Genomic DNA, 57671 nt, shown 5'->3' on the forward strand with positions numbered 1-57671 from the left:
CGGGTCATCGAGAGCATGGTTTTCCATCGCTCTCCCTTTTTTTATACTTTTTATGGGTTTAGATGTTATAATATTATCCATGAAAAGCACAGATAAATATCAATCACGAATCCGCATACTGATTGGTCTTTTTTCAATTTTGTTTGGTGTATTATTTATCTTATTATTTAAGTTAATATTCTTTACACCACGTACTTTATCTGAAAAAGATTGCAAAGATTGTCTATCGGTTATTCAGTCGAGTCAGAATAGTTCTGTTGAGACTACGCCTAGTCCTAGTCCTACACCATCACCTGCTCCTACTCCAACCCCTGAACCTACTGTTGAACCAACAGTTGATACGACTACTGTATCTTCTATTCAGAAGATTACTAATAAAAGTCATCCAATTGATTCAAGTTATGTTCCTGCTGACTTAACTACAGTCAATGTGAGTTCCAATGGAACACAATATTTACGTAGTGAAGCTGCGACTGCATTAGCGAATATGTTTGAGGCTGCACGTAAGGATAATATCAATTTATACTTAGTGAGTGGTTATCGTTCATATGCACAACAACTAGCTTTATATAACACATATGTAAGTACGGATGGTAAAACTTTGGCAGATCAATATGATGCTATTCCTGGTGCATGTGAACATCAACTAGGTTTGGCAGTTGATTTATCTGATGATAATCGTGATCATGATATTGATGATTCATTTGAATCAACAGCTGCATATCAGTGGTTATTAAAACATAGCTATGAATACGGGTATATTTTACGTTTCCCTCGTGGAAAAGAAGCGATTACGGGTATTGCATATAATCCGTGGAGTTTTAGATATATCGGTGTCGAAGAAGCCAAGAAAGTATATGATTCTGGACTTACATTAGAAGAGTATTATAAAGTGAATGATTAGGGAAAGATGAAGAATCTTTCCTTTATGTTTCTTTAAAATATAGGGTAAAATAATCAAGTGATTTTTAGGAGGTAGAAATGGTTAAGCAATTAATGAAAAGTATTCGTGAGTTTAAACTAGCAACAATACTGACACCAACCTTTGTGATAGGTGAAGTTATCATTGAGGCATTGATTCCATTTTTAATATCTTTATTAATCAATGATATTAAAGCAGGTTGTGATTTATCAGTGATTTTAGGATATGCATGGAAGTTAGTTGTCTTATCACTGCTTTCACTATTATGTGGATACTTAGCAGGTATCTATTGTGCAAAGGCTAGTACAGGATTTGCGCGTAACTTACGTTATGATATCTTCACTAATATCCAGAAATTTTCATTTTCAAATATTGATAAGTTCTCATCTGCATCACTCGTTACGCGATTAACGACTGACATTCAAAATGTGCAGATGGCATTTATGATGATTATTCGTACTGCTGTACGTGCTCCACTCAATTTAATATTCTCCTTTACAATGGCATATATTATGGGTGGGACAATGGCAGTTATCTTTTTAATTATCATTCCTTTCTTAGGAATTGGGTTATATTTGATTGTAAGAACAGTTATGCCAGTCTTCAAAAAGGGATTTCCTCTCTTCGATAAGATTACACGCATCGTTGAAGAAAATGTAAAGGGTATTCGTGTCGTGAAATCCTTTGTACGTGAGGACTATGAAATCGAGAAATTTGATGAGACATCAAATGACATTCGTAAAATGTTTACACGTGCAGAGCAGATTATCGCTTTGAATAACCCATTAATGCAGATAAGTATTTATGCAGTTATGTTGTTTGTATTGATGTTTGGCTCTGAAATGATTATCAAAACAAATGGTACAAGCTTAGACGTAGGACAGTTATCTACTTTGATGACTTATGGATTCCAAATCATGGTTTCCTTAATGATGTTATCGATGGTATTTGTGATGATTACTTTCTCTGAAGAATCAAGCAAGCGTATTGTTGAGGTATTAAATGAGAAGAGTTCTATCACTTCAAAGGAAAATGCAATTACTGAAGTGAAGGATGGTTCTATTGACTTCGATCATGTTCGTTTCAAATATTCACCTACAGCAGAAAGACCAGTTCTTGAGAATATCGATGTCCATATTAAATCTGGTGAAACGATTGGTATCATTGGTGGAACAGGTTCCGCAAAATCTTCTTTTGTACAGTTGATTCCACGTCTATACGACGTTACTGAAGGTACAGTTCGGGTTGGTAAAGAAGATGTTAGAGACTATGACCTTGTGACATTACGTGATTCTGTTGCGATGGTGTTACAGAAGAACGTATTATTCTCAGGTACGATTGCGGATAATATCCGTTGGGGTAATAAGGACGCAACATTAGAAGAAGTGAAGCATGTATGTCATTTGGCTTGTGCAGATGAGTTTATCGAACAGATGCCAGATGGGTATGATACTTGGATTGAACAGGGTGGCACAAACGTCTCTGGTGGTCAGAAACAAAGACTCTGTATCGCAAGAGCACTCTTAAAACAACCTAAGATTTTAATTATGGATGATTCAACCTCTGCTGTAGACACAAAGACAGATGCAATTATCCGTAAGGCAATGAGAGAATATATTCCAGAAACAACAAAGATTATTATTGCCCAAAGAACTTCATCTGTAGAAGATGCAGACCGTATTATCGTCTTAGATGGCGGTAAGATTGATGCGATTGGTACAAGTGAAGAATTACTAAAGACAAATCAAATCTACCGTGAAGTGTATTTATCTCAGAATAAACAAGGTACTGAGGAAATCGTGGAAGAAGGAGGTGTTCGTTAATATGAATCAGAAACAAACGAATCGTAAAAAGTCCTTCAAGAGAATTATGAAGATGGTAGTATCATACTACCCAGTTCTATTCCCACTGATTGTGTTATTGATTATTATCAACGCTATCTTGGGTGCACTACCTTCCATTTTCCAACAGAACGTTATCGCTGTATTACAACAAGCGTGGGAACAAGGTTGGACTTGGGAAGTTACTAAACCATATATTGTCAAGTTAGTTGGAACACTTGCGCTAGTGTATCTTATTGCATTAATTATCGGTATTGTATATACACAGTTAATGGCGTTCTTTACACAGGGCGTTCTACACAAGATACGTAAAGAAGTATTTGCACATATGCAGAAACTACCTATTCGTTATTTTGATACACATCCACACGGTGACATCATGTCTCACTATACAAACGATATCGATGCAATGCGTCAGATGATTTCTCAAAGTTTCCCACAATTATTGATTTCAATCGTTACAATCATCACAATTATCGCTATCATGTTCTATTATAGTATTCCAATGGCATTAGTTATCTTAATTGGTGCTGCAATTTCCATTGAAATTACACGTAAGCTTGGTGGTCTTTCTGCGAAGTACTTTATCTTACAACAGAAGGCAACTGGTAAAACAGAAGGTGTTATCGAAGAAATGGTGAATGGACAAAAGGTAATCAAAGTATTTAATCACCAGGATGAAGCTGAGGAAATCTTCAATCGAGCAAATGATGAACTCTTTGAGGCTTCTAATACCGCAAACCGATATTCCAATATTTTAATGCCGGTATTAAATAACGTAAACTACCTAATCTATGTATTTGTAGCAGTGGCAGGTGGTATCTTTATTCAAGAGAAATTTGCGAACTTCTCAATTTCAGGATTGCCATTTTCAATTGCGGTTGTAGTGCCATTCTTAGGAATGTCACGTCAGTTTGCTGGTATGATTCAGCAGATTTCTCCACAGATTAACTCAATCGTAATGGGCTTAGCAGGTGCGGAGCGTGTATTTGAACTCCTTGATCAAGAGCCTGAAGTAGATGATGGTATTGTGACACTTGTCAACGCAACAGAAAAAGATGGCGAGCTTAAAGAAACAAATGAACAGACTGAAATTTGGGCTTGGAAGTATCCACATGAAGATGGCACAGTAACATATACAAAGGTTGCGGGTGATGTTCGTTTCGCAAGTGTAGACTTTGCATATAATCCAGATAAGATGATCTTGCATGATGTAACTCTATTTGGTAAACCTGGTCAAAAGATTGCCTTTGTAGGTGCTACAGGTGCTGGTAAGACAACGATCACAAATCTGATTAACCGCTTCTATGATATCGCAGATGGAAAGATTCGTTATGATGGTATTAATATCAATAAGATTAAAAAGTCGTCCTTACGTAAATCTTTAGGTATTGTATTGCAGGATACGGTGTTATTTACAGGCACTGTTATGGATAACATTCGTTATGGACGCTTAACAGCGACAGATGAGGAATGTATCGCAGCCGCAAAACTTGCGGGTGCAGATGGCTTTATTCGACATCTACCAGAAGGGTATCAAACAATGTTGAATGGTGATGGCTCTAATCTTTCACAAGGTCAGTGTCAGTTATTGGCAATTGCTAGAGCAGCTGTCGCAGATCCACCTGTTATGATTATGGATGAGGCAACTTCCTCTATCGATACACGTACAGAGCAGATTGTACAAACTGGTATGGACCGTTTGATGAATGGTCGTACTGTATTTGTAATCGCCCACCGTTTATCTACAGTTAAGAATTCAAATGTAATTATTGTATTAGACCATGGACGTATTATTGAACGTGGTACGCATGAAGAATTACTTGCTCAAAAGGGTCAGTATTATCAGTTATATACAGGTGCGTTTGAATTAGAATAGACATAAAAAGTTTATGCTTGTGCATAAACTTTTTTAGTAGAACTTTAGTTTTCTCTTTTTCGCTTCTCCAACCAGATCAATGTCTTGTACAAAATTTAAATCAAGACCTGCGACTACAGATAGTGCACGGTTGAGATTTTCTTCTGTTAAGAAATGTTGTGGATTATGTATATCAAGACCAATAATAATAGGGCATTTTTTCTTTGCGAAAATTTCAAAGAAAGCTCTAGTAGGATAGGCATAGCGTTCGCCATCAAGATATTCCTTCTTGCCAATACGTACACCAGTACCGCAGTTTAATTCGAGTGGAACGTCATAGAAGCGTGAAATATCTGCAATCTTTTCTGCAGCGTTTAGAACACTCTCGTCAATTCGTGGATATTTCCAGAGAAATACATCAGGATGAGCAATATAATCACACATATAATGTTGGCACGCTTCCTCTAAGCATTTAACGTAGCGTTCAACTTGGTCACTGTTATCAAATTCATAGACACTATCTTCATCAATAGTGAGATTGTGTTGCCCTAAAATAATATAATCTAATGTCTTTCGATATTCACGGATGGTATCCCATTGACTAGGATAGTATTCCACTTCCATACCTAGATGAATATCGATTTGAGATGCGTATTTTTCCTGTAAAGAACGAATCGATTGATAATAATCAGGAATTTGTTCGATGTTCATACGCAATCCAGGACAAGGTGTATGATATGCGGCATGATCACTAAATCCGAGGGTTGTTAGACCTGCTTGAATCGCTGCTTGAACATACTCTTCATCTGTACCAATTGCATGTCCACAACGTGCAGTATGTGTATGATAATTTGCTTTGATCATGGGGATTACCTCCAAAACGAAGAAATTATATCACTCCTCACATAGATTGACAAAAAATCTCAAAGTAATATAATAACACTTGAACAGATGTTCAAGTGTTATGTGTATGAGAGGTGTTGAGATGGAATATAGATATCGTGTTATAGGCATTGATTGTGCAGATTGTGCCGCAGAATTGGCAGAAGAAATTAGAAAAATAGAGGGTGTATTGAGTGCAGATATCCATTTTATGCAGCAGAAGATGTATTTTGATTGTGATGAAGAGAAACATTCTGTGATTGAGCAGAAGGTTTTTGAAATTATTCATGATGATGAACCTGATGCAGTGATTACAGCTTTACACGAAGAACCAAAACATCTCTTTAAATTTCATATTAAGAATATTGATTGTGCAGATTGTGCCAATGAGATCGCGGAAAAGGCGATGGAAATAGAAGGCGTTGAACATGCGGAAGCTGACTTTATGCATGCGATTTTACGTGTTCAGTTTGCGACAAGTGAATATACACGTATCGAAAATGAACTACGCGAAATGATTGCTAGAGAAGAGCCAGAAGTTGAATTCTCACGCTATTATGCAGAGCAAAAGATTGAAAAGGAAGAAGATCATAGTACACAGTTGATGATTGCTCGATTAGTACTAGGGGCATTCTTATTTGGTCTTTCGTTTGCCCTTACAGGGATTATAAGTAATATTTCAACATTACTTGCGTATATTATTCTCGGCTATGATGTTATCTATAAAGCATTCAATAATCTAAAAAGAGGAAATCTATTAGATGAGCACTTTTTGATGACCATCGCCACTTTTGCGGCGTTATATTTAAGTGATTGGAAGGAAGCGACTGGTGTTATGTTGTTCTACCAGATTGGTGAATTCTTCCAAGATTTAGCAGTTGACCACTCTCGTAAGTCAATCGCATCTTTGATGGATATTCGACCTGACTATGCATATGTACAAAGTGGAACAGAGTTTATCAAAGTTGATCCAACAGAAGTGCAGATTGGTGAAATTATCCAAGTAAAACCAGGAGAACGTATTCCATTAGACGGCGTTGTCGTTTTAGGAAGTTCATCTCTTGATACTGCATCCTTAACAGGAGAGTCAAATCTACGAGATGTGGATGTGGATGATGAAGTTATCTCAGGTGTTGTAAATACAAGTGGTGTACTGTTAATTCGTACAACGAAAGAATTTGCACAATCAACAGTATCAAGAATTCTCAATATTATCGAAGAGAACAATGAAACAAAGTCTAAACAAGAAAAATTCATTACAAAATTCTCACATTACTATACACCTACTGTTGTTGTACTAGCGATTCTGGTAGCTATTGTAGTAGCAATTGTGAGCGGCGATATCAATGAAGGTATTTATCGTGCATGTACATTCTTAGTTATCTCTTGCCCATGTGCACTAGTTATATCTATTCCACTTTCTTTCTTTGCTGGAATTGGTGGATTATCCATGCATGGCATCATGTTAAAGGGAGCGAATTATGTTGAAAAGATTGCGAATATTCGCACGGTTGTTTTCGATAAAACAGGTACCCTTACAACAGGACAGTTTGCGGTGAATCGTTTGTTAGATAGTACAGATGATGAAAAATTATTGAAATTAGCAGCGTATGCGGAAAGTTATTCGAATCACCCAATCGCAAAAGCGATTCAGAATACATATCAAAATGAAGTAGATCAAACAAAGATTTCTGATATGCAAGAAATTGCAGGTAGAGGTATTTCTATTACTTTAGAAAATCATCATGTTATCGTTGGTAATTATAAGATGATGGAAGAAAACAATGTGAATTGTAAACAATATACAGAACCAGGAACCTATGTATATGTGGCAGAGGATAATATCTTCTTAGGCTGTATTTTATTGAAAGATACAGTTAAGAGAGATGCAGCTAGTGCAATACAGCACTTAAATAAGAATCATGCTTGCATGATGGTATCTGGTGATGCAAAAGAAATCTGTCAAGAGGTAGGCAAACAACTGAGTATCGATTCTATATATGGTGGATGTTTACCGGAAGATAAGATTACATGCGTGAATACCGTGAAACAGAATGGGGTAGTGGCATTTGTTGGTGATGGTGTCAATGACGTTCCAGTTATGCGTACGGCTGATATTGGCTTTGCGATGGGCTCACTTGGCAGTGATGCGGCAATTGAAGCAGCAGATGTTATCATCACAGACGATAATCTAAATAAGATTGATGTAACCATTCAACAAGCCAAGAGAATTATTCGTATCGCAAATCAAAATATCATACTTGCGATAGCGATTAAAGTACTCGCGCTAGTATTAGGAGCAGTTGGTATTGCGAATATGTGGATGGCAATCTTCGCAGATACAGGTGTTGCAATGTTGTGTGTCATTAACGCTGTTCGTCTTCTACGTATCAAGGAATAATAAGTATTCCTATATTTGCAAATATGGTAAAATAGTCTTGTAGTAAAGGAGGTTATCTTTTGCGTATATTAGATATCGTATCGGTGATTATCCTGATACTTGTAATCGCATTAGGCGTGCTATATTGGCAAACGAAAAGGAGCAAGAAATGAAAAGATTTATAACATTAGTTTTAGTAAATGTAGCTTCACTTTGGTTAATTGATCGTATTATGAGAACCATGTATATTGGAAGTGCAAATACATTGTTCTTCTTAGCATTTATTCTTGTAATCTTAAATGCGACACTAAAGCCATTGATGAAGTTGGTATTCTTACCAGTGACATTCTTCAGCTTTGGATTCTTCTCGCTTATTATCAACGCAGCAGTATTATCCATTGCATTCAGTTTCGCACACGGTTCATATATGATGGGTTTCCATACAGCGATTATTGCAAGTATTCTATTATCCATCGTGAATGCAGCTATTAATTCATATCTTGAATAACATCGTACGAAGAAGTACGATGTTTTTTTGATATTAGATTGTATTATCTTACATTAAATATAATAATATTAATAAACGATTTAAATCATAAGAGGTAGATATGTCACAACTAGAAAGGATTATAAAAAAATCCACATTGAAATATGCAGTAATTGCATTTGGCTTTTGTATTTTATCAGAAATCATTAGCCTAATATCTCCAAGATTAATGCAATATATCATTGATACAGTTATCCCGCAGAAAAACATGCATACGATTATTTTGAGCATCCTTATTTTTGTGTCAATACCACTATTGCATATATGTGTAAAATCTATTTTTAATTACTTCACAATTGTATTTGCAAGAAATAAGGGAAATGAGTATACAATTCAGCTGATAGAAAAGATCATTCATCAACCACTCCATTTTTTTGATACACATAATTCTATTGAGTTACTGACGGAATCAGGTAGAGAACTTTCTAACTTATTATTGTTCTATATCAAAGATATCCCTAGTTACTATAGTGCAATTCTAGCTTCAATCATTATCTTTATAATTTTGTGTTCTTATCATCCTGTGATAGGGATATTCCAAATATTATTCTTACCGCTTAGTATTATTCCAGTAAGATATATTCATATTAAGTTAGAGGGATTAGTAAATAATGTTCTTGAAAAGAATGCAAAGAACAATCAGTTAAAGGCAGATATGTTTAAGAATATCGATTATATCAAGAGTAGCAATCTTGAGACATTCTATATCGATAAAATTAAAGAAAATAATGATGGGATTGTTTCTGTTTGGGGAAGTGTAGCTTCGATGGAATCTCTAGCAGGTGTATGGATTAATGGTTTTATGACCTCTCTATTTACCGGACTATCATTTGGTATTGTTGCATTATTGATGATGTATACAACAAAACTTACAGTCGGAACAATTATTTCTGTAGTTAGTTATTGTGAGTTGTTATATTCCTATTTACATACAATATTTTCAACAGAAATTGAAAAAGGAAAGTTTGAAGGTGAATTTACAAAGACAAAGGAGTTATTTGAATTAGATTCTGATATTTCTACAGATCAGCATCCATTTTTATTGGAACAAGCAATCAGATTTGAACAAGTAAAATTCCAATATACGAATACACCCATCTTAAAAAATCTAACACTAGAATTACAGGCACATAAATGGACAGTCATATTGGGAGAAAGTGGTGTCGGAAAGAGTACAATTCTAAAACTGATAGAGAAATTCTATACGAAGTATGAAGGGGAAATCATAGTTGATGATATATCATTGAGGGATATAGATAGCCATAATCTAAGAGATAAGGTGGCTTATATATCACAATCACCTTCTTTATTCCCAGGCAGTATTCGCAGTAATTTAACGGTTAGTAGCGATGCAATTACAGATGAAATGATTTGGGAAGTATTAAAAACTGTGAATATGAAAGACTATGTTTCATCGCTGGATGATGCTTTAGATACTGATATTTATGAAGCAGGAAAAATTATGTCCACTGGGCAAAAACAACGCTTATGTATTGCAAGGGCGTTATTGAGAAATGTGGAGATATATTTATTAGATGAAATTACATCTAATGTTGATTATGAAAATACGCAATTAATTTTGTCGTATTTCAAAGAACTTTCGAAAGATGGAAAGACAATCATTAGTGTTACGCATGATAGAGAATACATTCCTTTTGCGGATGTGGTATATGAATTATGTAATGAAAAAGATACAACATTAGTTTCTAAAATTCACTAAAAGCTATATCAGAGGATATATTTTGATTATTTCTAAGAGCATATATGAGAAATTGTATGCTCTTTTGTGATTATACGGCAACATTATTACAATATCTGATATAATTTTTATCGATATGAGAACAGTAATTCAAAGAGTAAAACATGCCAGTGTTACCATTGATGGAGTCGTAAACGGGAAAATCAATCAAGGTTTTCTATTGTTAGTCGGAATCAAAGATGATGACACTGAAGCAGTTGTAGAAAAAATGGCAGATAAGATTGCCAAAATGCGTATTTTCGATGATGAAAATGGAAAGATGAATCTAGCATTACAACAAGTTGGAGGTGCGATTCTATCAATTTCACAGTTTACGTTATTCGCAAACTGCAAAAAGGGTAATCGTCCAAGTTTTGATGGGGCTGGAAAGCCTGAACATGCCAAAGCGATGTATTTATATTTCAATGAAGTATTACGACGCTATGGTTTACAAGTGGAAGAGGGTATCTTTGCGGCAGAGATGAAAGTTGAACTGCTCAACGATGGCCCTATCACAATATGTCTAGATTCGGAGGATTTAAAATGACACAAATTATCTACGGTAGTGAATTATCTGCCGAATTAAAAGAGAATATGCGCTCAAAAGTGGAGTCTTGGGTATCTGCAGGTATGAGAACTCCATGTCTTGCGGTTATTCTTGTAGGAGATAATCCAGCATCTGAGTCTTATGTACGTGGAAAAGAGAAGGCTTGTGCAGCAGTTGGCATTAAAACCAATACGATTCGTTTATCTTCTTCTATCTCCCAAGAGGAATTAGAGAAATCAATCTGTGATTGTACGAATGATGATGCGGTTGATGGCATCTTGATTCAGTTACCATTACCAGAAGGTTTTGATGAAGATAGAGCAATTGCGTGTATCGATCCACAAAAAGATGTGGATGGACTTCATCCATTAAACTTTGGAAGATTCTTTATGAATCAACCATCCTTTGTGCCTTGTACACCACTTGGTATCATGGAACTCTTAAAGCGTATGGGATGTAATCCAAAGGGCAAGCATGCGGTGGTCATTGGCCGCTCTAAGTTGGTAGGAACACCAGTTGCCCGTCTATTACAGAATGCTAATGCGACAGTTACAATTTGTCATTCCCATACAGCGAACTTAAAAGAACTGACAAACTTAGCAGATATCTTAATCGTTGCAGTGGGTAAGCCAAACATTATTGATGCCCAATATGTTAAAGAAGGCGCTTATGTAATTGACGTTGGTGTAAATAGTGTTGATGGCCACTTATGTGGTGACGTAGATTTTGAATCGGTAGCGCCTAAGGCTGGTGCGATTACACCTGTACCAAAGGGTGTTGGTCCTATGACCATTTGTATGTTATTGCAAAATACAATCACTGCATATGAAAAGAGGCAAGGACTATGATTAGTGATTTTAATCTAAACGATACAGTTGAAATGAAAAAGGAACATCCATGCAAGAAGTCCAAGTATTGGAAAGTCATTCGTATGGGTGCGGATATTAAAATCAAATGTCTAGGTTGTGGTGCAGTTATTATGTTTCCAAGACATGAATTTGAGCGTAAGCTAAAGAAGATTATTGAAAAGGCGCCACAGGAATAAGAGGAAAGAAAAGAGGAATCATATATGTCATTAACAGCAGGTATCGTTGGCTTACCAAATGTGGGTAAATCAACTTTGTTTAATGCAATTACAAACAGCCAGGTCTTAGCAGAGAACTACCCATTCGCAACCATCAATCCAAACGTTGGTGTAGTAGAAGTTCCTGATAAAAGAATGGATGACTTTGTAGAAATCTTCCATCCAAAGAAGACAATCTACACAACATTTGAATTTACGGACATCGCCGGTCTTGTAAAAGGTGCATCAAAGGGTGAAGGACTAGGAAACCAATTCTTAGCGAATATTCGTGAGACAGATGCAATTGTTCACGTTGTAAGATGCTTTGATGATAGTAATATCGAACACGTAGAAGGTTCAGTTGACCCAATCCGCGATATTGAAGAAATTAACTTAGAACTATGCTTAAGTGATTTAGATACAGTACAGAATCGTATTAGTAAGGTAGCTAAGAAGGCACAGACATCCAAGGATAAGGATGCAGTAGCGGAATATACATCCTTACAGAAGTTTGAAAAGTTATTAGAGGCAGGAACACCGGTACGTTTAGGTGACTTAGAAGATTCTGACCGTGAGATATTAAAGAACTATGGTCTATTAACATCAAAGCCAGTTATCTATGTTGCGAATATGAGCGATGAAGAAATCGGTGATCCTGAAAGCAATGCATACTACCAGAAGGTAAAGGCGTTTGCAGAGAATGAAGGTAGTGAATGTATCGCTATCTGTGCCAAGATGGAAGAAGAACTTTCAAGTCTTGATAAAGAAGAGAAGATTGCATTCATGCAAGACTTAGGAATTGCTCAATCTGGATTGGATAAGATTATCCGTGCAGCATATCACCTACTAGGTCTAAGAACATTCTTCACGGTTGGTGAACCAGAGTGTCGTGCATGGACTTTCCATGAGGGTATGAAAGCTCCTCAGTGTGCAGGTGTTATCCATACAGACTTTGAAAAGGGATTTATCCGCGCGGAAATCTATAGCTATGAAGACTTAATGGAATATCGTACAGAACAATCTGTTAAGGAACACGGTAAGATGCGCTTAGAGGGTAAGGAGTACTTGATGAAGGATGGAGATGTAGTCTTCTTCCGCTTCAATGTATAATTCATCTCATTTTCACAGTGAATCATGATAAAATAGGAGTAATAATAGGAGGCTCTTATGAAACTGATCTTAGCAATTGTATCCAATGATGATGCATCTGCAGTTTCTGCTGCACTTACAAAGAATAATTTCTATATGACACGTTTAGCAACGACTGGTGGATTCCTACGTGCTGGAAATACAACTATTATCGTAGGTACGGAAGATGAACTTGTAGATAAATGTATCGCAGTTATCGGTGAAGAAGCAAAGCGTCGTACAGAAATCGTTCCATCAACTGCATCATATGATGTTGGAAGATATGCGTCCTTCCCGGTTGAAGTACAAATTGGTGGAGCGACAATCTTTGTATTGGACATCGAACAATTCAAGAAACTATAAAGCAGGCTAACCTGCTTTCTTTTGTCATAAGGGAAAGGAAGACAGTATGACTGTATTATTTGTGAATGCCGCATTCCGTAAGAATTCAAGAACCAACGCATTAGCGCAAAAATATCTAACAACACTGACAGATAAAATTGAAACAGTGAACTTAGGCGAAGAGGATATCCGTCCTTTACAGAAAACTTCATTAGAAAAATACTGTAAGGATTCACGTAATCATGATTTTGATGATGAGATGTATCGCTATGCCAAGCAATTTGCTAAAGCTGATGAAATTGTCATTGCGGCTCCGTTCTGGAATTTTGGTTTACCTGCCGTATTACATGCATATCTTGAACTTGTATGTACACAGGGATTAACCTTCGATTTAAACAAAGCAGGAGAGTATTATAGTCTTTGTCAGGCAAAGAAGCTGTCATTAATTTTAACAGCGGGCGGAAATGTGCCTGAAAATGATTGTGCAATCTCCTTTATACGAACATTATGTAAAGAGTTCTGGAAAATTGAAGATGTACAATATTACTACGCAGACGGTATTGACTTGATTGGTGCGGATGTGAATGCGAAATTAGAAGCAGTGATGAAGCAATATGGAAATTCGTAAGAGTCGATTTGAAGATATCGGACAAATCATGGATGTAATCCAAGATGCACAAGAAAGTATGCGTGCTAACGGGATTCCACAATGGCAAGATGGTTACCCAAATGAAGAAGTTATTTCCCAGGACATAGAAACAGGAAACAGCTATGTACTTGTGGAAGATGGAGGCGTCATTGGTACTGCATATATTGTTGCTGGCCACGAGCCAAACTATGACTATATCGAAGATGGCGCGTGGTTAAATAATCATCCATATGTTGTTGTACATCGTATCGCAATTAAAAATGACTATAAAGGTAAAGACCATGCAAGTAAACTGATGGAGTTTGCAGAGGGTTTGGCTATTAACTCAAATCTCCATGATATTCGTATCGATACACATCACCAAAATATTCCGATGCGTAAGTTCTTGTCGAAGTTAGGATACCATGCATGCGGAACCATCTATTTAGATAATGGCGACAAACGGATTGCATATCAAAAAATAATCTAAAAAAGAAAAACGCACTACAAAGTGCGTTTTATCATATTTGTTAAATATTCAACTGTATTATTTTCTGGGTTTTCAATCACTGTATTCAAGGATTTTTGCAAGATGGACGCAATCTCTTTTCCTTGATAACCTAACTCTTTTACTACATTTCCATCAATCGCAAGGTCTTTTAATTGATATGGTTCATGCATGTTGTGGATTTCTTGATGATATGCATGAATGGTTTCTTTTTGATAACCTGTATCAATCGCGGAGCGATATTGGTGATAAGTATCAAATGGAATTTTAAGTGTGGATAAAAACTGTTTCAACTCAATCTTTGAAGAGAGTTTATATTCTGAATTTTGAATACAACTAAGAATAATAGCCTGCTCAGAACCTGAGTATTTAAGACGTTCAAGAATTCCTTTTGCGTTAGAAATATCCTTAAGTAGAATTGCCATGCGGATATTTGCGTCAAGTGGAGATTGATGAATTGCAGTTAAACTATGCTGGATAATATCCTTGGTTAATTCTGGGATAAATACCTGAATGATATCACTATATTCTACAAGAATAGAAGTAAGGGAATTTGTTTCGAGGATGCCAATCCATTCGGTATGAATACGTTCTTCTGAGATATAGTGTAGTAAATCTTTTTGTTTGTGTATTGTGGTTGCGGTTTTCTCTTCGATTGTAAATGATAGTCTTCCAGCAAAGCGTAGTGCACGTAGGATACGTAAAGCATCTTCATCAATGCGCTCACTTGCGTTACCGATACAACGGATAATCTTATGTTGTAAATCATCAATACCACCGAAGAAGTCTATTAAGCCTTCGTGATTGTTATAGCAGAGTGCGTTAATAGTAAAGTCACGACGTTTACAATCTTCCTCGATGCACTTGGAGAAAGAGACTCCGGATGGATGTCGGTGATCTTCGTAGACATTTTCACTGCGGAATGTTGTGATTTCAACAGGCTGTCCCTTAGAAAGTACAGTAATCGTACCGTGCTGAATGCCTGTCTTAAACACTCTATGTGTAGAGAAGACTTGTAACATTTCATCTGGGGTTGCATCTGTCGTTAAATCATAGTCGTGGATTGGCAGTCCTAACAATGCATTACGAATTGCACCACCTACAATATAGGCACTATAGTGATTTTGATTTAACAAGTCGATAAGGACTTGGATGTAATCTGGAATCTGAATTTGCATAATTCTATTATAGTTGGATTATCTAAGAATGGATAGAAATCCTCAAAATCGTAGAGATAATCGCATGAAATAGAGTTGTTTATCGGATTTATCCTTTTATTTCATTCCACAACATCTTATGATTATCATAGAACATTAATATTTTAAGAATAAAACAATTGAGTGTAAGGGGGATTTTACATGAGAATAGGACAATCAACAGATATTCATCGTCTTGCGAAAGGACGTAAACTAATCTTAGGTGGTGTGGAAATTCCATCTGATTTAGGTCTTGTAGGACATAGTGATGCGGATGCGTTATGTCATGCGGTAGCGGAAGCTATCCTTGGCGCACTTGCGCTAGGTGATCTTGGAAAATGGTTTCCAGATACAGACCCAAAATGGGAAGGTGCAGATTCTATCAAGATTCTTGCGCAGGTTGGTGTGATGATGCGTGATCGTGGCTATAATATTGGAAATGTTGATAGTCTCATCATGATTGAAAAGCCTAAGATGGCGCCACATATCATGACCATGCGAGAAAATATTGCTAGAGCACTTGCGTCTGATTTAGATAATGTTAGTGTGAAGGCAACACGCGGGGAAGGTTTAGGCTTTGTTGGTAAGTCAGAAGGTGTACAAGCACAAGCAGTTGTACTCCTTGTAAAGGAGGACTAGTTCATGTTTGCGAAAACATCAGAAGTGAAAGTATTACGTGATCCTGTACATGGGTATGTGCATATTGATTTGCAGGTAATCTGGGATATTGTCAATAGTAGCTGGTTCCAACGTTTACGTCGTATTCGTCAATTGGGTGGAGCGTATGTAGTATATCATTGTGCAGAACATACTCGTTTTTCTCACTCGCTTGGTGTGTATGAAATCGTACGCCGTATGGTGACGGAAGTCCCAGATATTGTAAATGCATTGAATGAATATGATAAGGTAACAATCATGCTGGCAGGTTTACTGCATGACATTGGTCATGGCCCATATAGCCATGCATTTGAAGCTGTTACAGGAACATCTCATGAAGAATTTACTTGTCGTATCATTGAAGAAAATACGGAGATTACGAAGATACTAGAAGCTAGCGCTAAGGGTCTAGCGAAGGATGTTGCGGATGTTATCCGTCATAAGAGTAAAAATCCATTACTAGTGCAGATGATTAGTTCACAACTGGATGCAGATCGCATGGATTACTTATTACGTGATGCATACTTTACAGGAACGAAGTATGGTGAGTTTGATTTGGAGAGAATCTTACGTACACTTCGTGTGGTAGATGGAAATCGTTTGGTAGTCAAAGAAAGTGGTGTATACGCAGTTGAAAACTATATCATGGCAAGATACCACATGTATTGGCAGATTTACTATCATCCTGTAGCACGTAGTTTTGAAACCATTCTACATCTACTTTTTAAGCGTTTAAGGGATTTAAAGAGTGTGAGTGATCCTTCTATCATTCCATTATTTAAACCTGTTTTAACAGGTAAGAAGATTTCTTTAAAACAGTACTTTATGCTGGATGAATATGCATTTAGCTATGGCTTCTCGATGTTATGTGAACATAAAGATCCTATCGTGCGTGATTTTGCGTTACGGATTCGTGATCGTAAATTATTTGCGTATTCTGAAAGTGATCCATCTAACAACCGTAAGTTGCGTCATCAGCTAAAGAAGGCTGGATATAATCTGGACTACTATTGGTCAAAGGATGAAGTGTACCAGAAACCATATGAGCCTTATACAGATAGTAGGGGTGATGCGGTTTGGGTAAAGAAAAAGGATGGAACGATAGTAGAAATGTCGAACGCATCTAATATTGTTTATAGTCTGGTACATGGACCGATCCATGATGTATTTAGCGTATATTATCCAAAAGGAGTAGAAATTAAGAAATGAATCCAGAAGAACGTGCAAGGAAGTGGACACAGGATATTCCTGAATTGAGTGGTCTAACATTACAACAGCGCGTTGCGATATGTAATCAAGTATCAAAGAGAATTGTTTTCCTAGCTGTACTATGGCTAACGCTTTTCTTTGCAATCGTTTTCGTTATACTTTCCAGTGCAGATATAAACTCTGCTCTATATAATCTACTTAATCATACAGCGGAGGCTATCAATACGATTTTTAGTGGTGGTGCAAGTAAGCGGTATATGGTAGCGTTACTTGAAAGTTTGCCATATATTTTGCCAATGCTTGTGGTTTTAGTAGGACCAATTTGGCTCATGACGACGGTCTTCCGCAAACAAATGTTACTTTCAGCTGCTAGGAAATGATAGTTTGATTGGTTGAAATCATAATATATACAAAAAAATACACTGTTGTGTACAGGACATCACGAAAATCACCTGTATAATAGTGTTTAAGAAAAATGCTCAATCGGAGCAGATGTGAGGTAGAATATGAATCCAATATTTATGGTAGCTGGGATACTTGTTGTATGGGCTATTGCATTTGCGGTATTTATCACACTACAAATGAAGCGGAAGAATACAGAAGCAGAACTTGTTGCGGCAAGTACAACGAAAGCGATTGTACATTTCTATGGAGATGTTTCAACTATTGATGGTCAAGATGCGGCTATATATCATCCAATTAAGGGGCAAATGCTAGATACAATTATCGCGTTAGAACCAGGCCATCATAGCTTTGTAGGTAGTTTTCAAATGACAGAGAATGGTATTGTAGTAAAAAACAAGAATTACTACGCAACAGATATTGAGTTTGCATTTGATGTAGAAATGGGTAAGACGTATAGAGTAGGTCTTTATAAAAATGTGAACAATAATGAAACAGTGGTAATGACACTTCCGCTTACTTTAAGTGGATTTGGCGCAAAAACACTATATCTTATCGCTTACTACGAATAATTGAATAAAATTACTTCCATGAAATACGATGGAAGTTTTTTTATGGGCGCAATGGTTGACAGGAGAACAGGTTCGCATATAATCATTCACGGAAGGTGAATATGCGTATAACAGTCAAACTGATACAACATGATTTGTTAGAAGATAAGAAACAAATCTTATTGGAAACAAATGCTTTATATGATGGAAATACCTTACGCTACCGCGAGGAAAATGAAAGGGGATCTCATCAGGTTTACTTCGGTGATGATTGTATTTCATTCGAGCGAAAAGCTGATGTTCATACAAAAATTACCCTCTTTGATGATAAGGATGGAGAAAGTGTTGTGGATTCTCAGTATGGGAAGATGTACATGCAGACAAGGCTTTGTCATGCGGAAAAGTGCGATACGTATTGGAGTGTTGAGTATCAGTTGATTATGAATAAAGAGGTCGTACTTCACCAGAATTTACGTTGGGAATTTACCCCAGTAAAAAATATTTGACTTTATTTGTAACTTGGGGTATAGTGCCATGGCGAAGCAAGCATATCATGCATTTGTATAAAGGAGATTTACAATGGTTAACAACGAGACTATGACGGACGTAGCCTACAATTGGCTCAAAAAAAGAAAAAGAGAAGTAGATTTCTCAAAGATTTGGGATGAAATTGTAAAGACAATGGATATTCCTGAAGATAAAATCAGACGTAAAAAGGCACAATTCTATAGTGACTTGATGTTAGATAACAGGTTTGCTTCTTTAGAAAATAACAAGTGGGATTTACGTAACCGTCGTAAGTTTGAAGAGGTTCATATCGATACATCTGAAATCGAACTCGAGGATGATGAATTAGAAGAAGCAATTGAAGTTGCTGGTCTAGATTTACCAAAGGGTGACGACGCATTCGATAATTAATTAAGAAAAGGCTAAAAATAGCCTTTTTTTAATCATGCTACTTTAAAAATGTTCAGAAATAGTTTAATATGAAAACGCTAAATAAGGAGGAATAATCTCATGGTATTAGTTTCAGCAAAAGAAATGATTGAAAAGGCTCATGAAGGTCATTATGCAATTGGTGCTTTCAACATCAATAACATGGAATGGACAAAGGCTATCTTAGCTGCTTGCCAGCAGGCAAACTCTCCTGTCATTCTTCAGGTTTCTGAAGGTGCAGCGAAGTATATGTGTGGCTTCAAGCAGTGTGCAGATATGGTTAAGAACATTCATGACCATATGGGCATTACAGTTCCAGTTGCTTTACACTTGGATCACGGAACATTTGAAGGTGCTAAGGCTTGCATCGAAGCAGGTTTCACATCTGTAATGTTCGACGGTTCTCACTATGATTTCGCAGAGAACTTAGAGAAGTCAAAGGAAATCATCAAGTTAGCTCATTCACAGGGTGTATCTGTAGAATGTGAAGTTGGTGGTATCGGTGGTACAGAGGATGGCGTTACATCTAACGGTGAATTAGCTGATCCAAAGGAATGCGCAGAAATCGCTTCATTAGGTGTTGATTTCTTAGCTGCAGGTATCGGTAATATCCACGGTGTTTATCCAGCAGACTGGGCAGGATTAAATTTTGAAAGATTATCAGAAATCGATGCTGCTGTAAATGGTAAGCCATTAGTATTACACGGTGGTTCTGGTATCCCATTTGACCAAGTACACAAGGCTATCACAATGGGTGTATCTAAGATCAACGTAAATACAGACTTACAGATTGTATTTGCTAAGGCAACTCGTGAATACATCGAAGCTGGTAAGGACCAACAGGGTAAGGGCTTTGACCCACGTAAGTTACTCAAACCAGGTGCTGACGCAATCGTTGCTAAGGTAATCGAAATGGTTAACCAGTTCGGTTCCGCTGACAAAGCTTAATTACTAAGTGAGTGATGATAAGGGGCTCGTATATGAGCCCTTTTTTCTATCTCGTTGTATAATGATTGTGCAAACTTTTGCATACATCTAGAATGGATACGAAAATTCATGTAAAATGCTGTATATGATAAAAGCGGTATTGTTTGACATGGACGGTATTCTTTATGATAGCGAATACTATTATATGCAGGGAACAGTTGCACAGATGCGTGCGTATGGATATGATGGGCCTGCTAAGAATATTTACCGAATCATCGGTACAACGATGCAGAAAACATATGAGATGCTATATGACATGCTAGATGGGAAAGTCCCTATTGAAGTGATTCGTGAAAATAACGAAAGATACTTTAATGTGGAACATCCAATCCACTTTAAAGAGATTATGTTCCCAGGTATTCCACAGGCATTACAGCAGATGAAAGAGATGGGTTTAAAGTTAGCAGTATGTTCGGCTTCCTCATATGACTTAATTGTGACAAGTCTAAAAGAAATGGGAATCTTGGAATACTTTGACTTTATTGAAAGTGGAGAAAACTGCAAACGTTCAAAACCATATCCAGATATCTATTTATTGGCCCAAGAGGCACTACAAATACGCAAAGAAGAGTGCTTGGTATATGAAGATAGTAAAGCAGGGATACAAGCAGGTATCTCAGCTGGAATAAGAACCGTTGCGAGAATTGATGATCGCTTCTACCAGGATCAATCAAAAGCAGATATACTTGTAAAGGATATACACGAGCTGACAGAGCTGATCAGAAAGGAAAATACATATGCAGGAAGTAATTAAAATTGAAGGTGGACATACGCTAGAGGGAGAAGTCACAATCTCTAGTGCAAAGAATGCAACAGTAGCACTGATTCCTGCTACCGTACTGGCTCATGGACCAGTCACAATCGTTGGGGTTCCGCAGATTGCGGACGTTGAATCCCTAACAAAGATTTTAAATTTATTAGGTGTTCAAGTTGAAGCACGTTCTTCTGATCATTTGATTATTGATCCTACAAATATCCAAAATATTGATTTAGTAGATGACGCAGTCACAAAACTTCGTGCATCGTACTACTTCATGGGTGCTTTGTTAGGTAGGTTTGGTCGTGTGTGTATGAAGATGCCTGGTGGATGTTACTTAGGTCCAAGACCAATTGACTTACACTTAAAGGGTTTTGAAGCCTTGGGTGCTAAAGTAACGTATGACAAGGCTTGTTATACAATCGAAGCCAAGGAATTAAAGGGTGCGAAGATTTTCTTGGACATCGCAAGTGTTGGCGCAACTATCAATATTATGATGGCTGCTGTATACGCAAAGGGTCGTACAACGATTGAAAATGCGGCGAAGGAACCAGAAATCATCGACGTTGCGACATTATTAAACAAGATGGGCGCACATATTCGTGGTGCAGGTACAAATGTCATCACAATCGATGGTGTTGATAAGTTGATGGGCTGTTTCCATGAAATTATCCCAGACCGTATCGAAGCAGGTACATTCTTGGTCATCGCTGCTGCATGCGCAAAGAAGATGGTGATCAAGAATATCATTCCACAACACTTGGATGCCCTAACTTCTAAGTTACAGGAAATGGGTGTTGATATGGATATTGATGTAGACCGTATTACAATCCGTCATACAGATAAACTGGTTGCGACGGATGTTACCACAAGACCATATCCTGGTTTTGCGACGGACTTACAACAACCACTTACCACACTGATGACACAAGCATATGGTGAATCCAAAGTTGTAGAAACCATCTACGTGGAGCGTTTCAAGCATTGTGGAGAGTTACAACGTATGGGTGCAGATATTGAAGTATCTACAGGTTCTGCTAGCATCAAGGGCCCAAGTTCCTTATTTGGAACCAAGGTTGTTGCGACAGATTTACGTTGTGGTGCAGCGATGTTAGTAGCAGGTCTTCTAGCAGAGGGTGTTACAGAAATCCATGATGTATATCACATCGATCGTGGCTACGCTGAAATCGACCAGAAGTTAAAAAATCTAGGTGCAGTGATTTGGCGTGAAACTGTTGAATAAAAAGATTGCACGAAAAAAATTGTTATGGTAGTATAAATAGGCAATTTAGCACTTTCTTTAAGCCAATCAGAGGCTTAAGGCAGAAGGGAGATAAAAAATGAAAAAAGATATTCATCCAACTTATCACAAGGCGAAGGTAGTATGCACAAGCTGTGGTGCAGAATTCGAAACAGGTTCTGTATTATCTGAAATTAAAGTAGATACATGCTCAAACTGCCATCCATTCTATACTGGACGTCAGAGATTCGCACAGGCTCAAGGACGTATCGAGAAGTTCAATAAGAAGTACGGTATGAAATAAAGCCGGTCCGGTATAATTCCGGACCTTTTTCTTTGAATACAAAGAATTTAAACTATGTTAAAGTTGTTATGGAAAATATGTGGAGAATACTATGGACGCAGTCAGAACAAAATTAAGTGAAATAGAAAAACAATATAAAGAAATTGTAGAGAAGCTGATGGATGAAAAGGTAATGTCAGATCCTAAGCTCCTTACAAAATTATCCAAAGAACAGGCAAGATTAACGCAACCGGTTGATGCGTATCACCAACTTTTAGAGTTAGACTCTCGTATTGCACAAGCAGATGAGATGTTAAGGGAGAATGATCCTGAACTCAAAGAGATGGCGCGTATGGAAAAGGATGAGTGTGAACCAGAACGCGAAGCCTTGTTAGAAAGAATTCAGCACTTACTTGTGCCACGTGATCCAGATGATGACCATGATGTCATTATGGAAATCCGTGGTGGTGCAGGTGGAGATGAGGGTAATATCTTCGCTGGTGACTTATATCGTATGTATAGCAAGTACGCAGAAAGCAAGGGCTGGAAGGTACAGGTTCTGGAAGCTTCTGTCAGTGAAGCAGGTGGATATACACAGATTATCTTCTCTGTTAAGGGAACAGATGTCTATAAGGAATTGAAGTTTGAATCTGGTGTACACCGTGTACAGCGTGTACCAAAGACAGAAACACAGGGACGTATTCATACTTCTACCGCAACCGTACTATGTCAACCGGAAGCGGAAGATACAGATATTGAAATCGATCCAAAGGACTTAACAATCGAAACACATCGTGCTTCTGGTGCTGGTGGACAGCATATTAATAAGACAGACTCTGCCGTACGTATCGTACACGTTCCAACAGGTATTACGGTAAACTGCCAAGATGGACGTTCACAGATTGAAAACCGTGAGACTGCGATGCGCTTAATTCGTGCACGTGTATACGAAGAACTCAAGCGTATCCAGGAAGAAGAAGCTGGTAAGATTCGTCGTGCCAAGATTGGTACTGGTGATCGTTCAGAAAAGATTAGAACATATAACTACCCACAAAACCGTGTGACAGACCATCGTATTGGTTTAACAATTACACAGTTAGATCGCATCATGGAAGGTAAACTTGATGGTGTGATTGAGGGCTTATTAGCAGAAGAAGAAAAGAGAAAACTTGAGGAGACAGCGGTGTGAGTACATTTGCGAAAACAATTAAGCAATACGAAAAAGAGTGTCTAAAAAATGATATCCCTGCGGAAACTGTCATGGCATATCTTTTAGAAATCTCTCAACGTGAACGCTATGATTTGTTTATGCATATTGATGACGAGATGCCAGAAGCTCTCGCAAGTGAATTCCATGCAGGCATGGAAAGAATCTTGAAGCAGGAACCAATGGCGCATGTATTAGGATATTCTTGGTTCTATGGATATAAGATGATTGTCAATGAAGATGTATTAATTCCTCGTTGTGAAACGGAAGAACTCTGTGCATTAATTTTATCTCGCATTGATGAAATCTTCCCAACACAGGAAACTGTAGAATGTGCAGACGTTGGAACAGGTTCTGGTGCCATTGCGATTACAGTCGCAAAAGAAGAGAGCCGCGTAAAGATGCACGCTACGGATATCAGTGAAGAAGCTTTGGTCACTGCACGTCAGAATGCGAAAAATAACGAGGTAGATATCGACTTTACCGCAGGGGATATGTTACAACCGTTAATTGATGCGAACCGTCATTTGGATGTTCTCATTTCCAATCCTCCATACATCCCACAGGATGAACAGATGGAAACCTCTGTTGTGGACTTTGAACCTCACGTAGCCTTATTTGGTGGTGAGGATGGACTGAAGTTCTATCGCATGATTTTTAAGGATTGTAAGAAAGTACTCAATGAGAAAGCGTTTATGGCTTTTGAAATGGGATGGGATCAGCGCGAACGTATGAGTAAACTGGTAGAAGAAATGTTACCGGATGCTCGCTTTGAAATCCTCAAAGACATGAACGGTAAAGACCGTATGTTATTTGTATATTTTAATTGCTAAAAATGGAGGAATCCTCCATTTTTGTGTTTTCAGATAAATTTTACATTCAAAAATCAATGAACATAGTAAAATAGATACGTTAGGAGTAAAAACTATGACAAAGAATATTCTTGAGTGGCTAGAAGCCTCTTGTCAAAAACATCCAAGTAAGATTGCGGTCGCAGATGAAACCGCAGAAATGACATATGAAGAATTAGTGAAAGATGCCAAGATTCTCGGAACTAAGCTTGCGACATATATCCAACCTCGTCAAGCGGTTGCGATGTATATGGAAAAGAGTAACACTACACTTGCGGCAATGTATGGTGCTGTCTATGCCGGTGGATTCTATTCACTGATTGACACAAGACAGCCAATTGGACGCATTGAAAAGATATTAGAAGTATTAAATCCAAATGTCATCTTGAGTAATGAACGTTTCTATGAGGAAGCGCGTGAGAAGTTAGGGTCTACTGCTAATATTGTGAAAGTTGAAGATATTATCCGTGAAGGTATCATTGATGAAAACATGCTTGCAGGGATTCGTAAACAGGCTGCTAGCACAGATCCTCTCTACGTAAACTTTACGAGTGGTTCCACTGGTGTACCAAAAGGTGTTGTTGTTGGACACGGTTCTGTCATTGATTTTATTCCAGAGTTCGTAAAGGTGTCTGGTATCTGTGCAGATGATCGTATCGCTAACCAAGCACCGTTTGATTTTGATGTGTCTGTTAAAGATATTTATAGCAGTATATACGTAGGTGCTAGAGTAGAACTCATTCCACGTGAATTCTTCAGTAATCCAACGCACTTGATGGATTTCTTATGTGATCATCAGGTAACCGTACTAACATGGGCTGTTAGTGCAATGTGCTTTGTGTCCATTATGAATGGATTTGGTTACCGTAATCCAGAGACGATTCGTTTAGTCATGTTCAGTGGTGAGGTCATGCCAATTAAGCATTTAAATATCTGGATGAAGAATTGTCCAAAGGCAGAATTTATCAATCTATATGGACCTACTGAGATTACATGCAACTGCACATACTATCGTTTAGAGAACCGTGAGTATAGTGCGGATGAAATCATTCCAATTGGTTCCGCATTTGATAATGAGAAGGTATTCTTACTATCTGATGAAAATAAATTGGTGGATACACCAAATGAAAGTGGAGAAATCTGCGTGGCGGGTGCATGTCTTGCGTTAGGGTATTATCATGACGCTGAAAAGACAGCAGCTGTATTCGTACAGAATCCATTAAATAGTGTGTACTATGAACGCATGTATCGTACAGGTGACCTTGCGAAATACAACGAACAAGGGGAACTAGTTTATATTGGACGCAAAGACTTCCAAATCAAGCACCTAGGACATCGCATCGAGTTGGGTGAAATTGAAAGCTTAGTACAAGGACGTAGTGGCGTTGTGCGTGCATGTGCTATCTATGACCACAATAAGAAACGTATTTACTTATTCTGGTTAGGTGAGCGTGATCAAAAAGAATTACATAATGAACTAAAGGTTGTTATGCCAAGCTACATGGTACCTAACAAGTTAGTACACTTGGATGAAATGCCAATGACAAAGAACGGTAAGATTGATCGTGCCGTATTAAAGAAGATGGAAGGAATCGAATAATGCAAGAGAAAGAACTAAGGTATATCACAGAACACTACCAAACACCATGTTTTATCTTTGATTTAGAAGCGGTAAAACATCGTGTTTCAAAAATGAGAGAAATTGTAGGTGGTGCATATCGTCTATGTTATTCCATCAAGGCAAATCCATTCTTGATTCCGACGATGGCAGAAATCACAGACAAACTAGAAGTATGTAGCCCGGGTGAGTTATCCATCTGTAAAGCACTTCGTGTAGAACCAACTAAGATTTTATATTCTGGTGTCAATAAGACAGAAGTGGATGTGACAGATGCAATGGAATATGGAGTGATTCACTACACAGCAGAATCTCTATTGCACATGGATATCGTGAATACAATCGCTGGGAAGTACCAGAAGAAAGTAGAAATTCTACCTCGCTTAAATGCAGGAAGTCAGTTTGGTATGTCCAAGGAAGATTTATTCTCAATCTATGCAAATGAAGAAAAGTATCCAAACGTGATTGTAAAGGGTATTCACTACTTTGCGGGTACACAACGCAAGAAGAATGATAAACAAATCAAAGAGTTGGATATGTTGTTAGAATTAATCAAAGAAATTCAAACAACATTTGACCGTAAAGTTGAACAGATTGAATACGGACCAGGTCTATCCGTTCCATTATTCGAAGGTGATGATTTCAGTGATACATTAAAACCTCTTGAGAATATCCATGCAAAGTTAAAAGAGCTATCTGAGGTTGTTGATTTAACAATTGAAATGGGTAGATTCTATTCCACATTCTGTGGAACATACCTGACTCGTGCAATGGATTGTAAGTCTAATGAAGGCGTACATTACTGTATTGTAGATGGTGGTATGAATCATCTAAACTACTATGGTCAGATGATGGGTATGAAAGTACCACACATTCAACATTTGCATGCATGTAATGATAGAACAGAAAAGAATTGGTGTTTGTGTGGCAGTCTTTGTACAACTGCAGATGTGCTAGTCAGAGATGTAACACTACAAGGCTTGCATGCAGGAGATTATTTAGCCTTCAATAACTGTGGTGCGTATTCTGTTACTGAAGGTATTCACTTATTCTTAAGCCGTACGATGCCACTGATTCTATTGCGTACAGCAGAGAACGAATACGTTGTCGCAAGACAAATGCAAGAATCTTATCTAATCAATACGATTCAAAATTACTAATTATCATTGATAGTAAAGGAGGTAGTATGTCACAAGTAACGAAACGTGCTTTAGAACAATCACTTAAGAATTTGTTGTTGAAGAAGCCATTATCGAAAATCACAATCAGTGATTTAACAGAAGATTGTGGTATGAATCGTATGACATTCTACTATCACTTCAAAGATATCTATGATTTGGTTGAATGGGCTTGTCTAACAGACGCAAAGCGTGCATTAGATAAGAAGAAGACCTATGATACTTGGCAACAGGGTTTCCTACAGATATTAGAAGCTGTTCAAGCAAATAAACCATTTATTATGAATGTTTATCGCTGCGTTCATCGTGAACAGGTTGAAATCTACTTGCGACCACTCGTAGAAGACTTGATTCTGAATGTTGTTAACGAAGAAGCAGATGGACTCAACGTACGTGAAGAGGATAAGACATTTATCGTACAAGCATATTCTTATATCTTTATCGGTATCATGTTAGATTGGATTAAAGAGGATATGAAAGAGAACCCACAAGAGATTGTAGAGCGCTTGAATAAACTGATTAAGGGTTCCATTCGTGCTTCGCTAACTAGATTTCAGTATTAAAATTTTTATCAGAGTATGAAGTTTTATCACTATGAGAAAAGTGATAAAACTTTTATCTTTTTTAGCTCCCTGCTAAATGAAAAAGTATATAGAGTTGATATGATGCATATGGATGAAGGAGGATTTCATATGTATTATTCAGCAGGAACTTATGAGTCATTTGCTAGACCATTAAAGCCAAAGGATGTTGATAAGAAATCAGCGTATATTATTGGTACAGGTCTAGCTGGTTTAACAACAGCGTTTTATCTTGTCCGTGATGGACAAATGAGTGGAGAACATATTCACTTACTAGAAAAAGCTACACTTGCGGGTGGTAGCTGTGATGGACGTAAGGATGTCACAAAAGGTTTCTTCATGCGTGGTGGTCGTGAAATGGATAACCACTTTGAAGTAATGTGGGATACCTTCCGTGATGTGCCTTCCATTGAGACACCGGACGTATCTGTTTTAGATGAGTATTATTGGTTAAATAAACGTGATCCAAACTATTCACTATGTAGAGCAACTGTAAATCGTGGTGAGGATGCACATACAGATAAGCAGTTTAAACTTGATAAAAAGTCCGCAATGGCATTATCTAAATTATTCTTAACACCAGAAAAGGATTTGGAAGGAAAGAAGATTTCAGATGTATTACCAGCTTCCTTCTGGGATACAAACTTCTGGTTATATTGGCAGACGATGTTTGCTTTCCAAAAGTGGTCCAGTGCATTAGAGATGAAACGTTATCTATGTCGTTTTGTACATCATATTGATGGATTACCTGACTTTAGCGCTTTGCGTTTTACAAAGTATAACCAATATGAAAGTATGATTTTGCCACTTGTGAAGTATTTGGAAAATCATGGGGTTCATATTGAATACGGAATGGATGTAAAGAATGTTGTAATTGAAACACGTGGCAATAAGAAGATTGCTAGACAAATCGTATATAAGAAAGATGGAATTGAACAATCCATTGACTTAATTGAAGATGACCTAGTGTTTATTACCAATGGTTGTTGTACAGATACTTCCTGTTATGGAGACCAGACACACGTTCCGGATTTATCAAATGTAAAGAATGGTTATGGAGAATCATGGGATATGTGGAAGGCAATCGCAGCGCAAGCAATGCATGGCGAATATGGTAATCCAGAAGCTTTCTGTACCGATGTAAATGCGACAAACTGGATGAGTGCGACAGTCGCTACTTCTAATGAAGAAATCATTCGCTATATCACAAACATCTGCAAACGTGACCCACGTACTGGTAAGGTTACAACAGGTGGTATCGTTACTGTTAAGGATAGTACGGATAATTGGTATCTATCATGGACTATCAACCGTCAACCACAGTTTAAGTCACAGGATAAAGGCCTTGTATTAATTTGGCTATATGCATTAAATACGAATAAAGAAGGTAACTATATTAAGAAGCCTATGCGTGATTGTACAGGTATCGAGGTATGTGAAGAGTGGTTATATCATATTGGTGTTCCAACTGATAAGATTGCCTCGCTTGCACAAGACGCATGCAATACAACAACATGTTTCATGCCATATATCAATGCGTTCTTCCAACCACGTAAAGAATCTGATCGTCCAAAGGTTGTACCAGATGGAGCAGTAAACTTTGCCTTTATCGGCCAATTTGCAGAGACGCCAAGAGATACGATTTTTACAACAGAATATTCCATGCGTACAGGTATGGAGTCTGTCTATACACTCTTAGATATTGACCGTGGTGTGCCTGAAGTTTGGGCTAGTAAGTATGATGTACGTGAATTATTGCGTGCATGTTATTACGCGATTGATAAGAAGCCAATTACTGAAGTAAAGGAATTGTCCTTTATTGAAAAGTTCGTGCTCAATCAAGTATTGAATCGTGTAAAGGGAACAGATATTGAAATTCTATTAAAGAATAGTGGACTCATTAAATAGAAACTCACGTGAAAAAGGAAAGTTGTATGCTTTCCTTTTTTTCTACGTATAATATGTGCAAAGATAACATTTGCTCGCTCCAACAACAATTACAAACTATCATTCATCCACTACTTTCAAAATTTCAAATTTTTAGGGAGGGCTTATGAGAAAAAGATGTTATTGTTTCTATGCGTGTATTTAGTGGCTTTAGTTTTGATGGGTATCACGATACAACTGTATATTAAGTTTTACTTATCCGCTGTAGATATGAATATTCCGAAGATATCGAAAAATACCAAAAGATCAGGAATGATAGAAAGGTTCTCTTGCAAAAAGAGAACCTTTTAAAAATGAATTTATTTACAAATTTGAAATACTTTGTACAATCGCAATTGCGATGTTTGCGTCATGGGAGATGCTTACTTCAAGTTCAGGATGGTCTTTGATGTAAGGTTTTCCGCTTTCATCATTTAGAATACTGTACTGTAAGTAATTTTTATCTTGTGTTGCCTTGAAGATAGCTTCTTTCGCCGCAAAACGTCCCGCAAAGTATTGTTTTTTCTGTGTGGTAGTATGCTTTGAGGAAAATTCCACCATTTCAGATTGTGTTAAAACATGTGAAATGATGGGTTTTTCTAAGTCGATTCGAAGCATATCTACGATGTCTACGCCTAACATGGTATTATTATTACATAGTTGCGTGCATTTGGCGAATGCTTGCACACTCAGTCAATCGACTGTAAAATATTGCAGAGGTTAGTATGAAAGAAAAGAAGAATAAAAAGAAATTATCTAGAGTCGGAAGAATCGTACTTGATGTCATCATGGTTGTCTGTTTAGGTGTTGCGATTTTTTCTGGCTATCAGTTATATAAAGGCCTAGCAAGTTATAACCAAGCAGGAAATGCGTATGATAACTTACGCAAAGATGCCGTTACAACGAAAAAGGACACAGATAAAGATGATACAGCTTCAACATTAGATTTCCAGAAGTTGTTATCTCAAAACCCAGATTGTGCTGGTTGGATTACACTTCCAAACTCCAATGTGGACTATCCGGTTGTGTTTGGCGCTAGTACAGATGAAAATAAGTATGGTAATAGTTACTACTTAGACCATTTATTTGATGGTACATACAATCTAAGTGGAACTGTCTTTATTGACTATAACAATGGCAGAGACTTTACACATAAGAATACGATCATTTATGGTCACCATATGCTAAATGATTCCATGTTTGCGGATATTGAGAAGTATAAAGATCAATCTTACTACGATAGTCATAAGGAAATGGTTTTCCAGACACCAAATGGTACATATAAAATCTATCCCGTTGCAGGATATTCTACAACAGGTACAGGTAACTATGTACAGTACGACTTCGGTAGTGACAGTGAATTTTTGAGTTATGTTGATCGCTTCGTTTCTGCATCAACATTTAAGAGTGATGTAACTATTACAGCAGAAGATCAAATTGTTATGTTATCAACATGTTCCTATGATGTTGAAGATGGAAGATATGTATTAGTTGGAAAGCTGGTAAAAGCTTCATAAACAAGGAAATGATTTATGACTGAACAAAATCCGAACAGAGTAATTCGAAAGAAAAAGCGTAAGAAGAGATATATCAGCGCTAGATTTTTATGGCTGATTCTTTTCCTTGCGAGTATTGTATTTGCGATTACATTCTGGCGTATGCCGATGTTTCCAACAAAGTGGAAATTTATCGTTGTACTCGTACTTGCGGTAATCGATTGGTTAACGTTCTTGTTAACATCTAAGGTAAGACCTAGTAATATTTTTGCGCAGGTAATGAATACAGTGCTTGCGGTAGCGCTTATTATCGTAAATATCGCACTACCGTACTATACGGATCGTTTTAGCAATATTTTCTCCTCTGTTTTGGGTAATGAAGTCAGAATTGGCATCTATGTGATGACAGATGCATACAAAGCAAAATACAAAGATACATTCGCTAACTCTGAATACAAAGAAAGTATGAAGTTAGCGGAATATCAGAATGCGACATTTATTACAGCAATTGGTGTAGATGGTAATAATCAGAATTATGCACTAGAACAGTTAAGTGTTGATTTAAAGAATGACAACCTGAAGACAGTTAATAGTAGTTCAGTGCAATCTGCTGTAAAGAACTTATATACAAATCAAGGTGATGTTTTACTCTTAAGTGATTCTTATTTATCAACGGTTTTAGAGACAGATGAATTTAAGAACTTTAAGACAGACACAAAACTGATTGGCAGTTATTTCCGCAAGGTGGAAACGACACAAGTAACAGATGATAAGACAAATCTTGCGAATACGCCTTTTACAATCTTTATTGCGGGTAATGACCAACCGGGTGATTTAAGCTTAGAGGGCAGAACGGACGTTGATATTGCGGTAACAGTGAATCCGAATACACATCAGATTCTGATTTCCAACTTGCCACGTGATGCCTATATTCAAAATCCGGCGTATCAAAACTCGAAGGATAAGTTAACCCATCTAGGATTAAGTGGTATTCAAAATACATTAAAGGGTGCTAGTAACTTACTTGGTACAGATGTGAATTACTACATGTTAGTAAACTTCACAACATTTGAAGATATTATCAATTCAATCAATGGTGTTGATATTGATAATCCATTTGAATTTACTGCAACATTTACAGGACGAACTTATCCACAGGGTACATTACATCTTGATGGAGAACTAGCGCTAGAGTATGTTCGCGAACGTTATAGTTTACCAAACGGTGACTTTGACCGTAACCTTCACCAACAAATCGTGTTATCTGCGATTATTCACAAGCTATTAAGTCCTGAGTTGATTAGTTCAATTAATAATATTCTGGGTGCCTTACAAGGCAAGTTCTTAACCAATGTTTCGACAGATTCTATTTATGCATTATGTAAGAAACAGTTGGATCAGAATATCCAATGGAATATTGTGAAGTATCATCTTGATGGTGATACGGGTAGTGATTACTGTGCATCTGCACCAGATCAATTATTATCGGTTGTTTACTTGTATCAAAATCAGGTTGATTTCATTAAGGCTGAAATTGATAAGATTATGAATGATGAAATCATTTCCCAGGAAACACTGCCTGAGGGAACATACGATAATTCCACAAACTAGGAGGATTTATGTACCGTATTAATGAGTTATATGATTTAGAGCATACTGTTGCGAAAGAGTATTTATCACAGTTTACATATCCATGGGAAGCTCTTTCTGGAATTAAGGATCTTATTCTAAAGTTAGGTGAAGAATTAGACAAGGAAGAATACACAGAAGTATCTGAACATGTTTGGATCCATAAGACAGCGACAGTATTTCCATCTGCCTATATTGGTGCACCATGTATTATTGGGCCACGTACAGAAGTACGTCATTGTGCATTCATTCGATCTGCGGCATTAGTTGGTGCAGATTGTGTGGTTGGAAATAGTTGTGAGTTAAAGAATGTGATTCTATTTGACCATGTTCAAACACCACACTATAACTATGTGGGAGATTCTATCTTAGGATATTATTCTCACATGGGTGCAGGTTCAGTTACATCTAATGTGAAGAGTGATAAGCGTCCTGTGACAATTCGTGAAGATGATCATCGAATTGATACAGGTCTAAAGAAGTTTGGCGCAATGCTTGGAGATTATGTTGAGGTAGGATGTAATTCTGTACTCAACCCAGGTACTGTAATTGGTAGAAACTCTCGTGTGTATCCAACATCTTGTGTAAGAGGCTTGGTACACGAAAACAGCATTTGGAAGAATGATGGTACAGTCATTTCAATTCATGAATAAAGAAAATATAGTTGCGTGTTGACGCAACTATATTTTTGTAAGTAAGTATTCAATATTTTCGCGCTTTGTTGCAAAGGATGTCACAAAGCGTACAGCAGTATGTGTTTCATCAATTTTTACCCAAGGGGTGAAGGCAAATTCATTGGAAAGTTCTTCTAACTTTGTGTTTTCGAAAATTGGGAACAGTTGGTTGGTTTCGGCTGGGAAGTAGAAAGTATATCCCTTTGATAGGAAACCTTCTGCAAGTAAATCTGCCATATCGATAGCGTGTTTTGAGATCGCTAGATAGCGGTTCTCTTTGAAGAGTTCTTCGAATTGGATACCGAGCATTCTACCTTTGGCTAGCATTCCTCCATGTTGCTTGATGGAGTAGCGGAAATCCTTTTTATACAAGTCATTTAAGATAACGATACATTCACCAAATAGGGCACCGACCTTTGTGCCACCGATGTAGAATACATCGCATAGATTTGCAAGATCTTCAAATGTTACATCATTCTTCTTCGACATAAGGCCATAACCTAGTCTTGCGCCATCAATGAAGAGTGGGATGTTATGCTTTTGGCAAATGCTGTATAAATCTTTGAGTTCTTGTTTGGTGTATAGAGTACCACTTTCAGTAGGGAAGGAAATGTATACGATACCTGGTTGTACGGTGTGTTCTGCACTAGCATCGTTGTAGTGGTTAATAATCAGTGTATTAACTTGTTCGGCTGTGATTTTACCGTTGGTTGTTGGTAGTGTCAAACATTTATGTCCTACGGATTCAAGTGCACCTGTTTCATGTGCGTTAATATGTCCGCTATCTGCACAGATTGCGCCTTGATGGTGTTTTAAGATGGCTGTAATGACAGCGATATTGGTTTGTGTGCCACCAACCATGAAGTGAACATCCGCATCTTCACGTTTGATTGTTTGTTTGATGAGATTTGCGGCATTTTGGCAATGGTTATCTTTGCCATAACCAATCGTTTGTTCGTCATTTGTATTTGTTAAGGCTGTTAAAATTTCGGGAATACAACCCTCGGTATAGTCACTATCGAATCGAATCATCTGATGCCCTCCGTATTTCGCGCTATAATTATAAGGCATAGAGATAAAAGTAGAAAAGAGGAAGTATATGCGTCGTTTTAAAGCAGAAGAAATTCAAGAAATCATTGAGATACTAAAAAATGATGGTGTCATCAGTGTACCAACCGATACGGTATATGGTGTTTGTTCACAGGTTTCTAGTCATCAAGCAGAAGAGAACCTTAGAAATGTAAAACATCGCCCTCTAACAAAGGCATTTCCGGTGATGTGTGCAGATCTTGAACAGATTCTAGAGATTGCGGAAGTGGATGATAGAGCCAAGAAGGTCATTGAAAGCTTTATGCCAGGACCGCTCACCGTTATATTGAAGCGTAAAGATGGAATCAATCTATCTCAAGAAAACTTGGATACGATTGCGATTCGTATGGCAACATCTACTACACTTGCCAAGATTATTAAGGGTCTAGGAAGACCGATCTTTATGACAAGTGCAAATCAATCAGGAGAGCCAACTTGTACATCATTAGATGAGATTGAAAAGAGTTGTCCAGATTTGGATGGAATGTTAGAAGGGGATGTCTCCTTTGGGGAAGCGAGTACTATCGTGGATTGTACAAAAGAAGAGTTGGTTATTTTACGACCAGGTCCAATCACCATGCAGGATATTACAGAAAAATTGATGAAATAACAGCGTGATATCCTTGCATGTATGGGTATCTTCTTATATCATTTAGAACAGGAAATATGGAGGAAAGAAGATAATGTTAGAAGTATTGAATCATCCCCTAATTACACATAAGTTGACACAAATGCGTCGTAAAGAGTGCGGAACAAAGGATTTCCGTGAGAATCTTGATGAGATTGCTGAGTTGATGGCGTATGAAGTATGCCGTGATTTACCAACAAATCCAATTGAAATTGAAACACCGGTTGCTAAGTGTACTGGTTATGAATTAAGTAAGGAAGTTGTTATCGTTCCAATCTTGCGTGCAGGTATTGGTTTATTAGATGGTATTAGACGCTTAGTTCCTACAGCAAAGGTAGGTTTTATCGGTATGTACCGTGATGAAACAACTTTAGAACCTGTAGAATATTTTGCGAAGTTCCCAAGCCATTTGGAAGACGCTATTGTAATGATTGTTGACCCAATGTTGGCGACTGGTGGTAGTGCAAAGGATGCGATTGCGCAAATCAAGAAGCGTGGTGCAAAGAATATTAAGCTTGTGTGCTTAGTGGCTGCACCAGAAGGTGTTAAGGTAATTCAAAAGAGTCATCCAGATGTAGATGTATATATCGCTGCACTAGATGACCATCTCAATGAAAATGGTTATATCGTACCTGGATTAGGAGACGCTGGTGACCGTATCTTCGGTACAAAGTAAGTCATGTCCAATCTGCATTTTATCTTGCGCTCTATTGTGTATCTGCTAATGTTCATTGTGACGTGGTTTGCGATGGACGCAATCAATTACGAAAAGCTATTACGCAAAAATAAGGTGAATCAAGCACAGGTGCTATACTTCATCCTAGTGATGGCAATCGCATATCTAGCAGGTTCATTTATATTAAGTTTTTTCCATTTTGGATAAAGTAAACAGGCAATCACAATGGTTTGTGGTTGCCTGTTCTGTTATATAATGAATGCCAATTTAAATAAAAATATTGAATTATATAATAATTATAATATAATTATTATATAGATGTAGGTGGTATTTTGATGTATTCGTTTGAATGGGATCAATATAAAAGTAAAATTAACCAATCTAAACATGGTGTGACATTTGAGGAAGCAATGACAGTGTTTTATGATGAAAATGCATTGTTAGAATATGATAATTTGCATTCAAATGATGAAGATAGATTTCGTATCTTAGGTAGTAGTGAATTAGGAAATATATTGTTAGTTGTTCACTGCATTAGAGAAGAGAAAATAATAAGAATCATATCAGCTCGAAAAGCAACGTTAACAGAAAGGCAGAATTACGAAAGGGTATTTGAGTATGACAAAAACAGATGAATATCTAGAAAAAGAGTTTAATTTTGAAAAAGCGATTAAAAATCCATATGTGAAGGAATTAAAACGACAAGTTACGATTAATATTAATAAATCCGTGATTGACTATTTTAAAAATGAGTCGATGCATACGGGTATTCCTTATCAAACATTAATTAATTTATATTTAGCAGACTGTGTAAAGGAAAAGAAGAAACTAAAAATAAATTGGGAATAATCCTTGTTTTCTTCAATTGTTGTAGTTGTAAAAAATGAAACATAATTATATTTTGACTTGAGATAATAATTGACTCTATCACTTGGCCATTTGTGGATATGCATTTGGTCTTTTGTGGTTATATCTATAAACTTTAAGAAATGATGTGGAATGTATTGTTTTCTTCTGAATATAGAAGTAAAGGGGAAACAATTATATGAAAGATAAGGCACAGAAATATGATTTATGGCATCATTACATGTCCTACCGCAAGGATCTCTACCGTATTATACAACCGCATAATATTGAAGCAGGCATGATATCTGAAGCAAACTGGGTGATACGTTCCCGTTATCAATCAGGGAAGGATATTGGTATCAATGTAAAACCAGGTGATATTTGTTATATCGAATTTGGCCAATCATACCTAAATGAAATGGGTTATCAACATTTTGGTTTAGTTGTATCTGTATGCGCAAAGAAAGCTTTGGTCGTTCCGATGACTTCAAATGAAGCGACATATCAAAAAGCCTATGATTCTATCTATCATCCACAGGGGAAATATCATCTCATGAAGATTGGTTTAGTAAATGGTTTGAATAAACCATCAGTTTTATTTTTGAATGATATACGCTTTATAAATACTGCAAGAGTGATTGATATTAAAGCACATATACCTGTTACAGCACCTATGTTTAAAGAAGTGCAGAAGAGAATGTTGAGAGTGATGTTCAGCACAGAGTGATGGGATATGTTATTATACTGGCATGGAAAAACTACAAGGAAAGTGGTTAGTTGCGGTATCGTCTGGACCAGATTCGATGGCGTTATTACAAATGTGTATTGATGTTGGTGTTGATTGTGCAGCTGCGCATATGAACTATCATCATCGCCCAGAAGCGGATGAAGAAGAAAAATATATCCGCAGTTTTTGTGCGGAAAGAGGGATTCCAATTTTTGTACATAACGATCCATTTACATATACTGGAAACTTTGAGGCAGCAGCACGGGAGTTGCGTTATCGCTTTTTTGTGGAAATTGTAAGACGTGAAGGTTATCAAGGTGTATTGATTGGTCATCATCAAGATGATTTGTTAGAAACATATATCATGCAGGAAACAAAGAATATTGTTCCAGAGTATTATGGGTTGCGTGAAGAGATGTTAATGCATGGCGTATTGTTTAAACGACCTTTACTGCATATGACAAAGGAAGAACTCGTAACATACTGTAAGGAACATCAATTACGCTATTATATCGATGTAACAAATTTGAGTGATGAGTATACACGTAATCAGATTCGTCATGAGATTATTGAGACGATGACTGCTTTTGAAAGAACAGCGTATCTACGTGAGATTAAACAACGGAATGCGATTATGCAGGAGAGAAGATGCCGTGTTAAAACGTATATACGTGAGGAGAAGATTCTACTTGAGACGTACCGTGCATTATCTCAAGATGATAGACTAACGATGTTAAGAATGTTTGTGGAAGTGACACCACATTATTCACTGAAGCATTTGCAGGGCATTGATCATACAATCATGCATGCAGGTGACTTTATCATTCCGATGGATGGCTTTTCACTAGTGAGTGATGGAACATATCTTTTGAAGTATATTCCAGAAGAGCCATACAGCTATGTGTTTAACTCGTTAGATGAATTACAAAATATTCGTAAGGAACATTTCTATACAGGGCAGGGTTCTCCTGGTGTATTTGCGCTAACGCTACAAGAATCTGATTTCCCTATTCGGATTCGTTCGTTTCAAGCGGGAGATAAAATTCAAATGCGCTTTGGTCGTAAGGAAGTTCATCGCTTCTTTATTGACCGTCATATTCCTCAATATCAACGACAAACTTGGCCAGTTGTAGAAAATGCGCTAGGAGAAATCATTCTAGTGCCTGGACTAGGCTGTAATGTGCAGCATTACTCTACAATGCCTAATTTGAATGTGATACAATACTAATATTACAAAGGAGCTATTTGTCATGTGGGCAGAAAAAGATATAAAGAAAGTATTGGTTAATGAAGAACAAATTAGTGCTCGTTCTAAAGAATTAGGCGCTAAGATTACAGAAGACTATGCGGGTAAACAACCACTACTCGTTGCGTTATTGCGCGGTTCTGTTCCTTTTTTATCTGAGTTGATCAAGCACATTGATTTAGACATTCAATATGATTTTATGGATGTTAGCAGTTATGAAGGTACAGAATCAATTGGCGACATCAGAATCTTGAAGGATCTAGATACATCTGTCAAAGGATTAGATATCTTACTTGTGGAGGATATTGTTGATACAGGAAGAACAATTCAGACTGTATGTGAAACACTAATGCACAAGGGTGCTAATAGCGTTAAAATTATCACTCTATTAGATAAGCCTAGCCGCCGTGTTGTAGATATTAAAGCAGACTATGTTGGTTTTGAAATCGAAAATGAATTCGTTATCGGATTTGGTATGGATTTCAACCAGAGATATCGTTGCCTTCCATACATTGGAGTATTGAAGGACGAATGTTATCAGTGTAATGAGGAGTAAATAAATGCAGAGAAACAGACTAGCGAACTTTCTTCCATATCTCGTAGTCATTCTTGCGATTGTAAGCTTATTAGGCTTAAACATGGGCGCCTCTTCAGAGCGTATCAGTTATTATGAATTGCAGAATGTAATTGAAAAAGAGAATGTGGAAGAAGTATCTGTCTCAATTGGAACAAATGTGACTGTCGTAAAGGGTGTTTACGAAAAAGATAAACAAAAAGTAACATTCACTGCGACAATTCCATCTACTTCCGATGAAATCGGACAGGTAATTAAAAATCTTGGAAATGATTCCACAAAGTTGACGATTGTTGATGCGGACGCATCCAATATCTTCTTAGAGACAGTGGCATCCATTATTCCATTTATCTTATTTGCGGTATTTGCGGTTTGGATGTTAAACCGTATGAATGGCGCAAACGGTGCCAATGCGAAGGCATTCGAATTCTCAAAATCTAGAGCGAAGTTAGAAGGTAAGATTCGTGTTCGCTTTAATGATGTGGCGGGTTGTGATGAAGAAAAGCAGGAAATGGCAGAAATCATCGACTACCTCAAATATCCTAAGAAGTTTGAGAAGATGGGTGCGCGTATTCCTAAGGGTATCTTATTAAGTGGTCATCCAGGTACAGGTAAGACATTGCTTGCCAAGGCAGTTGCTGGTGAAGCAAATGTACCATTCTATAGTATTTCTGGTTCTGACTTCGTTGAAATGTTTGTTGGTGTTGGTGCAAGCCGTGTTCGTGATATGTTCAAGAAGGCGCAGCAAACAGCCCCATGTATTATCTTCATCGATGAAATTGATGCAGTAGGTCGTCAGCGTGGTGCTGGCTTTGGTGGTGGACATGATGAACGTGAACAGACACTGAACCAATTACTTGTTGAGATGGATGGTATGGAAGAAAATACAGGTGTTGTTGTCATTGCGGCAACAAATAGACCTGACGTACTAGACCCTGCATTATTACGTGCTGGACGTTTCGATCGTCAAATCACAGTAGCACTTCCAGACCGTAAGGGTAGAGAAGCTATCCTACATGTACATGCTCGTAATAAGAAGTTTGTAAAGGACTTAGATTTAGGTGCTTTAGCAAAGCGTACTCCAGGATTCTCTGGTGCTGATCTTGAAAACGTATTGAATGAATCTGCGATTTTAGCAGTACGTGAAAATAAAGATGAAATCGGCATGAAGCAGATTGATGAAGCGATTGACCGTGTTATGATGGGACCTGCAAAGGTTAGCCGTACATATGATGATAAGACAAAGAAATTAGTTGCTTACCATGAAAGTGGACACGCAATTATTGGTTTATTCTTAGAGAATGCACAAGTTGTACAGAAAGTTACAATCATTCCTCGTGGTCAAGCAGGTGGATATAACCTCATGACACCGAAGGAAGAAAAGATGATGCATACAAAGAATGACTTGCTCGATACAATCACTTCCTACATGGGTGGTCGTACAGCAGAAGAATTATTCTTTGATGACATTACAACAGGAGCAAGTAACGATATTCAAAATGCAACAAATATCGCAAAAGACATGGTTACTCTCTATGGTATGAGCGATCTTGGACCTATTAAGTACAATGCAGGAAATGAGAATGTATTCTTAGGTAGAGATTATAATCAGCCAAACAATGTTTCTGGTGAAGTTGCGTATGAAATTGATCAGGAAGTACGTAAGATCATTAATACATGCCATACAAAGGCAAGACAGATTATCGAAGCCCATAAGACAGAACTTGAAACAATCGCACATGCATTAATGGAATACGAAACATTAACTGCTGAGCAGATCCAAAGAGTTGTAAAGGGTGAAGATATTTCTGCAGACTTCAAGTATGAGGAAAAAGAATCATCAGAACCTGTTACAGAAGAAACAGTTAGTGAATAAAGAAAGGGCCATATAGATATCTATGTGGCCTTTCAATATTTTAGAAACTCGTACGACAAGATAATACTTGTCCGATAATTTTAACTGGTAATTCTTTGATTTCCTGTGGAGTAAAATAACGACTCTCCACATCTGGATTCGCAGCTTCTAGAATCATCATTCCTTTTTTATAGATAACACGTTTTACGGTCACTTCTTGATCAATCATGACAACGGCAATTTTACCACTGGCAATAGAGTCACATTGACGTACTAAAACAAGTGAGCCATCCATAATACCAATACCAGACATAGAGTTACCGGTAATACGTAGGTAGTAATCACCATTTTCTCTTTCTTTTAGTGTTGTTTCTTCTTCACCAAGATAATTCTCTTCCGCAAATAAGTCATATCCAGCTTTTGCGTAACCAAGAATTGGTAAACGAATGGTTGTGTCCATTCCCATTAGGATAGGAGTAATATTATATCCAAGTAAATGAGAAAGAATTTCAGCGGTATCATCATTTACTTTTTTTATTTCCCCACTAGACCAACGTGCAACGGTAGAACGAGAAACATTACATCTACGTGCAAGTTCAGAATCACTACATCCTGTTTTTATTTTGTATTGGTGAATCATCTCTTTTAGTGTCATCTACATTACCTCAGCATTAGTATAACAGATTTGCGACAAATAGGAGATAATTAATTAGTAATTGTTGCGTATATGGTTGAAATACGCAACATAACTCGATATAATACAAATAACAGGAGAGAGGGGTATGCAACTATATAAGAAATATGTGGATGTTGTGGTGATGCAAAGGAAAACAGGAGAATTACGCCCTCTCTATCTATGCTGGAATGATGGGCGGGAGTATAAGATTGATAAAGTGTTAAGTCATTCTAGGAAAGAGTCTTGTGTTGGTGGTTGCGGGATACGCTACGTATGTATAATCCAAGGTAGATGTAGGAATCTGTTCTTAGAAAAAGATCGATGGTTTTTAGAAAGTTATCAACCGTGATTAAAGTAGTTTTAAACATGCGGTATTATTTTGATATGAATAACTTAGATAATTTCGAATTTTTATACATTGTAAAAAACAATAAGATCTAATTATTAATAATTTATTAATTTTTGATAAATGCAAAAACGATAAATTTAAAAACCATATAATAGTAAAAGATAGCCACAATATATAATTATTGAAGACATGGGCTTTATGGAAACTTAATAAACAAGAAATAGGCAAAGTAAAGAATATTTGGTAATGATGATTTTTTGGGGGGGAGAATTATGCTGAAGAAAAAAATTATGAGACTTGTATTATCGATGCTGATGGCACTTGTGATGTTATTTCAAGGTGTCAATTTTAATGTCTATGCTGGAAGTGAAAAAGAAGTAGACCTTGAAATACAAAACATAGTCATCAAGAACGGTGGGAATCCTGTTAATAGCATGCAGGTTGGTGATGAATTCCGTATAGAAATGAATTGGAAGGCAAAAGCAAAAGCAGCGACCATTAATGAAGGGGATTATTTTATTGTTAAGCTTCCTGATAATATCCTTATCAAAAATGATGCGGGGAATTTAAATTTCTCATTGACTGCGCCAGATGGATCAGTGATGGCAAATGCTCATGTCACCCCAAAAGCAGGTGGCGGTGCTGAGATTAAAGTTACATTTACCAATTATGTAAATGGTAGATACGATATTAATGGAACCTTGGGCATGAATGCCAATTTCAATAAAGATAAAGTTACAGTGAATCAAAAAAATAACTTTGATATAGAAGCTGGCGGGAAAACAACACCATTTCAATTTAAAGTAGATGGTGGTCCTACAGGAAATAGTAATGAAGTACTACATAAGTATAGTTTTGCAGCGGAATCAATCAATGAAGCAGAGTGGCGAGTACGTATTAATTACAAAAAAGCTAACTTTCCAAATGCTGTTGTGACAGATACACTAGTAGGAACAACAGAAAAATTTGTTAAAGAAAGCTTTCGCTTGTATCGTGTAAACTACACTAGTGATTTAAAAGAAAATAATCGTGTCAGAATTGATTTATCAGATAAGATTGTATTCTCGAATAATGATCAAACATTTACAATCAACCTAGGAAACATAAATGGAGAACAATATAAACTAGAGTATAGAACAACTTATACTCCGGGTACCAATCTAAGAAATAATGTTAAACTTACATCTAATAACAATAAAGTAGATGAAAAATTTATTTCCTTTAAAAAAGAAGCTGCTGGTGGAACAGGCGTTGGTATCTTAGCGAATAAGATTAAGCTAGTTAAGGTTGATGCAGAAGATAATACTGTTGTTCTAGCAAATGCGGTATTTGAAGTTACAGGAACTGATGGAAGTAAGTTTGAGCTTACTACGGCTGCAGATGGTACGGTAACATCACCTGCTCTTGTGGCTGGTACATATAAAGTGAAAGAGAAGACAGCTCCTGCCGGTTATGAATTAAGCACAGAAGAATTTACATTAACAGTAAATTCCACTTCAAATGTGATTCAGACTGTTAAAGACAACCCAATCAAGATTTCTGTTAAGGCCACAAAACAATGGGTAGGTCCTATAGGATCAGCTGTTACAGTACATCTTTATGCAGATGATGTAGATACAGGTAAGACAGTTACATTAAATGCCGCAAATAACTGGGAAGATACATTCACTAACTTGAGAAAGTACAAGCCAGGAACAACTACTGAAATTAAATACACTGTAAAGGAAGATGCTATCGCTAACTATAATGGAGTAGTCAGTGGTGATATGGCAACAGGCTTTACAATTACAAATACAAATACAGAAAAGACTACTGTCAAAGTTACGAAAGCTTGGGTGGGAACACCAGCAGCTTCTGTAACGATCAAGTTATTCGCAGATGGAACAGAGAAAGAAACAGTTACATTAACTGCAACAGACAACTGGACACATACATTCACTAACTTAGATAAGTATGCGAATGATGGTCATGAGATTGTTTACACAGTTGATGAAACACCAGTTGCTGGATATACGAAAGATATTTCTGGAACAGCAGCTACTGGATTTACTGTTAAGAATACAAATACTGCAACAATCAATATCCCAGTCACAAAGACATGGGTAGGTACTGCAGGAACTTCCGCAACAATCAAGTTTTTGGCAGATGGTGCAGAGAAGGAAACAGTTACATTAACAGCTGCAGATAACTGGACACATACATTCAGTAATCTTCCTAAGTTTGACACAACAGACGGTCACGAGATCGTTTATACAGTTGATGAAGTTGATGTTCCAAATTATACAAAGGGTATTTCTGGAACGGCAGCTACAGGCTTTACAGTTACAAATACAATCACAGGCAAAGTATCTGTACCAGTCACTAAGGTATGGGTGGGACCACAAGCTTCTTCTGCTAAGGTAACTCTACTTGCAGATGGCGTTGAAAAGGATTCTGTAACACTCAACGCTGCAAATGGTTGGGCACATACATTTACAAATCTAGATAAGTACAATAACGGTACAGAGATTGTTTATACAGTTACAGAAGAGCCAATCGCTAACTATGATTCAGTCGTTACAGGTAATGCAGCAAATGGCTTTACAGTCACAAATACAAATACAGAAAAGACATCTGTAGATGTTACAAAGACATGGGTGGGAACACCAGCTGCTTCTGTAACTATCAAGTTATATGCTGATGGTACAGAGAAGGAAACTGTTACATTAACAGCAGCAGATAACTGGACACATACATTTGCAAACTTAGACAAGTATGCAGCAGATGGTCATGAGATTGTTTATACAGTTGATGAGACTCCTGTTACAGATTACACAAAGGCAATTTCAGGAGATGCAGCAAATGGCTTTACAATCACAAACACGATCACTGGTAAGGTAAACATTCCAGTTACTAAGGTATGGGTAGGACCAGAAGCTTCTTCTGCAAAGGTAACACTTTACGCAGATGGCGTTGAAAAGGATTCCGTAACACTAAATGCGGCAAATAACTGGGTACATGTATTCGCTAACCTCGATAAGTATAATAACGGTACAGAAATCGTTTATACACTTACAGAAGAGCCAATCTCTAACTATGATTCTGCAATTACAGGAGATGCAGCTACAGGCTTTACAGTCACAAATACGATCACTGGTAAGGTAGATATCCCAGTTACTAAGGTATGGGTAGGACCTGCAACAGATAGCGTGACAGTAAATCTATACGCAGATGGCGTTAAGGTTGATACAGTACAGCTAACAGCAGCTAATCAGTGGAAGCATACATTCGCTAATCTAGACAAGTATGAAAATGGACGTGAAATCGTATATACAGTTGATGAAGTATTAATCCCTGGATATAAGACTAAGATCACAGGTGATGCACAAACAGGCTTCACAATTACAAACTCCAAGGAGACACCAAAGACAGCAGACCACGTAAATCCGATGGCATATGCAAGCATCTTTGTAATATCACTCATGGCAGCAATCATTACAATGATTGAAAAGAAAAAGTTTGCAAGATAATTTGTAAGTAAAAACACTTTAATATGATGCAAAAAGGTAGAGATAGTAGATGAAAGTTAATTTCTCTTATCCACTGTTTCTACCTTTTATCTACAGTAAAAAGATGCAATTATATGAAATTCTATGAATTTGAATAAGTCGCATACTTTCATGATAATTAGGATAGTAATTTTGGCTTATTATATACAAAAAGAAGCAAAGTTATATAAACCTATCATAAAGAATACATATTAAGAAAACATTAATAATTTAGAATAGGCATATTGATTGCTAGCCTATATGTTTGTTAGATATTATTAAAGGGATAACTCAAGATGTATCAATAAGGCGGAAACTATAAGGGGATTTACATAAAGAAAATGTAGATTGAATCGCTATAAAATACTTGAGAAAAGGAAACCGACGAAAGAGTATGCGTCGAAGGAGGGAAGAAATGAAGGCATCCAATAAGAGAAAGATCGTCAGTAGTGCAGCTTTAGGACTTGCGCTATTGATGACACCAACACTAGCATCCAGAAGTGCAATCCATACATATGCGCAGGCAGCTTTAACAGCAGATGAAGAAGCTAAGATTCAAGCGTTCTTGGCTACTCAACCACAAAATAATGACACAACAAATATTGGTAAGGTAGCAGTTACTCAACCATCAAGTTACACATTCCCAGGTGTAAATAACTATACTTCTTTATTCCAGTCTCGTAGTACAAAGGTTAATATTGATCAAGACTATGAATATGTAATTGAGTCTAGTGATGCAAATAATGGAAAGACAGTAAAGATTAAGAATTGGGCAAGTGTTGATGCCTATGATGTTTTCAAGATGGGTGATGGAAGTCCAACTCCTATAGGTTATGAAGATAAATTCCTTTATGCTAAGGAAGTAACTCTAATTGATACAGCAGATGGCTCTGAATTCACTGTTAAGAACGCAGTGTTTCCAGTAAATAATCCTGATGGTGATCGCCCATGGGAAACATTATGGTATAACCGTTACACATTTGATTTGCCTATTGAGGAATCAGATCCAAGATTCAAAGCTGAAATTGAAGATGCAAGTTTAATTCCACTATTTGGAAATGGATATTGGACATTACATGCGACAGTTACTGAGATGGTTCCTTATGAGACAATTGTCAAAGTTGACGAATCCTTAAAGACAGGTGAAGTTGAAGAAGATGTTGCTGGTGTACTTGGTGATAAGACAGGTAAATACGATATTATGTATAGTCCTTATGAAGATTTACCAGGAGATACATACAAGCAATATACATCAGACGCAATTTACGCAGATTTACTTGCAAATGTTAAAACTGAACCGGCGGTAAATGATATGTTATCTAAACCTTGGGGTGATGCAACAGTCACAGACTTCACATCCTCACCAGCTACTAACCGTGTACTTCGTGTAGGTATTGACTACACACACTTTGTAACAGAAGATGGTACATCTGTTGTAGCAGCAGATGGAACTCCAGTTGATAAGAAGTTTGGCTTACAGCCACAAGAAACATTTGCTGGTTATGAATATGTTACAACACGTACTGAAGCAAATGGCGATAGAGTTCACGTGTACAAGAAGGCTTCAGCTACTCCAGTAGTACCTTCACCTACTACACCTACAACTCCAGCTGCTCCAGCTCCTGTAGCTCCAGCAACACCAAAGACAGGTGATACAAACTTTTTCGCTGCTTTCGCTATGTTAGTAACAGGTATGATTGCAAGTGCTGCAGCATTCATTACAAAGAAAAAGAATGCATAATTAATAAAACATGCACTAAGAATCCTATTGAGAAATCAGTAGGATTTTTTTGTTGTAGATGTATAGAACATGCAATAGATATGCATCAATTTGTACTTGTAAAGATTGGTAAGCCGTTAAAAAAATATTAATAAATTGCATGAGCAAATGAATTGCCGATGAGTGATATGTTAGATAAAATAACCTAGCATTTCGAGTCGTTTTGATACGCAACCGGTTAAAAAAATCGAATAGGGAACTGTAGTGATTACAGGTACTGGTTAGTTTGTGTACAGTCGAAAGCACGCAAAATATCAAGATAAATCGAAGGAGACCAATATGAAAAGAATTAAGAAGAGAGTGATTAATACAGCAGCGTTAGGTTTGGCGTTACTAGTTACACCAACTCTAACTTACAGAAGTGCAATTAATACTTATGCACAAGCAGCTTTAACAGCTGACGAAGAAGCTAAGATTCAAGCATTCTTAGCTACAGAACCACAAAATAACGACACAACAAACTTAGGTAAGGTTAAGGTTGACCAACCTACAACTGGTTACACATTCCCAGGTGTAAATAACTACACTTCATTGTTCAAGACAAGAGGACAGAAGATTACTTTAGACAAAGACTATGAATTTACGATTGATAATGGTGATCATGCTGGGAAAACAGTAAAGGTAAAAGATTGGGCTAATGTTAAGGGTTATTTAGTAAATTCGATGTCTGATAGCGAACCTGAATTTGAAAATGGTTTGGATAAATACATGTTCACTGATGAAGTGACATTGATTGATCAAGCAGATGGTTCAGAGTTTACTGTAAAGAATGCAGTCCTATCACTTGAGGGTGAAGAGGGTTACCGTATGTTCGATTCATTATGGACTGACAGATATGTATTTGACTTACCAGTTGAAGCAGGTGATACAAGATTCCAACCTGAAATTGAAGATGCAAGTTTAATTCCACTATATGGAAATGGATATTGGACATTACATGCGACAGTTACTGAGATGGTTCCTTATGAAACAATTGTTAAGATTGACGAATCCTTAAAGACAGGTGAAGTTGAAGAAGACGTTGCAGGTGCACTTGGTAGCAAGGCAGGTAAATACGATATTATGTATAGTCCTTATGAAGATTTACCAGGTGATACATACAAGCAATATACATCAGACGTAATTTACGCTGATTTACTTGAAAATGTAGATACTGAACCAGCAGTAAATGATATGTTATCTAAACCTTGGGGTGATGCAACAGTCACAGACTTCACATCCTCACCAGCTAGTAACCGTGTACTTCGTGTAGGTATTGACTACACACACTTTGTAACAGAAGATGGAACACCAGTTACTGTTAGTGGTACAAATGTTGATAAGAAGTTTGGCTTAAAAGATAAAGAAAACTTCGAAGGTTATGAATATGTTACAACACGTACTGAAGCAAATGGTGATAGAGTTCATGTGTATAAGAAGATTGTAGAGACTCCAGCACAGCCAGAAACACCAGCTCCTGTAACTCCAGAGACTCCAGCAGAGCCAGAAACACCAGCTCCTGTAACTCCAGAGACTCCAGCGCAGCCAGAAGCACCGGCTCCTGTAACTCCAGAGACTCCAGCGCAGCCAGAAGCACCGGCTCCTGTAACTCCAGAGACTCCAGCACAGCCAGAAATACCAGCTCCAGTAACACCAGAGACTCCAGTGCAGCCAGAAGTTTCTGCTACAGTAGCTCCTGCAGTACAGTCAACACCTAAGACAGGTGATGCTGGTCTATTCACTTCAGCATTCATGCTATTCACAGGAATGATTGGAAGTGTTGGTGCATATGTTACCAAAAAGAAAAATTCAGAAAACTAAGTAATATGAAGTGACCCTGTTGATGAAATCTATCATTGATAGGGTTTTTAATATGAATAGAAACAATGGGTTATTCTGTCCAAATGAATAGAGATTTACCTTACGATACGATTGTGCAGATTGATGAATCATTAAAAACAAATGAAATGGTTATTGACCAAGAAGGTAAGTATGGTGAAAAGAGTGTTACTTTGCAAGGTGGATTATCAGTAGTATTTAGAGAAGAGGATACACCGGCTGTTGAACAATATACTTCAGATACAATCTATGCCGAATATGCAGATTTATTTAATAATTCAGCAGATGGATTGCAAATAGAGTATGGAAGAAATGGTTGGGGTGGATATGCTGATTACTATGGTTATGAAGAAAAAGAGGACCGTATTATTCGGGTGGGTATTGACTATACGCAATATGTAACAGAAGATGGTACAGAATTATAGCCGTAGGTATATGGAGTACAAGCTGTAGAAAATTTTGCTGGATACGAATATGTATCTACTCACGAAGAAGCAAACGGTGATAGAGTACACGTATATAAAAAGGTTGTGTCTACACCATCAAAGTCTGCTTCACATAGTACAGGGGATATAAATTTACTAAGTTTCATGGGAATGCTAATTGTTGGAATACTAGGAAGCATGGCAGCGTTCACGACAAGAAAAAAGAATGTTTAGATAAAATCAAATTAAAAAAACTATTGGTGGCATTATGTCATAAATAGATTTTTTTATGATAAAGTAGAGAAGCAGGGGTTATATTGCAAAGTACATACTTGTATGTGAAAATATGCTCGCAGGAGTTATCAAATATAATCACAGGAGGAATTTATGAACGACCCGCTAATTTCAATTATTATCCCAATTTATAATGGGGAAAAATATATTGATAACTGTTTGTCAAAGGTAGTAGCACAAACATATAAGAATCTTGAAATTCTATGTGTTATCAACGGTACAACTGACTCGACTGAGGAGAAAGTCAGAGAGTGGATGAAAAAGGATGACCGTATTCGTGTATTAGTAACGGAGATAGCTGACCTTGGACGTGCATCAAACATTGGGATTGAAAACACAACAGGACCATACCTATCATTTATAGACGTCGATGACTGGGTAGAACCTGATTATATTGAAAAGCTATATGGTGGTATTCAGAAAGGTTATAAAATCTGTAAGGGTAACTGTATCATGTATGATGGAGTTAAAAACCTACCAGCATACCAAGGAAGAAGTTCAGGAGAGATATCTATCCGTGGAGCGTCCTTCCTGCTCCCATGTAGACACAGTTCAGTTTATGATAGATCACTATTTGAGAAATTAAGATATTTAGAATTCTCCTATTATGAAGACCTTTCACTATGGCCAATTTTAATTGCGACTGCTGGATGCGTATACTACATAAATGACATTGTATACAACTACAATCAGACAAATGAAACATCTATCATGACAGTTAGGAATGAGAAACACCTAGTTTTGGATAAAGTTTTTGCACATATCTTCTCAAATCTAACACCTGATTTAGATAAAGAAGTTAATTTGTTAATAACGGCTTTATTCATTCAGTCGTTCTGGACATCAAATTATCAATATGTTCCTAAGGATGAAGTCGGACAAGCATACCTAAAACGTGTGAAGCAAGTTGTAGATAATAGATTAGTAGGATACTACTACATTGTTGAGAATTTACCTGTTCCAAAAGAAATGAAGGAGAGAATGATTCGTTTCTACCGTAACTAAATCTTATTGATTTAAGGGATGTAACGATGAAAACTATAAAGAACTATCAAAAAGAAAAGTAAAAATATAATTGCATTGGTGATACACAAATGCTGTTATCAACACTTTTAGTTGGCAATGCAGTATCCACCACTATAGTAAAAAGCTACAAATTGGATGTTGATGAAGAATGTACTTCGTCACATCCTTTTGTTGTGAAAATAAGTATAGGAAACAAAGATAGAATTTACTAAAATAGTAGTAGAAAATGAGGCATTTAAAATGAATCAAAAGCTTACCAGTCTTACAGAGAAGCAGATATTTAGATTTTTGTTTAGTATTCTATGTGTAATTTTTTCTGCACTGTTACAAACATATGCATTGAAAGCATTCTTAAGACCTGCTGGATTATTGTCTAGTGGTTTTACAGGATTGGCTATTTTGATAAATGTAATTGGTAGTCAGCATAATATACAGATACCTGTATCATTGATGATTGTTTTATTAAATCTGCCAGTTGCGATTCTATGTGGTAGATCGATTTCTACAAAGTTTACGATTTTATCCTCTTTGCAGTTTGCGTGTGTATCACTGTTCTTGGTTATCCTTCCATTTAACACACTGTTTGATGATGTTATGCTGAATATTATTATAGGCGGTGCAGTATATGGACTAGGTCTTGTGGCTGCGCTTGTCGGAAATGCAAGTACGGGTGGTACGGACTTTATCGCATTATATGTATCCAATAAAACAGGTAAAAGTATTTGGAATTATGTATTTATCTATAACTGCATCTTGTTATGTATCTTTGGATTTGTTTCTGGTTGGGAGCGTGCTGGATATTCAATCATCATGCAGTTTGTTTCTACAAAGGTAGTTGAAGGATTGTATAGAAGATATGATAGAAGTACCATGCAGATAACAAGTACGATGCCAGAAGAGATAACAGCTGCATATACAAAAAAATATAGACATGGAATTTCGGTTTGGGAAAGCTATGGTGGCTACTCTCACAAAAAGAATTACATGTTGAATACAGTTGTATCAACGTTAGAAGTGAAGGAGATTGCACATTTAATTTTAAGTGTAGATCCACGTGCAATCATTAATGTTTATAGAACTGATGATTTCTATGGTGGTTTTTATCGTAAACCAATTGATTAGGAGGGTTCTGAAATGTGGGCAATCATTGGGACATGGAGAATGGCTTTAGAAGGTATAGAGGAAGCTGGTCAACTATTAAAAGAGGGTAAAAGCAGCGGAGAAGCAATTGAACATGCAATACGCTGTGTAGAAGATTTTCCATTTTTTAAATCCGTTGGATATGGTGGCTTACCAAATGAGGAAATGATAGTTGAGTTGGATGCTGGCTATATGGATGGAAACACAATGGCTGTTGGAGCTGTTGCGGGAATTAAAGATTTTGCAAATCCAATTTCAATTGCAAAAGAACTATCGAAAGATACTGTTAATTGTGTTCTTGTGGCTGAAGGTGCTGAAAAGTATGCTAGCAAGAAAGGTTTTGAAAGAAAGAACTTGTTAACAGACCGTGCGAAACAGTTATATCGTAAACGGGTTAAAGAAATTAAAGAAAGAGAATTAAAACCATATGATGGCCACGATACGGTTGGTGAAGTAGTTTTAGATCATACCGGAAGAATCGTTGCAGGTACTTCTACGAGTGGTTTATTTATGAAAAGAGCTGGACGTATCGGTGATTCTCCTATTGTAGGTGGCGGTTTCTATGCAGATTCTGAAGTAGGTGGTGCAACTGCAACGGGCCTTGGTGAGGATTTGATGAAGGGATGTATCTCTTATGAAATTGTTCGCAAGATGAAAGAAGGTCTGACACCACAAGAAGCTTGTCAAAAGACAGTCAATGAACTAGATGCAAAGTTAAAAAAGAGTCGTGGACTTTCGGGTGATTTAAGTGTTGTAGCAATGGATAAAAATGGTAACTATGGTTGTGCAACAAACATCCAGAATTTCTCTTTTGTAGTATATCGAGAAAATGAAGAGCCTACAGTATATCGTGCACAGAATGTTGATGGAAATACGATTATCACGAAAGCTACACAAGAATGGATTGATGAATATATTCGTGAGAGGATGGCGCCGATACAAGAATGAAGACAGATATTTTTGAGGTATGTGCTGGAAGCGTACAAGATTGTATCAATGCTGAACTAGGTGGTGCCGATCGAGTAGAGCTAAATAGTGCATTATATCTTGGTGGACTTACGCCAAGTTTAGCCATGTTAAAGCTTGTAAAAGAAAAGACATCACTTAAGGTCATATGCATGAATCGTCCGCGTGCAGCAGGTTTTTATTACGATGATGTTGAAATCGAAACAATGTTTATGGATGCTGAGATTTTACTAGAAAATGGTGCAGATGGGATTGCATTTGGATTCTTAAATCCAGATGCGACAATTAATACTACACAAACAAAGAAGATGGTTGAATTAATCCATCGTTATTATAAGGAAGCAGTCTTCCATAGAGCATTTGATTGTGTATCAGATCCGTATGTAGCGATTCAACAACTGATCGATTGTGGAGTGGACCGTATTTTAACAAGTGGTCTACAACCAACTGCATTACAGGGTTGTGAATTACTAAATCATTTACAATTTAAATATGGTGAGCAAGTTGAAATTCTTGCGGGTAGTGGTATTAATGTAGATAATATAGAAACTTTGCGTGAAAGAACAGGAATTCATCAGTTTCATGGAAGCTGTAAAACTTGGAGAAAGGATCCTACGACAACAGTAGGCAATATGAGCTATGCATATCATGAAAATGATGATTATGATTGTGTGAGTACTGAAAATGTTTGTCGATTAGTGCAGTTATTAGAAAAATAAAATTGTGAAAAAATCCATTCACGTACAAAGAATGGTTTTTTTATATGCATGCATGAATACAATGTATGGAAAACAATCATAAAATATGTGCTATTAGATTATGTGATATGCAACTTTCTATGAGGGATTGAAATGATAGTTGAGGTTTGCTATACTAAGTCGCGTAAATATTGAAATATATATTTGAAAGAGGGGACTACTACATGAATTTCTTTGATATCTTTGTAAAGACATTATCAAACGAAAAGATCAATTCGGCTATTATTTCTAGCGTAGCTATTATCCTATTAGGTTATGTTATGCGTCGCAAGAAGGTATTCGATGATCGCACAGCGAAAGTATTAACACAGGTTGTACTTTCAGTATCAATTGCAGCATTGGCATTTAAGTCATTTATGGCGCCAATCAAACCAGAAACATTTACACAAGGTTTAAATGTATTAATCTGGGGTATCGTAATTTACATCTTACTCATCTTCTTAACAATTCCACTCTATGCGAAATTTGAAGGCGATGAAAAGGATGCTTTACGTGTATTAAGTATCTTTGGTTCTACAACATTCTTTGGAATTCCTATCGTAAGTGCAATCTATGGGGCAGAAGGTGCATTATATGCATCTATCTTCAACATTGGTTACAGAATCTTCTTATATTCTTATGGATATATCAAGATGAGTGGATTAAAGATGACTTCTAAGAACATCAAGTCTATGTTCTTAAATCCAATCGTTATCGCTACATTCTTAGGTCTATTCTTGTGGTTAGCACAAGCATATTTACCACAGGTTACTGTGGCTGTGAAGGATGCCACAACAGGTGAAATGGTTGATAAGACAGTTTCATTCATGCGTTTAGATGTTACTTCTCCACAAATTACACAGATTTTAACTTACTTAGCTGGTTTAGCTTCTCCACTTGCTTGGTTAGCAATCGGTTCTACACTTGGTTCAGTAAGTTTCAAGGATGCAATGACAGACAAGAAGGCTCTTTACTATACTTTCATCAAGTTATTGATTATCCCTGCATTCAATATTGTTGTGTTAGCAATCTTGACAGTAACTCATATCTTACCAGTTAACCTTGTTTCTTTAGGTACAACAGTTATTATGATGGCTACACCTCCAGCAACAGTTGCGGCTTCTTATGCAATCCGTTTTGAAAAGGGTGCACTTATTGCGTCTAACACTTCATTGATTGCGACTTTGGCAGCTGTTATTATGGCTCCAATTTGGATCGTTATTGTTGAAATGATTGGACATTTAGGAATCTTTTAATTAGAAAATCGTATTATAATAAAGCGGGATGAGTATCCCGCTTTCATAAAATAAAAGGAGTGAAATTATGTCATTTAAAGTAGTATGTTATGGTGTTCGACCAAATGAAGTAGAGTTTTTCCACAAGTATAATAAGTACAACTATGACTTAAAGCTTGTTGAAGGTTTAACAACACATGAGAATATTACAGAGTGTGAAGGTGCTGACGCAGTCTTGTTACGTGGTAACTGTGTAGCGGATCGTCAGAACTTAGAAAAACTAAAGGAATATGGAATCAAGTATGTATTTACACGTACTGTAGGTTTCAATCATATCGATTTACAGGCTGCGGCTGATTTAGGTTTAATCGTAGCTCGTGTTCCTGGATATTCTCCAAATGCTATCGCTGAATTATCTTTAACATTAGGTATGATGTTATTACGTCATACAGCAGCTGCTACTAGCAATACTGCTGCAGGTGACTTCGTTGTTTCACCTACATATTTCTCTAAGGAAATTCGTAACTGTACAGTAGGTATTATTGGTACAGGTAGAATTGGTTTTACAGAAGCTAAGATGTTTAAGGGCTTAGGTGCTAAGGTTCTTGGCTATGATGTTTATGAAAATGATGCTTGCAGAGAAGTGTTAGACTATGTAACTCTTGATGAATTACTAGCGCAGTCTGATATCGTAAGCTTACATGTTCCATACTTCCCTGGACAAAACGACAAGATGGCTAACGCTGAATTCTTCAGTAAGATGAAGGATGGTGCAATCTTCTTAAATACTGCTCGTGGTGAATTACAGGATAACGAAGCAATCTTAGCTGCTCTTAAGTCTGGTAAGTTAGATGGATATGGAACAGACGTATTTGCTAATGAAACAGCATTCTTCTTCAAGAAGTTAGGTAGTGCTGCAGAGATTTCTGATCCTACTGTTCGTGAACTTGTTCAGATGTATCCAAAGGTATTAGTAACACCACATATCGGTTCTAATACAGATGAAGCTCTAGCAAATATGATTGAATACTCAATGGATAACTTCAATGAGATTTTAACAACAGGAACAACTAAGAATCTTGTAGCCCTTCCTGAAGCTAAATAATAATCTTTCTTAAGATACTCGAGAGAGTATCTTTTGTTTTCCTGGGAAATGATATAATTTGAATATACAGGAGATACAATTATGAACACAAAAGAAGCTGCTCGCAAATGGGAATGTTCTGTTAAGACGGTAACGAAGTTATGTGCGGATGGAGTACTACCACTGGCAGAGAAAGATGAAAGAGGAAGATGGATTATTCCTAATGAATGTGAAAAGCCCCCAGTCTCACGTTTTCGACTTTGTTATCTAATGGATATGATTAACCAACTCAAAGAAGGTGTGGTATATAAACATATCAAATGGGGTATCAGTGAGAAAGAATTAGTAGAGGGATATAAGTACCTCATTGAAAATGCGATGGTTTCTTCTTTTGATGTGCATCAATTAGAAAAAGAACTTCCAAATGCAACTGTTACTTCACGTGGGAAAGCACTTATGGAAAGAGAGAACAAAGAAGGTTCTAGCCAACGTAAGTTCAATATAAATTTTAAAATCAATACAGGTGTATTTAGTTTTGAAACAGGATATGAAAATACAAAAGGAAAATAATATGGACAGTATTGAAACAGAGCGTTTGATATTACGTAAATTTGTATTCTCGGATAAAGATGATTTATTTGAAATAATGTCGGATGAACAGACAAGTTTAGATGATGGTGGTTATCATGCTTGCAAGGGACAGGACAAAGAATATCTTGCATTAATGGAAATCTTTAGTGCACAAAGAAGATTTAGTATTATCTTGAAGGAAAATCAAAAGATGATAGGAATGATTAACCTTCAAGATGACGCAAGGGCAGTCGCTTCTTATGAGTTGGGTTTTGTTATGAATCCAAACTACCGAAGAAAAGGATATACGTATGAAGCAGTACATGCAGTCATAGAGTATTATTTTACAAATCATTTAGTACAGATGTTTAGCGTATCCTGTTTTCCGTATAACAAAGCTTCACAGTATTTAATTGAGAAGTTAGGCTTTGTGTATGAAGGGAAAGAACATAAAGCATTTAATCATGCTGTATACGGTCCTATTGATTTATTATGTTATTATAAGGACCGGGATGAATAGGTAATATGAAGAAAGTTATAATAATAGGATGTTGTGGTAGCGGTAAAAGTACATTTGCAAGACATCTGCATGTATGTACAGGAATCCCTTTGTTTCACTTAGATCAGTTAAACTGGAATGC

59 protein-coding genes and 1 pseudogene (1 of these 60 running past the window's edge) are annotated in these 57671 nt (G+C 37.0%); 55 read left to right on the forward strand and 5 right to left on the reverse strand.

Annotation, left to right across the window (positions count from 1 at the left end; all coding sequences use genetic code 11):
- Nucleotides 1–79 precede the first annotated feature (79 nt).
- The 3 genes from RYK16_RS05130 (at nucleotide 80) to RYK16_RS05140 (ending at nucleotide 4642) form a co-directional block, all read left to right on the forward strand.
- Nucleotides 80–904 carry a M15 family metallopeptidase gene (locus tag RYK16_RS05130; protein ID WP_314851215.1) on the forward strand — a complete coding sequence of 275 codons (825 nt, stop codon included), beginning with the start codon at nucleotides 80–82 and terminating at the stop codon, nucleotides 902–904.
- 77 nt (nucleotides 905–981) lie between these two features.
- A complete protein-coding gene (locus RYK16_RS05135; RefSeq protein ID WP_314851216.1) occupies nucleotides 982–2745 on the forward strand; it encodes an ABC transporter ATP-binding protein in 1764 nt (587 codons plus the stop codon).
- Nucleotide 2746: 1 nt separating this feature from the next.
- Nucleotides 2747–4642 carry an ABC transporter ATP-binding protein gene (locus tag RYK16_RS05140; protein ID WP_314851217.1) on the forward strand — a complete coding sequence of 632 codons (1896 nt, stop codon included), beginning with the start codon at nucleotides 2747–2749 and terminating at the stop codon, nucleotides 4640–4642.
- Nucleotides 4643–4675: 33 nt separating this feature from the next.
- Here RYK16_RS05140 and RYK16_RS05145 read toward each other — a convergent pair whose 3' ends face one another.
- Nucleotides 4676–5485, reverse strand: coding sequence for a histidinol-phosphatase (locus tag RYK16_RS05145; RefSeq protein ID WP_314851218.1), 810 nt, complete (start codon nucleotides 5483–5485; stop codon nucleotides 4676–4678).
- A gap of 121 nt (nucleotides 5486–5606) precedes the next feature.
- Here RYK16_RS05145 and RYK16_RS05150 point away from each other — a divergent pair, with 121 nt between their 5' ends.
- From RYK16_RS05150 to RYK16_RS05195, 10 genes are all read left to right on the forward strand, one after another.
- Nucleotides 5607–7904 (forward strand): heavy metal translocating P-type ATPase, encoded by a 2298-nt coding sequence (locus tag RYK16_RS05150; RefSeq protein ID WP_314851219.1) that lies wholly within the window; start codon nucleotides 5607–5609, stop codon nucleotides 7902–7904.
- A 148-nt stretch (nucleotides 7905–8052) separates the two neighbouring features.
- Nucleotides 8053–8391: a phage holin family protein gene (locus RYK16_RS05155; RefSeq protein ID WP_314851220.1), complete on the forward strand. Its 339-nt coding sequence runs from the start codon at nucleotides 8053–8055 to the stop codon at nucleotides 8389–8391.
- 100 nt (nucleotides 8392–8491) lie between these two features.
- Nucleotides 8492–10150: an ABC transporter ATP-binding protein gene (locus RYK16_RS05160; RefSeq protein WP_314851221.1), complete on the forward strand. Its 1659-nt coding sequence runs from the start codon at nucleotides 8492–8494 to the stop codon at nucleotides 10148–10150.
- Between the two features lie 115 nt (nucleotides 10151–10265).
- Nucleotides 10266–10715 (forward strand): D-aminoacyl-tRNA deacylase, encoded by a 450-nt coding sequence (dtd, locus tag RYK16_RS05165; protein WP_298665795.1) that lies wholly within the window; start codon nucleotides 10266–10268, stop codon nucleotides 10713–10715.
- A complete protein-coding gene (folD, locus tag RYK16_RS05170) occupies nucleotides 10712–11563 on the forward strand; it encodes a bifunctional methylenetetrahydrofolate dehydrogenase/methenyltetrahydrofolate cyclohydrolase FolD (RefSeq protein WP_314851222.1) in 852 nt (283 codons plus the stop codon). Before dtd ends, folD begins: the two co-directional genes overlap by 4 nt.
- Nucleotides 11560–11760, forward strand: a complete 201-nt coding sequence (locus tag RYK16_RS05175) for a DUF951 domain-containing protein (RefSeq protein WP_314851223.1) — start codon at nucleotides 11560–11562, stop codon at nucleotides 11758–11760. Before folD ends, RYK16_RS05175 begins: the two co-directional genes overlap by 4 nt.
- A 24-nt stretch (nucleotides 11761–11784) precedes the next feature.
- On the forward strand, nucleotides 11785–12888 hold the full coding sequence (gene ychF, locus RYK16_RS05180) for a redox-regulated ATPase YchF (protein WP_314851224.1): 1104 nt from the start codon (nucleotides 11785–11787) through the stop codon (nucleotides 12886–12888).
- Nucleotides 12889–12945: 57 nt separating this feature from the next.
- Nucleotides 12946–13269, forward strand: coding sequence for a cyclic-di-AMP receptor (locus tag RYK16_RS05185; RefSeq protein WP_006526699.1), 324 nt, complete (start codon nucleotides 12946–12948; stop codon nucleotides 13267–13269).
- Between the two features lie 46 nt (nucleotides 13270–13315).
- Nucleotides 13316–13876 carry an NAD(P)H-dependent oxidoreductase gene (locus RYK16_RS05190; RefSeq protein ID WP_314851225.1) on the forward strand — a complete coding sequence of 187 codons (561 nt, stop codon included), beginning with the start codon at nucleotides 13316–13318 and terminating at the stop codon, nucleotides 13874–13876.
- The gene (locus tag RYK16_RS05195; protein ID WP_314851226.1) at nucleotides 13863–14366 is read left to right on the forward strand and encodes a GNAT family N-acetyltransferase; all 504 of its coding nucleotides are present in this window, start codon (nucleotides 13863–13865) and stop codon (nucleotides 14364–14366) included. The genes RYK16_RS05190 and RYK16_RS05195 overlap by 14 nt, the downstream gene beginning before the upstream one ends.
- A 14-nt stretch (nucleotides 14367–14380) precedes the next feature.
- Here the strand turns inward: RYK16_RS05195 and RYK16_RS05200 are convergent, their stop codons facing one another.
- Nucleotides 14381–15562, reverse strand: a complete 1182-nt coding sequence (locus RYK16_RS05200) for a hypothetical protein (protein ID WP_314851227.1) — start codon at nucleotides 15560–15562, stop codon at nucleotides 14381–14383.
- Nucleotides 15563–15742: 180 nt separating this feature from the next.
- Here RYK16_RS05200 and ispF point away from each other — a divergent pair, with 180 nt between their 5' ends.
- From ispF to RYK16_RS05280, 16 genes are all read left to right on the forward strand, one after another.
- Nucleotides 15743–16219 (forward strand): 2-C-methyl-D-erythritol 2,4-cyclodiphosphate synthase, encoded by a 477-nt coding sequence (gene ispF, locus RYK16_RS05205; protein WP_314851228.1) that lies wholly within the window; start codon nucleotides 15743–15745, stop codon nucleotides 16217–16219.
- 3 nt (nucleotides 16220–16222) lie between these two features.
- Nucleotides 16223–17446, forward strand: a complete 1224-nt coding sequence (locus RYK16_RS05210; RefSeq protein WP_314851229.1) for an HD domain-containing protein — start codon at nucleotides 16223–16225, stop codon at nucleotides 17444–17446.
- Nucleotides 17443–17826, forward strand: coding sequence for a hypothetical protein (locus tag RYK16_RS05215; protein WP_314851230.1), 384 nt, complete (start codon nucleotides 17443–17445; stop codon nucleotides 17824–17826). Before RYK16_RS05210 ends, RYK16_RS05215 begins: the two co-directional genes overlap by 4 nt.
- 126 nt (nucleotides 17827–17952) lie before the next feature.
- Nucleotides 17953–18420: a hypothetical protein gene (locus RYK16_RS05220; RefSeq protein WP_314851231.1), complete on the forward strand. Its 468-nt coding sequence runs from the start codon at nucleotides 17953–17955 to the stop codon at nucleotides 18418–18420.
- A gap of 101 nt (nucleotides 18421–18521) precedes the next feature.
- Nucleotides 18522–18905: a DUF1934 family protein gene (locus RYK16_RS05225; RefSeq protein ID WP_314851232.1), complete on the forward strand. Its 384-nt coding sequence runs from the start codon at nucleotides 18522–18524 to the stop codon at nucleotides 18903–18905.
- 73 nt (nucleotides 18906–18978) lie between these two features.
- Nucleotides 18979–19317, forward strand: a complete 339-nt coding sequence (gene rpoE, locus RYK16_RS05230; RefSeq protein WP_314851233.1) for a DNA-directed RNA polymerase subunit delta — start codon at nucleotides 18979–18981, stop codon at nucleotides 19315–19317.
- A 99-nt stretch (nucleotides 19318–19416) separates the two neighbouring features.
- Entirely contained in the window at nucleotides 19417–20283 is an 867-nt protein-coding gene (fba, locus tag RYK16_RS05235; RefSeq protein ID WP_006526709.1) for a class II fructose-1,6-bisphosphate aldolase, read from the forward strand.
- A 124-nt stretch (nucleotides 20284–20407) separates the two neighbouring features.
- Nucleotides 20408–21076: an HAD family phosphatase gene (locus RYK16_RS05240; RefSeq protein WP_314851234.1), complete on the forward strand. Its 669-nt coding sequence runs from the start codon at nucleotides 20408–20410 to the stop codon at nucleotides 21074–21076.
- Complete coding sequence (locus RYK16_RS05245; RefSeq protein WP_314851235.1) at nucleotides 21060–22322, forward strand: UDP-N-acetylglucosamine 1-carboxyvinyltransferase; 1263 nt, start codon at nucleotides 21060–21062, stop codon at nucleotides 22320–22322. The genes RYK16_RS05240 and RYK16_RS05245 overlap by 17 nt, the downstream gene beginning before the upstream one ends.
- Nucleotides 22323–22419: 97 nt before the next feature.
- Nucleotides 22420–22623, forward strand: a complete 204-nt coding sequence (gene rpmE / locus RYK16_RS05250) for a 50S ribosomal protein L31 (protein ID WP_006526712.1) — start codon at nucleotides 22420–22422, stop codon at nucleotides 22621–22623.
- A gap of 91 nt (nucleotides 22624–22714) precedes the next feature.
- Nucleotides 22715–23791, forward strand: a complete 1077-nt coding sequence (gene prfA, locus RYK16_RS05255; protein WP_314851236.1) for a peptide chain release factor 1 — start codon at nucleotides 22715–22717, stop codon at nucleotides 23789–23791.
- Complete coding sequence (gene prmC / locus RYK16_RS05260) at nucleotides 23788–24642, forward strand: peptide chain release factor N(5)-glutamine methyltransferase (protein ID WP_314851237.1); 855 nt, start codon at nucleotides 23788–23790, stop codon at nucleotides 24640–24642. Before prfA ends, prmC begins: the two co-directional genes overlap by 4 nt.
- Nucleotides 24643–24736: 94 nt before the next feature.
- A complete protein-coding gene (locus RYK16_RS05265; RefSeq protein ID WP_314851238.1) occupies nucleotides 24737–26260 on the forward strand; it encodes an amino acid adenylation domain-containing protein in 1524 nt (507 codons plus the stop codon).
- Nucleotides 26260–27438, forward strand: coding sequence for an alanine racemase (locus tag RYK16_RS05270; RefSeq protein ID WP_314851239.1), 1179 nt, complete (start codon nucleotides 26260–26262; stop codon nucleotides 27436–27438). The genes RYK16_RS05265 and RYK16_RS05270 overlap by 1 nt, the downstream gene beginning before the upstream one ends.
- A gap of 26 nt (nucleotides 27439–27464) precedes the next feature.
- Complete coding sequence (locus tag RYK16_RS05275) at nucleotides 27465–28019, forward strand: TetR-like C-terminal domain-containing protein (protein ID WP_314851240.1); 555 nt, start codon at nucleotides 27465–27467, stop codon at nucleotides 28017–28019.
- 129 nt (nucleotides 28020–28148) lie between these two features.
- Nucleotides 28149–29945: an oleate hydratase gene (locus RYK16_RS05280; RefSeq protein ID WP_314851241.1), complete on the forward strand. Its 1797-nt coding sequence runs from the start codon at nucleotides 28149–28151 to the stop codon at nucleotides 29943–29945.
- A 342-nt stretch (nucleotides 29946–30287) separates the two neighbouring features.
- Here the strand turns inward: RYK16_RS05280 and RYK16_RS05285 are convergent, their stop codons facing one another.
- Entirely contained in the window at nucleotides 30288–30605 is a 318-nt protein-coding gene (locus RYK16_RS05285) for a 4'-phosphopantetheinyl transferase superfamily protein (protein WP_314851242.1), read from the reverse strand.
- 83 nt (nucleotides 30606–30688) lie between these two features.
- Here RYK16_RS05285 and srtB point away from each other — a divergent pair, with 83 nt between their 5' ends.
- From srtB to RYK16_RS05300, 3 genes are read left to right on the forward strand one after another with little or no spacing between them, the layout of a single operon-like run.
- The gene (srtB, locus tag RYK16_RS05290) at nucleotides 30689–31480 is read left to right on the forward strand and encodes a class B sortase (RefSeq protein ID WP_314851243.1); all 792 of its coding nucleotides are present in this window, start codon (nucleotides 30689–30691) and stop codon (nucleotides 31478–31480) included.
- Nucleotides 31481–31495: 15 nt separating this feature from the next.
- The gene (locus RYK16_RS05295) at nucleotides 31496–33070 is read left to right on the forward strand and encodes an LCP family protein (protein WP_314851244.1); all 1575 of its coding nucleotides are present in this window, start codon (nucleotides 31496–31498) and stop codon (nucleotides 33068–33070) included.
- A gap of 8 nt (nucleotides 33071–33078) precedes the next feature.
- Nucleotides 33079–33741 (forward strand): UDP-N-acetylglucosamine pyrophosphorylase, encoded by a 663-nt coding sequence (locus RYK16_RS05300; protein WP_314851245.1) that lies wholly within the window; start codon nucleotides 33079–33081, stop codon nucleotides 33739–33741.
- Nucleotides 33742–33768: 27 nt separating this feature from the next.
- Here the strand turns inward: RYK16_RS05300 and RYK16_RS05305 are convergent, their stop codons facing one another.
- On the reverse strand, nucleotides 33769–34794 hold the full coding sequence (locus RYK16_RS05305; protein ID WP_314851246.1) for an aminotransferase class I/II-fold pyridoxal phosphate-dependent enzyme: 1026 nt from the start codon (nucleotides 34792–34794) through the stop codon (nucleotides 33769–33771).
- Between the two features lie 67 nt (nucleotides 34795–34861).
- Here RYK16_RS05305 and RYK16_RS05310 point away from each other — a divergent pair, with 67 nt between their 5' ends.
- From RYK16_RS05310 to ftsH, 9 genes are all read left to right on the forward strand, one after another.
- Nucleotides 34862–35461 carry an L-threonylcarbamoyladenylate synthase gene (locus RYK16_RS05310; protein WP_314851247.1) on the forward strand — a complete coding sequence of 200 codons (600 nt, stop codon included), beginning with the start codon at nucleotides 34862–34864 and terminating at the stop codon, nucleotides 35459–35461.
- 73 nt (nucleotides 35462–35534) lie between these two features.
- Nucleotides 35535–36155 (forward strand): uracil phosphoribosyltransferase, encoded by a 621-nt coding sequence (gene upp / locus RYK16_RS05315; RefSeq protein ID WP_294023673.1) that lies wholly within the window; start codon nucleotides 35535–35537, stop codon nucleotides 36153–36155.
- Nucleotides 36156–36203: 48 nt separating this feature from the next.
- The gene (locus RYK16_RS05320) at nucleotides 36204–36362 is read left to right on the forward strand and encodes a DUF1146 domain-containing protein (RefSeq protein ID WP_294208599.1); all 159 of its coding nucleotides are present in this window, start codon (nucleotides 36204–36206) and stop codon (nucleotides 36360–36362) included.
- Nucleotides 36363–36490: 128 nt separating this feature from the next.
- The gene (locus RYK16_RS05325) at nucleotides 36491–36790 is read left to right on the forward strand and encodes a BrnT family toxin (protein WP_314851248.1); all 300 of its coding nucleotides are present in this window, start codon (nucleotides 36491–36493) and stop codon (nucleotides 36788–36790) included.
- Nucleotides 36774–37004, forward strand: coding sequence for a BrnA antitoxin family protein (locus RYK16_RS05330; RefSeq protein ID WP_314851249.1), 231 nt, complete (start codon nucleotides 36774–36776; stop codon nucleotides 37002–37004). Before RYK16_RS05325 ends, RYK16_RS05330 begins: the two co-directional genes overlap by 17 nt.
- 196 nt (nucleotides 37005–37200) lie before the next feature.
- Nucleotides 37201–37728 carry a type II toxin-antitoxin system PemK/MazF family toxin gene (locus RYK16_RS05335; protein WP_314851250.1) on the forward strand — a complete coding sequence of 176 codons (528 nt, stop codon included), beginning with the start codon at nucleotides 37201–37203 and terminating at the stop codon, nucleotides 37726–37728.
- Between the two features lie 22 nt (nucleotides 37729–37750).
- Nucleotides 37751–38956, forward strand: a complete 1206-nt coding sequence (gene tilS, locus RYK16_RS05340) for a tRNA lysidine(34) synthetase TilS (RefSeq protein WP_314851251.1) — start codon at nucleotides 37751–37753, stop codon at nucleotides 38954–38956.
- A 22-nt stretch (nucleotides 38957–38978) separates the two neighbouring features.
- Nucleotides 38979–39530 carry a hypoxanthine phosphoribosyltransferase gene (gene hpt, locus RYK16_RS05345; protein ID WP_314851252.1) on the forward strand — a complete coding sequence of 184 codons (552 nt, stop codon included), beginning with the start codon at nucleotides 38979–38981 and terminating at the stop codon, nucleotides 39528–39530.
- Nucleotides 39531–39534: 4 nt separating this feature from the next.
- Entirely contained in the window at nucleotides 39535–41424 is a 1890-nt protein-coding gene (ftsH, locus tag RYK16_RS05350) for an ATP-dependent zinc metalloprotease FtsH (RefSeq protein ID WP_314851253.1), read from the forward strand.
- Nucleotides 41425–41464: 40 nt separating this feature from the next.
- Here the strand turns inward: ftsH and RYK16_RS05355 are convergent, their stop codons facing one another.
- Nucleotides 41465–42058, reverse strand: coding sequence for a S24 family peptidase (locus tag RYK16_RS05355; protein ID WP_314851254.1), 594 nt, complete (start codon nucleotides 42056–42058; stop codon nucleotides 41465–41467).
- Nucleotides 42059–42700: 642 nt separating this feature from the next.
- Between RYK16_RS05355 and RYK16_RS05360 the strand changes: the two genes are divergently transcribed.
- From RYK16_RS05360 to RYK16_RS05420, 14 genes and pseudogenes are all read left to right on the forward strand, one after another.
- The gene (locus RYK16_RS05360; RefSeq protein WP_314851255.1) at nucleotides 42701–45937 is read left to right on the forward strand and encodes a Cna B-type domain-containing protein; all 3237 of its coding nucleotides are present in this window, start codon (nucleotides 42701–42703) and stop codon (nucleotides 45935–45937) included.
- 433 nt (nucleotides 45938–46370) lie between these two features.
- Entirely contained in the window at nucleotides 46371–47696 is a 1326-nt protein-coding gene (locus tag RYK16_RS05365; protein WP_314851256.1) for an LPXTG cell wall anchor domain-containing protein, read from the forward strand.
- Nucleotides 47697–48014: 318 nt separating this feature from the next.
- Nucleotides 48015–49535 carry a hypothetical protein gene (locus RYK16_RS05370; protein WP_314851257.1) on the forward strand — a complete coding sequence of 507 codons (1521 nt, stop codon included), beginning with the start codon at nucleotides 48015–48017 and terminating at the stop codon, nucleotides 49533–49535.
- 83 nt (nucleotides 49536–49618) lie between these two features.
- On the forward strand, nucleotides 49619–49978 hold the full coding sequence (locus RYK16_RS05375) for a G5 domain-containing protein (RefSeq protein WP_314851258.1): 360 nt from the start codon (nucleotides 49619–49621) through the stop codon (nucleotides 49976–49978).
- Nucleotides 49979–50002: 24 nt separating this feature from the next.
- Nucleotides 50003–50212: pseudogene (locus RYK16_RS08370) on the forward strand (hypothetical protein); the annotation flags it as partial.
- A gap of 153 nt (nucleotides 50213–50365) precedes the next feature.
- Complete coding sequence (locus RYK16_RS05380) at nucleotides 50366–51277, forward strand: glycosyltransferase family 2 protein (RefSeq protein WP_314851259.1); 912 nt, start codon at nucleotides 50366–50368, stop codon at nucleotides 51275–51277.
- Between the two features lie 261 nt (nucleotides 51278–51538).
- Nucleotides 51539–52420, forward strand: a complete 882-nt coding sequence (locus RYK16_RS05385) for a YitT family protein (protein ID WP_298663670.1) — start codon at nucleotides 51539–51541, stop codon at nucleotides 52418–52420.
- A 12-nt stretch (nucleotides 52421–52432) separates the two neighbouring features.
- On the forward strand, nucleotides 52433–53386 hold the full coding sequence (locus RYK16_RS05390) for a N(4)-(beta-N-acetylglucosaminyl)-L-asparaginase (RefSeq protein WP_314851260.1): 954 nt from the start codon (nucleotides 52433–52435) through the stop codon (nucleotides 53384–53386).
- Entirely contained in the window at nucleotides 53383–54123 is a 741-nt protein-coding gene (locus tag RYK16_RS05395) for a copper homeostasis protein CutC (RefSeq protein WP_314851261.1), read from the forward strand. The genes RYK16_RS05390 and RYK16_RS05395 overlap by 4 nt, the downstream gene beginning before the upstream one ends.
- Before the next feature lie 203 nt (nucleotides 54124–54326).
- Nucleotides 54327–55397 carry an AEC family transporter gene (locus RYK16_RS05400; RefSeq protein ID WP_314851262.1) on the forward strand — a complete coding sequence of 357 codons (1071 nt, stop codon included), beginning with the start codon at nucleotides 54327–54329 and terminating at the stop codon, nucleotides 55395–55397.
- 67 nt (nucleotides 55398–55464) lie between these two features.
- Nucleotides 55465–56481 (forward strand): 2-hydroxyacid dehydrogenase, encoded by a 1017-nt coding sequence (locus tag RYK16_RS05405; protein ID WP_314851263.1) that lies wholly within the window; start codon nucleotides 55465–55467, stop codon nucleotides 56479–56481.
- 81 nt (nucleotides 56482–56562) lie between these two features.
- Entirely contained in the window at nucleotides 56563–57030 is a 468-nt protein-coding gene (locus RYK16_RS05410) for a hypothetical protein (protein ID WP_314851264.1), read from the forward strand.
- Nucleotide 57031: 1 nt separating this feature from the next.
- On the forward strand, nucleotides 57032–57550 hold the full coding sequence (locus tag RYK16_RS05415; protein ID WP_314851265.1) for a GNAT family N-acetyltransferase: 519 nt from the start codon (nucleotides 57032–57034) through the stop codon (nucleotides 57548–57550).
- A 5-nt stretch (nucleotides 57551–57555) separates the two neighbouring features.
- On the forward strand, nucleotides 57556–57671 hold the 5' end (the start) of the coding sequence (locus RYK16_RS05420; RefSeq protein WP_314851267.1) for an adenylate kinase. Its footprint extends 373 nt past the window's final position; only the first 116 of its 489 coding nucleotides appear in the window; it begins with the start codon at nucleotides 57556–57558; its stop codon lies off the right edge, out of view.

Source organism: uncultured Solobacterium sp. (assembly GCF_963550625.1).
Lineage (GTDB): Bacteria > Bacillota_I > Bacilli_A > Erysipelotrichales > Erysipelotrichaceae > Bulleidia.

Excerpts from the sequence above, each read along its gene's own strand:
- RYK16_RS05130 (WP_314851215.1), top strand. The coding sequence starts at position 80 with ATGAAAAGCACAGATAAATATCAATCACGAATCCGCATACTGATTGGT.
- RYK16_RS05135 (WP_314851216.1), top strand. The coding sequence starts at position 982 with ATGGTTAAGCAATTAATGAAAAGTATTCGTGAGTTTAAACTAGCAACA.
- RYK16_RS05140 (WP_314851217.1), top strand. The coding sequence starts at position 2,747 with ATGAATCAGAAACAAACGAATCGTAAAAAGTCCTTCAAGAGAATTATG.
- RYK16_RS05145 (WP_314851218.1), bottom strand. The coding sequence starts at position 5,485 with ATGATCAAAGCAAATTATCATACACATACTGCACGTTGTGGACATGCA.
- RYK16_RS05150 (WP_314851219.1), top strand. The coding sequence starts at position 5,607 with ATGGAATATAGATATCGTGTTATAGGCATTGATTGTGCAGATTGTGCC.
- RYK16_RS05155 (WP_314851220.1), top strand. The coding sequence starts at position 8,053 with ATGAAAAGATTTATAACATTAGTTTTAGTAAATGTAGCTTCACTTTGG.
- RYK16_RS05160 (WP_314851221.1), top strand. The coding sequence starts at position 8,492 with ATGTCACAACTAGAAAGGATTATAAAAAAATCCACATTGAAATATGCA.
- dtd (WP_298665795.1), top strand. The coding sequence starts at position 10,266 with ATGAGAACAGTAATTCAAAGAGTAAAACATGCCAGTGTTACCATTGAT.
- folD (WP_314851222.1), top strand. The coding sequence starts at position 10,712 with ATGACACAAATTATCTACGGTAGTGAATTATCTGCCGAATTAAAAGAG.
- RYK16_RS05175 (WP_314851223.1), top strand. The coding sequence starts at position 11,560 with ATGATTAGTGATTTTAATCTAAACGATACAGTTGAAATGAAAAAGGAA.
- ychF (WP_314851224.1), top strand. The coding sequence starts at position 11,785 with ATGTCATTAACAGCAGGTATCGTTGGCTTACCAAATGTGGGTAAATCA.
- RYK16_RS05185 (WP_006526699.1), top strand. The coding sequence starts at position 12,946 with ATGAAACTGATCTTAGCAATTGTATCCAATGATGATGCATCTGCAGTT.
- RYK16_RS05190 (WP_314851225.1), top strand. The coding sequence starts at position 13,316 with ATGACTGTATTATTTGTGAATGCCGCATTCCGTAAGAATTCAAGAACC.
- RYK16_RS05195 (WP_314851226.1), top strand. The coding sequence starts at position 13,863 with ATGGAAATTCGTAAGAGTCGATTTGAAGATATCGGACAAATCATGGAT.
- RYK16_RS05200 (WP_314851227.1), bottom strand. The coding sequence starts at position 15,562 with ATGCAAATTCAGATTCCAGATTACATCCAAGTCCTTATCGACTTGTTA.
- ispF (WP_314851228.1), top strand. The coding sequence starts at position 15,743 with ATGAGAATAGGACAATCAACAGATATTCATCGTCTTGCGAAAGGACGT.
- RYK16_RS05210 (WP_314851229.1), top strand. The coding sequence starts at position 16,223 with ATGTTTGCGAAAACATCAGAAGTGAAAGTATTACGTGATCCTGTACAT.
- RYK16_RS05215 (WP_314851230.1), top strand. The coding sequence starts at position 17,443 with ATGAATCCAGAAGAACGTGCAAGGAAGTGGACACAGGATATTCCTGAA.
- RYK16_RS05220 (WP_314851231.1), top strand. The coding sequence starts at position 17,953 with ATGAATCCAATATTTATGGTAGCTGGGATACTTGTTGTATGGGCTATT.
- RYK16_RS05225 (WP_314851232.1), top strand. The coding sequence starts at position 18,522 with ATGCGTATAACAGTCAAACTGATACAACATGATTTGTTAGAAGATAAG.
- rpoE (WP_314851233.1), top strand. The coding sequence starts at position 18,979 with ATGGTTAACAACGAGACTATGACGGACGTAGCCTACAATTGGCTCAAA.
- fba (WP_006526709.1), top strand. The coding sequence starts at position 19,417 with ATGGTATTAGTTTCAGCAAAAGAAATGATTGAAAAGGCTCATGAAGGT.
- RYK16_RS05240 (WP_314851234.1), top strand. The coding sequence starts at position 20,408 with ATGATAAAAGCGGTATTGTTTGACATGGACGGTATTCTTTATGATAGC.
- RYK16_RS05245 (WP_314851235.1), top strand. The coding sequence starts at position 21,060 with ATGCAGGAAGTAATTAAAATTGAAGGTGGACATACGCTAGAGGGAGAA.
- rpmE (WP_006526712.1), top strand. The coding sequence starts at position 22,420 with ATGAAAAAAGATATTCATCCAACTTATCACAAGGCGAAGGTAGTATGC.
- prfA (WP_314851236.1), top strand. The coding sequence starts at position 22,715 with ATGGACGCAGTCAGAACAAAATTAAGTGAAATAGAAAAACAATATAAA.
- RYK16_RS05265 (WP_314851238.1), top strand. The coding sequence starts at position 24,737 with ATGACAAAGAATATTCTTGAGTGGCTAGAAGCCTCTTGTCAAAAACAT.
- RYK16_RS05270 (WP_314851239.1), top strand. The coding sequence starts at position 26,260 with ATGCAAGAGAAAGAACTAAGGTATATCACAGAACACTACCAAACACCA.
- RYK16_RS05275 (WP_314851240.1), top strand. The coding sequence starts at position 27,465 with ATGTCACAAGTAACGAAACGTGCTTTAGAACAATCACTTAAGAATTTG.
- RYK16_RS05280 (WP_314851241.1), top strand. The coding sequence starts at position 28,149 with ATGTATTATTCAGCAGGAACTTATGAGTCATTTGCTAGACCATTAAAG.
- RYK16_RS05285 (WP_314851242.1), bottom strand. The coding sequence starts at position 30,605 with ATGTTAGGCGTAGACATCGTAGATATGCTTCGAATCGACTTAGAAAAA.
- srtB (WP_314851243.1), top strand. The coding sequence starts at position 30,689 with ATGAAAGAAAAGAAGAATAAAAAGAAATTATCTAGAGTCGGAAGAATC.
- RYK16_RS05295 (WP_314851244.1), top strand. The coding sequence starts at position 31,496 with ATGACTGAACAAAATCCGAACAGAGTAATTCGAAAGAAAAAGCGTAAG.
- RYK16_RS05300 (WP_314851245.1), top strand. The coding sequence starts at position 33,079 with ATGTACCGTATTAATGAGTTATATGATTTAGAGCATACTGTTGCGAAA.
- RYK16_RS05305 (WP_314851246.1), bottom strand. The coding sequence starts at position 34,794 with ATGATTCGATTCGATAGTGACTATACCGAGGGTTGTATTCCCGAAATT.
- RYK16_RS05310 (WP_314851247.1), top strand. The coding sequence starts at position 34,862 with ATGCGTCGTTTTAAAGCAGAAGAAATTCAAGAAATCATTGAGATACTA.
- upp (WP_294023673.1), top strand. The coding sequence starts at position 35,535 with ATGTTAGAAGTATTGAATCATCCCCTAATTACACATAAGTTGACACAA.
- RYK16_RS05320 (WP_294208599.1), top strand. The coding sequence starts at position 36,204 with ATGTTCATTGTGACGTGGTTTGCGATGGACGCAATCAATTACGAAAAG.
- RYK16_RS05325 (WP_314851248.1), top strand. The coding sequence starts at position 36,491 with ATGTATTCGTTTGAATGGGATCAATATAAAAGTAAAATTAACCAATCT.
- RYK16_RS05330 (WP_314851249.1), top strand. The coding sequence starts at position 36,774 with ATGACAAAAACAGATGAATATCTAGAAAAAGAGTTTAATTTTGAAAAA.
- RYK16_RS05335 (WP_314851250.1), top strand. The coding sequence starts at position 37,201 with ATGAAAGATAAGGCACAGAAATATGATTTATGGCATCATTACATGTCC.
- tilS (WP_314851251.1), top strand. The coding sequence starts at position 37,751 with ATGGAAAAACTACAAGGAAAGTGGTTAGTTGCGGTATCGTCTGGACCA.
- hpt (WP_314851252.1), top strand. The coding sequence starts at position 38,979 with ATGTGGGCAGAAAAAGATATAAAGAAAGTATTGGTTAATGAAGAACAA.
- ftsH (WP_314851253.1), top strand. The coding sequence starts at position 39,535 with ATGCAGAGAAACAGACTAGCGAACTTTCTTCCATATCTCGTAGTCATT.
- RYK16_RS05355 (WP_314851254.1), bottom strand. The coding sequence starts at position 42,058 with ATGACACTAAAAGAGATGATTCACCAATACAAAATAAAAACAGGATGT.
- RYK16_RS05360 (WP_314851255.1), top strand. The coding sequence starts at position 42,701 with ATGCTGAAGAAAAAAATTATGAGACTTGTATTATCGATGCTGATGGCA.
- RYK16_RS05365 (WP_314851256.1), top strand. The coding sequence starts at position 46,371 with ATGAAGGCATCCAATAAGAGAAAGATCGTCAGTAGTGCAGCTTTAGGA.
- RYK16_RS05370 (WP_314851257.1), top strand. The coding sequence starts at position 48,015 with ATGAAAAGAATTAAGAAGAGAGTGATTAATACAGCAGCGTTAGGTTTG.
- RYK16_RS05375 (WP_314851258.1), top strand. The coding sequence starts at position 49,619 with ATGAATAGAGATTTACCTTACGATACGATTGTGCAGATTGATGAATCA.
- RYK16_RS05380 (WP_314851259.1), top strand. The coding sequence starts at position 50,366 with ATGAACGACCCGCTAATTTCAATTATTATCCCAATTTATAATGGGGAA.
- RYK16_RS05385 (WP_298663670.1), top strand. The coding sequence starts at position 51,539 with ATGAATCAAAAGCTTACCAGTCTTACAGAGAAGCAGATATTTAGATTT.
- RYK16_RS05390 (WP_314851260.1), top strand. The coding sequence starts at position 52,433 with ATGTGGGCAATCATTGGGACATGGAGAATGGCTTTAGAAGGTATAGAG.
- RYK16_RS05395 (WP_314851261.1), top strand. The coding sequence starts at position 53,383 with ATGAAGACAGATATTTTTGAGGTATGTGCTGGAAGCGTACAAGATTGT.
- RYK16_RS05400 (WP_314851262.1), top strand. The coding sequence starts at position 54,327 with ATGAATTTCTTTGATATCTTTGTAAAGACATTATCAAACGAAAAGATC.
- RYK16_RS05405 (WP_314851263.1), top strand. The coding sequence starts at position 55,465 with ATGTCATTTAAAGTAGTATGTTATGGTGTTCGACCAAATGAAGTAGAG.
- RYK16_RS05410 (WP_314851264.1), top strand. The coding sequence starts at position 56,563 with ATGAACACAAAAGAAGCTGCTCGCAAATGGGAATGTTCTGTTAAGACG.
- RYK16_RS05415 (WP_314851265.1), top strand. The coding sequence starts at position 57,032 with ATGGACAGTATTGAAACAGAGCGTTTGATATTACGTAAATTTGTATTC.